This is a genomic window from Sanguibacter suaedae (assembly GCF_016342785.1).
GTDB lineage: Bacteria > Actinomycetota > Actinomycetes > Actinomycetales > Cellulomonadaceae > Sanguibacter > Sanguibacter suaedae.
In genome coordinates, this window is record NZ_JAEINH010000003.1 from 157942 (window position 1) to 214494 (window position 56553).

At 72.2% G+C, this 56553-nt stretch carries 44 protein-coding genes; 18 read left to right on the forward strand and 26 right to left on the reverse strand.

Annotation, left to right across the window (positions count from 1 at the left end):
- Positions 1–86 precede the first annotated feature (86 nt).
- Positions 87–1316, reverse strand: a complete 1230-nt coding sequence (locus JAV76_RS04830) for a sugar ABC transporter substrate-binding protein (RefSeq protein WP_198732896.1) — start codon at positions 1314–1316, stop codon at positions 87–89.
- Positions 1317–1638: 322 nt separating this feature from the next.
- Here JAV76_RS04830 and JAV76_RS04835 point away from each other — a divergent pair, with 322 nt between their 5' ends.
- Entirely contained in the window at positions 1639–2709 is a 1071-nt protein-coding gene (locus JAV76_RS04835; RefSeq protein ID WP_307843994.1) for a LacI family DNA-binding transcriptional regulator, read from the forward strand.
- A 35-nt stretch (positions 2710–2744) separates the two neighbouring features.
- Positions 2745–4535, forward strand: coding sequence for a glycoside hydrolase family 13 protein (locus JAV76_RS04840; protein ID WP_198732897.1), 1791 nt, complete (start codon positions 2745–2747; stop codon positions 4533–4535).
- 45 nt (positions 4536–4580) lie between these two features.
- On the opposite strand, the gene JAV76_RS04845 is transcribed toward JAV76_RS04840, so the two are convergent.
- The 3 genes from JAV76_RS04845 to JAV76_RS04855 all read right to left on the reverse strand — a co-directional run bounded on the left by JAV76_RS04845 (position 4581) and on the right by JAV76_RS04855 (position 9936).
- Complete coding sequence (locus JAV76_RS04845; RefSeq protein WP_198732898.1) at positions 4581–6449, reverse strand: glycoside hydrolase family 2 protein; 1869 nt, start codon at positions 6447–6449, stop codon at positions 4581–4583.
- Positions 6450–6543: 94 nt separating this feature from the next.
- Complete coding sequence (locus JAV76_RS04850) at positions 6544–7563, reverse strand: LacI family DNA-binding transcriptional regulator (RefSeq protein ID WP_198732899.1); 1020 nt, start codon at positions 7561–7563, stop codon at positions 6544–6546.
- A 90-nt stretch (positions 7564–7653) separates the two neighbouring features.
- The gene (locus JAV76_RS04855; RefSeq protein WP_198732900.1) at positions 7654–9936 is read right to left on the reverse strand and encodes a family 43 glycosylhydrolase; all 2283 of its coding nucleotides are present in this window, start codon (positions 9934–9936) and stop codon (positions 7654–7656) included.
- 250 nt (positions 9937–10186) lie between these two features.
- Between JAV76_RS04855 and JAV76_RS04860 the strand changes: the two genes are divergently transcribed.
- From JAV76_RS04860 to JAV76_RS04880, 5 genes are all read left to right on the forward strand, one after another.
- The gene (locus JAV76_RS04860; RefSeq protein WP_198732901.1) at positions 10187–11491 is read left to right on the forward strand and encodes an ABC transporter substrate-binding protein; all 1305 of its coding nucleotides are present in this window, start codon (positions 10187–10189) and stop codon (positions 11489–11491) included.
- A gap of 4 nt (positions 11492–11495) precedes the next feature.
- Positions 11496–12458 carry a carbohydrate ABC transporter permease gene (locus tag JAV76_RS04865; protein ID WP_198732902.1) on the forward strand — a complete coding sequence of 321 codons (963 nt, stop codon included), beginning with the start codon at positions 11496–11498 and terminating at the stop codon, positions 12456–12458.
- Positions 12455–13357, forward strand: coding sequence for a carbohydrate ABC transporter permease (locus tag JAV76_RS04870; protein ID WP_198732903.1), 903 nt, complete (start codon positions 12455–12457; stop codon positions 13355–13357). The genes JAV76_RS04865 and JAV76_RS04870 overlap by 4 nt, the downstream gene beginning before the upstream one ends.
- Entirely contained in the window at positions 13354–14421 is a 1068-nt protein-coding gene (locus tag JAV76_RS04875; RefSeq protein ID WP_198732904.1) for a glycoside hydrolase family 43 protein, read from the forward strand. The genes JAV76_RS04870 and JAV76_RS04875 overlap by 4 nt, the downstream gene beginning before the upstream one ends.
- A gap of 129 nt (positions 14422–14550) precedes the next feature.
- Positions 14551–16188: a methyl-accepting chemotaxis protein gene (locus JAV76_RS04880; RefSeq protein ID WP_230401855.1), complete on the forward strand. Its 1638-nt coding sequence runs from the start codon at positions 14551–14553 to the stop codon at positions 16186–16188.
- A 36-nt stretch (positions 16189–16224) separates the two neighbouring features.
- On the opposite strand, the gene dusB is transcribed toward JAV76_RS04880, so the two are convergent.
- Both dusB and JAV76_RS04890 read right to left on the reverse strand, forming a co-directional pair.
- Positions 16225–17406 (reverse strand): tRNA dihydrouridine synthase DusB, encoded by a 1182-nt coding sequence (dusB, locus tag JAV76_RS04885; protein ID WP_198732905.1) that lies wholly within the window; start codon positions 17404–17406, stop codon positions 16225–16227.
- 5 nt (positions 17407–17411) lie between these two features.
- Positions 17412–18800: a glycine--tRNA ligase gene (locus tag JAV76_RS04890; RefSeq protein ID WP_198732906.1), complete on the reverse strand. Its 1389-nt coding sequence runs from the start codon at positions 18798–18800 to the stop codon at positions 17412–17414.
- 191 nt (positions 18801–18991) lie between these two features.
- Between JAV76_RS04890 and JAV76_RS04895 the strand changes: the two genes are divergently transcribed.
- The 5 genes from JAV76_RS04895 to JAV76_RS04915 are packed head-to-tail and all read left to right on the forward strand — an operon-like array spanning position 18992 to position 22615.
- Positions 18992–19966 carry a metal ABC transporter substrate-binding protein gene (locus tag JAV76_RS04895; protein ID WP_198732907.1) on the forward strand — a complete coding sequence of 325 codons (975 nt, stop codon included), beginning with the start codon at positions 18992–18994 and terminating at the stop codon, positions 19964–19966.
- Positions 19963–20760: a metal ABC transporter ATP-binding protein gene (locus JAV76_RS04900; protein ID WP_198732908.1), complete on the forward strand. Its 798-nt coding sequence runs from the start codon at positions 19963–19965 to the stop codon at positions 20758–20760. The genes JAV76_RS04895 and JAV76_RS04900 overlap by 4 nt, the downstream gene beginning before the upstream one ends.
- The gene (locus JAV76_RS04905; RefSeq protein ID WP_198732909.1) at positions 20757–21689 is read left to right on the forward strand and encodes a metal ABC transporter permease; all 933 of its coding nucleotides are present in this window, start codon (positions 20757–20759) and stop codon (positions 21687–21689) included. Before JAV76_RS04900 ends, JAV76_RS04905 begins: the two co-directional genes overlap by 4 nt.
- Positions 21677–22063 (forward strand): Fur family transcriptional regulator, encoded by a 387-nt coding sequence (locus tag JAV76_RS04910; protein WP_198732910.1) that lies wholly within the window; start codon positions 21677–21679, stop codon positions 22061–22063. Before JAV76_RS04905 ends, JAV76_RS04910 begins: the two co-directional genes overlap by 13 nt.
- Positions 22064–22069: 6 nt before the next feature.
- Positions 22070–22615: a DedA family protein gene (locus tag JAV76_RS04915; protein ID WP_198732911.1), complete on the forward strand. Its 546-nt coding sequence runs from the start codon at positions 22070–22072 to the stop codon at positions 22613–22615.
- Here the strand turns inward: JAV76_RS04915 and JAV76_RS04920 are convergent.
- The 7 genes from JAV76_RS04920 to JAV76_RS04950 all read right to left on the reverse strand — a co-directional run bounded on the left by JAV76_RS04920 (position 22575) and on the right by JAV76_RS04950 (position 31044).
- Entirely contained in the window at positions 22575–23420 is an 846-nt protein-coding gene (locus tag JAV76_RS04920; RefSeq protein ID WP_198732912.1) for an isoprenyl transferase, read from the reverse strand. The genes JAV76_RS04915 and JAV76_RS04920 overlap by 41 nt on opposite strands.
- A gap of 3 nt (positions 23421–23423) precedes the next feature.
- Positions 23424–24233, reverse strand: a complete 810-nt coding sequence (gene recO, locus JAV76_RS04925; protein WP_198732913.1) for a DNA repair protein RecO — start codon at positions 24231–24233, stop codon at positions 23424–23426.
- An 83-nt stretch (positions 24234–24316) separates the two neighbouring features.
- Entirely contained in the window at positions 24317–26068 is a 1752-nt protein-coding gene (leuA, locus tag JAV76_RS04930; protein ID WP_198732914.1) for a 2-isopropylmalate synthase, read from the reverse strand.
- A gap of 301 nt (positions 26069–26369) precedes the next feature.
- Positions 26370–28148 (reverse strand): variant leucine-rich repeat-containing protein, encoded by a 1779-nt coding sequence (locus JAV76_RS04935; RefSeq protein ID WP_198732915.1) that lies wholly within the window; start codon positions 28146–28148, stop codon positions 26370–26372.
- Positions 28149–28333: 185 nt separating this feature from the next.
- Positions 28334–30265, reverse strand: a complete 1932-nt coding sequence (locus tag JAV76_RS04940) for a proline-rich domain-containing protein (RefSeq protein WP_198732916.1) — start codon at positions 30263–30265, stop codon at positions 28334–28336.
- A 148-nt stretch (positions 30266–30413) separates the two neighbouring features.
- The gene (locus JAV76_RS04945; RefSeq protein ID WP_198732917.1) at positions 30414–30698 is read right to left on the reverse strand and encodes a WXG100 family type VII secretion target; all 285 of its coding nucleotides are present in this window, start codon (positions 30696–30698) and stop codon (positions 30414–30416) included.
- Between the two features lie 34 nt (positions 30699–30732).
- Positions 30733–31044: a WXG100 family type VII secretion target gene (locus JAV76_RS04950; protein WP_198732918.1), complete on the reverse strand. Its 312-nt coding sequence runs from the start codon at positions 31042–31044 to the stop codon at positions 30733–30735.
- A gap of 284 nt (positions 31045–31328) precedes the next feature.
- Here JAV76_RS04950 and eccD point away from each other — a divergent pair, with 284 nt between their 5' ends.
- Genes eccD through JAV76_RS04965 form a run of 3 tightly spaced genes read left to right on the forward strand, consistent with a single transcriptional unit; the run spans position 31329 to position 35325 of the window.
- Positions 31329–32684, forward strand: coding sequence for a type VII secretion integral membrane protein EccD (eccD, locus tag JAV76_RS04955; RefSeq protein WP_198732919.1), 1356 nt, complete (start codon positions 31329–31331; stop codon positions 32682–32684).
- An 8-nt stretch (positions 32685–32692) separates the two neighbouring features.
- Entirely contained in the window at positions 32693–34054 is a 1362-nt protein-coding gene (gene eccB, locus JAV76_RS04960; RefSeq protein WP_198732920.1) for a type VII secretion protein EccB, read from the forward strand.
- Positions 34051–35325, forward strand: a complete 1275-nt coding sequence (locus JAV76_RS04965) for a S8 family serine peptidase (protein ID WP_198732921.1) — start codon at positions 34051–34053, stop codon at positions 35323–35325. The genes eccB and JAV76_RS04965 overlap by 4 nt, the downstream gene beginning before the upstream one ends.
- A gap of 51 nt (positions 35326–35376) precedes the next feature.
- Here the strand turns inward: JAV76_RS04965 and eccCa are convergent, their stop codons facing one another.
- The gene (eccCa, locus tag JAV76_RS04970) at positions 35377–39345 is read right to left on the reverse strand and encodes a type VII secretion protein EccCa (RefSeq protein WP_198732922.1); all 3969 of its coding nucleotides are present in this window, start codon (positions 39343–39345) and stop codon (positions 35377–35379) included.
- Between the two features lie 155 nt (positions 39346–39500).
- On the opposite strand from eccCa, the gene JAV76_RS04975 reads away from it, so the two are divergent.
- A complete protein-coding gene (locus tag JAV76_RS04975) occupies positions 39501–40904 on the forward strand; it encodes a hypothetical protein (protein ID WP_198732923.1) in 1404 nt (467 codons plus the stop codon).
- A 50-nt stretch (positions 40905–40954) separates the two neighbouring features.
- A complete protein-coding gene (locus JAV76_RS04980; protein WP_198732924.1) occupies positions 40955–41899 on the forward strand; it encodes an RDD family protein in 945 nt (314 codons plus the stop codon).
- 26 nt (positions 41900–41925) lie between these two features.
- Here the strand turns inward: JAV76_RS04980 and era are convergent, their stop codons facing one another.
- The 8 genes from era to hrcA all read right to left on the reverse strand — a co-directional run bounded on the left by era (position 41926) and on the right by hrcA (position 49217).
- The gene (gene era, locus JAV76_RS04985; protein ID WP_198732925.1) at positions 41926–42873 is read right to left on the reverse strand and encodes a GTPase Era; all 948 of its coding nucleotides are present in this window, start codon (positions 42871–42873) and stop codon (positions 41926–41928) included.
- Complete coding sequence (locus JAV76_RS04990; RefSeq protein ID WP_307843995.1) at positions 42870–44216, reverse strand: hemolysin family protein; 1347 nt, start codon at positions 44214–44216, stop codon at positions 42870–42872. The genes era and JAV76_RS04990 overlap by 4 nt, the downstream gene beginning before the upstream one ends.
- A 1-nt stretch (position 44217) precedes the next feature.
- Entirely contained in the window at positions 44218–44670 is a 453-nt protein-coding gene (gene ybeY / locus JAV76_RS04995) for an rRNA maturation RNase YbeY (protein WP_198732926.1), read from the reverse strand.
- Positions 44667–45728 carry a PhoH family protein gene (locus tag JAV76_RS05000; protein ID WP_198732927.1) on the reverse strand — a complete coding sequence of 354 codons (1062 nt, stop codon included), beginning with the start codon at positions 45726–45728 and terminating at the stop codon, positions 44667–44669. Before JAV76_RS05000 ends, ybeY begins: the two co-directional genes overlap by 4 nt.
- A gap of 71 nt (positions 45729–45799) precedes the next feature.
- Entirely contained in the window at positions 45800–46177 is a 378-nt protein-coding gene (locus JAV76_RS05005; RefSeq protein WP_198732928.1) for a histidine triad nucleotide-binding protein, read from the reverse strand.
- A gap of 67 nt (positions 46178–46244) precedes the next feature.
- Positions 46245–47018 (reverse strand): 16S rRNA (uracil(1498)-N(3))-methyltransferase, encoded by a 774-nt coding sequence (locus JAV76_RS05010; protein WP_198732929.1) that lies wholly within the window; start codon positions 47016–47018, stop codon positions 46245–46247.
- Positions 47018–48130, reverse strand: coding sequence for a molecular chaperone DnaJ (gene dnaJ / locus JAV76_RS05015; RefSeq protein WP_198732930.1), 1113 nt, complete (start codon positions 48128–48130; stop codon positions 47018–47020). Before dnaJ ends, JAV76_RS05010 begins: the two co-directional genes overlap by 1 nt.
- 61 nt (positions 48131–48191) lie before the next feature.
- The gene (gene hrcA, locus JAV76_RS05020; RefSeq protein WP_198732931.1) at positions 48192–49217 is read right to left on the reverse strand and encodes a heat-inducible transcriptional repressor HrcA; all 1026 of its coding nucleotides are present in this window, start codon (positions 49215–49217) and stop codon (positions 48192–48194) included.
- A 121-nt stretch (positions 49218–49338) separates the two neighbouring features.
- On the opposite strand from hrcA, the gene JAV76_RS05025 reads away from it, so the two are divergent.
- Positions 49339–50202 carry a DUF3097 domain-containing protein gene (locus JAV76_RS05025; RefSeq protein WP_198732932.1) on the forward strand — a complete coding sequence of 288 codons (864 nt, stop codon included), beginning with the start codon at positions 49339–49341 and terminating at the stop codon, positions 50200–50202.
- A 70-nt stretch (positions 50203–50272) separates the two neighbouring features.
- Here the strand turns inward: JAV76_RS05025 and JAV76_RS05030 are convergent, their stop codons facing one another.
- From JAV76_RS05030 to lepA, 4 genes are all read right to left on the reverse strand, one after another.
- The gene (locus tag JAV76_RS05030) at positions 50273–51220 is read right to left on the reverse strand and encodes a DUF2189 domain-containing protein (RefSeq protein WP_198732933.1); all 948 of its coding nucleotides are present in this window, start codon (positions 51218–51220) and stop codon (positions 50273–50275) included.
- An 86-nt stretch (positions 51221–51306) separates the two neighbouring features.
- The gene (locus JAV76_RS05035) at positions 51307–53334 is read right to left on the reverse strand and encodes an acyltransferase family protein (protein WP_198732934.1); all 2028 of its coding nucleotides are present in this window, start codon (positions 53332–53334) and stop codon (positions 51307–51309) included.
- A 1-nt stretch (position 53335) separates the two neighbouring features.
- Positions 53336–54592 carry a radical SAM family heme chaperone HemW gene (gene hemW, locus JAV76_RS05040; RefSeq protein ID WP_198732935.1) on the reverse strand — a complete coding sequence of 419 codons (1257 nt, stop codon included), beginning with the start codon at positions 54590–54592 and terminating at the stop codon, positions 53336–53338.
- Positions 54589–56466 (reverse strand): translation elongation factor 4, encoded by a 1878-nt coding sequence (gene lepA / locus JAV76_RS05045; RefSeq protein ID WP_198732936.1) that lies wholly within the window; start codon positions 56464–56466, stop codon positions 54589–54591. The genes hemW and lepA overlap by 4 nt, the downstream gene beginning before the upstream one ends.
- Positions 56467–56553 lie beyond the last annotated feature (87 nt).

The following is a 56553-nucleotide window of genomic DNA, read 5'->3' on the forward strand; positions in this document are numbered from 1 at the left end:
TGGGTGGCTGGGGGTTTGGTGGGCGCGCTGCGCGGGGCGGGGGGCCCCCCGCCCCCCCCCCCCCACGTCGGCAGCGCGCGAGCGGATCAGGAGCCGTCGATCGCACCCTGGATGTCACTGACCATCTTGTCCCAGGCCTCGGCCGGGTCGGACTTGCCCGAGACGATCGCTGCCTCGGTGTTGCCCCAGTAGGTCCACACGGACGCCATCTCGGGGATCGAGGGGGCGGGCACCGCGTCGGCGGCCGCGTCGCGGAAGCCGGCGACGATCGGGTCGGTCGCGGCGACCTGTTCCGCAGCCGCGGTCACGGCGGGCAGCCGGTCACCGACCTCGTAGAGGGCGACCTGCGCCTCGACCGTCGACATGTAGTCGACGAGGAACTCGTTCGCGAGGAGCTGGTTGTCGCTCTGGGCGTTCACGTAGAAGCCGGGAGCCCCCATGAACGGCTGCGACGGGAGGCCGCCCGCGGAGGGGACCGGGTCGATCGCCAGGTCGAGACCCTCGAACGACGCGACCATCCAGGGACCGCCGATGATGAAGGGGGAGTTCCCGTTCTTGAACTCCTCCACGACGATGTCATAGGTGGTGTCGATGTCGAGGACGCCGGCCGCCCCCTGGGCCGCGAGCCAGGCGGCGTACGCCTTGCCCTCCTCGCCGCCGAGCGTGAGCTCGTTGGTGTAGCGGCCTTCCGCGTCCTGCGCGAAGACCGTGGAGCCGAACGACGTCTGCATCGGGTAGTGGGTGTACGGGTCGCCCGACTCGCCGTTGCTCTGCACGAGGACCGGGAAGGGCGTGCCGGCCGCCTGGCCCGCGGCGACCATGTCGTCCCAGGTCGCGGGGGCCTCGGGCGCGAGCGCCGTGTTGCGGATGAGCGCGACGTTCTCGACCCCGTAGGGGAGGCCGTAGAGCTGACCGTCGTAGGTGTAGACCTGGAGTGCGACCTCGTCGAACTCCGCGGCCTTGTCTCCGATCTCCAGGGGTGCGACGACACCGTTGTTGACGAACTCCCCGAGCCAGTCGTGCGCACCGACGGTGATGTCGGGCCCCTCGCCGGTGGGGACCTGCGCGAGGAAGTCGGGTCGCACGTCCTCGAAGTTCTTCTGCACGAGCTCGACCTCCACACCCGTCTCCTCGGTGAAGGCCTCCGCCGCGGCGGCGACCGGCGCCTCCCGGGTGTCGTCGACCCAGATGGTCAGCCCTCCCGAGGCGCCTGCTGCCCCGTCGGTGGTCGACTCCGTGCTGTCGTCGCTCGAGCCGCATGCCGCGAGCGTGAGGCTGGTCGTCAGCACGCCGGCAAGAAGGATGCTCCGTCGCATCGTTGTACTCCCATGGATCAGTGGATGTGACCGGCCTCGGTCGGCGTGATCCACCGTCCTCGGCCTCGATGCCCCAGACGCTAACCCCCGCCCACGAGCATCTGCAAGCCGTTGCAGTAACTTTCAGGCAACGATCCGCAACTCGACCGAAAAGTCCTGTAAACGCTCCCGGCATCGTCGGAAGGCTGCCGTTCTGGGGTAGCATGGCACGCTGTTCGTCCCTGAAACTCGCTGCAAGACCGTGCTGTCGGTCCCCTCACGAGCACGTATCGTCGCACCGTGCGGGCCGGTCCGAGCCCCACGCAGGACAAGGAGGTCTGGTGTGCCACTGAACCCGCCCGAGGCACCGGGACCCAAGACCCGGCTCACCGATCTCGCCAAGCAGGCCGGGGTGAGCACGGCCACTGTCTCGCGCGTCCTCAACGGCAAGGTCGGCGTGGCATCCGAGACCCGCCAGGCGGTCCTCGCCGCGCTGGACGTCCTCGGGTACGAGCGTCCCGAGAAGCTCCGCAACCGGTCCGCAGGGCTCGTCGGGCTCATCGTCCCCGAGCTCACCAACCCCGTCTTCCCGGCCTTCGCCCAGACCATCGAGAGCATGCTCTCCCAGCGCGGGTACACGCCGCTGCTGTGCACCCAGTCCCCCGGCGGCACCACGGAGGACGAGTACATCGAGATGCTCCTCGACCACTCGATCGACGGCATCATCTTCGTCTCCGGCCTCCACGCGGACACGCAGGCCAGCCGCACCCGGTACGAGCAGCTGCGCAGCCGCGGTGTCCCCCTCGTCTTCATCAACGGCTACGCCGAGGACATCGACGCCCCCTTCGTGTCGGCCGACGAGGTCGCCGCGATGGAGCTCGCCGTCCGCCACCTCGTGTCCCTGGGGCACCAGCGCATCGGGCTCGCCACCGGGCCGGACCGCTTCATCACCGCGCGCCGCAAGCTCGACGGTTTCGCCGACGCCCTCCACCGCCACCTCAGGGTCGACGACGTCGCACCGCACGTGGCCACCTCGCTGTTCACGGTCGAGGGCGGTCAGGCCGCCGGCGGCGACCTCATCGACTCCGGGCACACCGCCATCGTGTGCGGCTCCGACCTCATGGCACTCGGCGTCGTCCGCGCCGCCCACCAACGCCGCCTCGCCGTCCCCCACGACCTCTCCGTCATCGGGTACGACGACTCGCCGCTCATCGCGTTCACCGACCCCCCGCTCACGACCGTCCGGCAGCCCGTCTCCGCCATGGCGGACGCCGCCATCAGTGCGCTCCTCACCATGATCGGGGGCGGCGCCGCACCCCGCTCGGAGCTCGTCTTCCACCCCGAGCTCATCGTCCGCAACTCCACCGGCGCGTCCCCGGACATGCGCCTCCACGCAGCCCAACGCTCCAGCTGACCATCCGCACCCGAGCTGAGAAGGACCTCGACCCCGTGACTCGTATCGATTCGACATCGACCGCCGGAGCCCCCCTGGCGCTCACCACCACCGCCCCGGGGGTGACCCTCGTCCACCCCGCCAACGACTCGGCGCGCGAGTGGTGGCGCAGCGCCGTCATCTACCAGGTCTACCCGCGCTCCTTCGCGGACGGCGACGGCGACGGCATCGGCGACCTGCCCGGCATCACCTCGCGGCTCGAGCACCTCGCGGCGCTCGGGGTCGACGCCCTGTGGCTCTCCCCGTTCTACCGCTCCCCGCAGGCCGACGCCGGCTACGACGTCGCCGACTACCGCGACGTCGACCCCCTCTTCGGCACCCTCGAGGACTTCGACCGCCTCCGCGACCGTGCTACCGAGCTCGGCCTGCGCGTCATCGTCGACCTCGTCCCCAACCACACGTCCGACGACCACGAGTGGTTCAAGGCCGCCCTCGCGGCCGGCCCGGGCAGCCCCGAGCGCGCCCGCTACCTCTTCCGCGAGGGACAGGGCGAGCACGGGGAGCTCCCCCCGAACAACTGGAAGTCCATCTTCGGCGGCCCCGCCTGGACCCGCGTGAGCGAGCGCGCCGCCGCGGCCGAGGACGGCATCACCGACGGCCAGTGGTACCTGCACATGTTCGACACCCGCCAGCCCGACCTCGACTGGGAGCACCCCGAGGTGCGGTCCGAGTTCGAGGACGTGCTGCGCTTCTGGCTCGACCGCGGCGTCGACGGCTTCCGCATCGACGTGGCGCACGGCATGGTCAAGGCTCCCGGCCTGCCCGACTGGGACGGTGAGGTGTCCATGGTCGAGGGGACCACGGAGGACGCCCACGAGGACGGATCGACCGGTGCGGGCAACAGCGGCCCGATGTTCGACCAGGAGGGTGTCCACGAGATCTACCGCGCGTGGCACAAGGTCCTTGCCGCCTACGACGGTGACCGCGCGCTCGTCGCCGAGGCGTGGGTGGAGCCCCTGAGCCGGCTCGCGCGGTACGTGCGCAGCGACGAGATGCACCAGGCGTTCAACTTCTCCTACCTGACGACGGCGTGGGACGCGGCCGCGCTCCGCGGAGTGGTCACGGCGTCGCTCAAGGCGTCCGACGAGGTGGAGGCACCGACGACGTGGGTGCTGTCCAACCACGACGTCGTCCGGCACGCGTCGCGCATGGGCCTCGCGGGGGCCGGCGTGCGACCCAACGGCATCGGGAAGAACGACCCCCAGCCCGACCCGGAGCTCGGCCTGCGCCGTGCCCGTGCCGCGACCCTGCAGATGCTCGGTCTCCCCGGGTCCGCCTACGTCTACCAGGGCGAGGAGCTCGGACTGCCCGAGCACACCGACCTCGACGACGACCTCCGCCAGGACCCGGCGTGGTGGCGCAACGGATACACCGAGGCCGGTCGCGACGGGTGCCGCGTCCCGCTGCCCTGGGAGGCCGACGCCCCCGGGTACGGGTTCGGGCCGAGCGGCGAGACGTGGCTCCCCCAGCCCGCGTCGTACAAGGAGTGCGCCGCGGACGTGCAGCGCGCCACCGAGGGCTCGACGTTCTCGATGTACCGCGACGCGCTCGCCCTGCGCAAGGAGCACGACCTCGGTCTCGGGTCGCTGGCCTGGGTCGACGAGCTCGCCACCTCGCCGGCCGCGCTCGCGTTCGTCAACAACGACGTCCTCGTCCTGACGAACTTCGGCGCGGAGCCGGTCGCGCTCCCCACCGATGCCCGGGTGCTCATCACGAGCGGTCCCCTCGGCGAGGGCGACGCCGGCTCGACCGTGCCGCAGGACACCACGGTCTGGCTCCAGCGCTGAGCGCGTGACGACCTCCGGGCCCGACGACCGGGCCCGGTGGGCGGGTCAGCCGTCCTCGCGGGACGGCTGACCCGACATGATGGCGCGTAGCTCCTCGGCGGGCACCTTGGGCCGACGGTCCGCGGTCACGAGCCCGTTGGCCTCCTGGAGGGTGTCGGCCAGCTGCGTGTAGCAGAACCCGGCGAGAGCGGCACCGTGCACGGCGGTCATGAGCGCACGCAGCCGCTGGGCGAGATCCTCGGACGACCCCGCGCGGGAGTAGCCCCACGTCTCGGACTCCTCCCCGGGGGCGAACGTGATACCCCCGAACTCGGTGAGCATCACGGGCTGCCCCCTGTCCGGCTCGTCGGTCAGGCGCATGGTCCGCCCGGCCGGCCCCCTCCCGGCGAGCAGCCCGGCCAGGGCGCCCTTGTCGGCGTAGCGGGCGGCGAGCCGCTCGGGCGACGCGTCGTAGTCGTGCACGGACCAGACGTCGGAGTCGGTGAGCTCCCACCCGTCGTTGGACACGACGGGGCGGCTGGGGTCGAGGGACTTCGTCAGGTGCCACAGGGACTGGACGTAGTGGCGCATCGCCGGGTCGTGGGCGACGTGCTGCACGCCCCAGCTCTCGTTGAAGGGCACCCAGGTGACGATGCACGGGTGCGAGACGTCGCGCTCGATGACCTCGGTCCACTCCCGGACCATGCGGTGGACCGCGGTGCTCGAGAACTGGTACGCGCTCGGGGCCTCGGCCCACACCAGGAGGCCGAGCCTGTCGGCCCAGTAGAGGAACCGCGGGTCCTCGATCTTCTGGTGGACGCGGGTGGCGTTGAAGCCGAGGTCCTTGATGAGCCGGACCTCGTCGCGCAGCGCGTCGGCGCTCGGTGCGGCGAGGTGCGTCTCGGGCCAGAAACCCTGGTTGAGGACCGAGCGGACGTAGTACGGCCGGTCGTTGAGGAGGAAGTGCCCGCCCCCGACCGCGGCAGACCGCAGCCCGAGGTAGGAGACGACGACGTCGCGGGGCGTCCCTGCTGACGCCTCCGCGCCCGTTGCCGGGGCGTCGAGCAGCTCGATGCGGGCGTCGACGAGGGTCGGGCGCTCCGGGCTCCAGAGCAGGGACTCGTAGTGCTGGCCGTTGCGCTGCCCGTCCAACGTGATCCGGGTCGCGGCCCGGGGTCCGTCGACGACCACCGTCTGGTCGGCGAGGACGGTGCCCTCGTGGTCGAGGACGACGCGCAGCCGGACCGGTGAGGACGGGCGGCGGCTGAGCTCGACGGCCACCGCGACGGTCGACGTCACGAGGTCGGGTGTCCACGAGATCCGCGCGACGGCGAGCTCCGGGACGGCCTCGAGCCACACCGGCTGCCAGATCCCCGACGTGCGGTGGTACCAGATGGAGTGCGGCTCGAGGAACCAGTCCTGCTTCCCGCGGTGCTGCTCGACGTCGAGCGGGTCGTCCTGTGCGCGGACCACGAGCGACTGGGTGGACCGGGTGCGGTCGACCGCGGCGGTCGCGTCGACGATGAAGGGCGTGCTCCCGCCGACGTGCGACCCGAGGTGGACGCCGTTGAGCCACACGTCGGCGGCGTGGTCCACAGCACCGAGGTGCACGAGGAGGACCGGGCGCCCGGTGCCCAGCCCTGCCGTGAGCAGCTCCTCCTCGGTGATCTCACGTCGGTACCACAGGACCGGGTGGAAGCCGGTGTCACCGACCCCTGAGGCGGGCGACTCGGGAGGGAACGGGACGGTGATCGTCCCGTCGAGGCCGTCGCGGGCCTGCCACCCCTCGGTGCGCCCGCGGTCCGCGTCGTCGGCCTGGAACTCCCACGGACCGCTCAGGTCCGTCCAGTGCGCGCGGACCATCTGGGGACGGGGGTACGACCCGTCCTGCGTGCTCGCGCGGAGAGGTGTCGATGTCCCGGTGCTCTGAGTCATCACACCAGTATGCGTGCGATTTACAGCGCTGTAAACCCTCGGCGGAGACCCCTTCCCCTCTCCCCGGCAGAGGCGGCGGAGCACGGTCCGGCGGTCAGCGAGGACGGGAGGCCGGAGCGCTCTCCCTGACCACCAGCGAGTGCTCGACGATGAGATGCCGGCCCGGTCCGGACTCCCCCGCGATCCGCTCCTCGAGGAGGTCGAGCGCGATCTGCGCGAGGCGCTCCGTGTTCGGGCGCACGGACGTCAGCGTCGGCTGGACGAACGGCGCCCACGCGACGTCGTCCCAGCCGACGACCGCCACGTCGTCGGGCACCGCGACACCGCGCACCCGGAGCGCACGCAACGTGCCCAGCGCCGAGAGGTCGTCACGGCAGAAGAACCCGTCCACCTCGATCCCGGCGTCCAGCGCGGCGCCCACCGCCTCCTCCGCCTGCGCGGCACCGATCGCCGACGTCGCGATCTCCAGCTCGGGGAGAACCGGCACACCCGCGTCTCGCAGAGCTGCGTGCAGCCCCTCGAGACGCTGCCGGGACGTCTCCGAGATCCCGCCCGCCTCGTGACCCACGAAGCCGATCCGCCGGCACCCCAGCCCCACGAGGTGGTCGGTCACCCGCCGCGCCGCCCGCACGTTGTCGATCATCACGTTGTCGACCGAGTCGGGAGCGGCGTTCTCCCCGATGAGCACCATCGGCGCGTGGAGCGTGTACCGCGCGAGCTCGGCCGTCTCGAGCCGCGAGGGCTGGAAGATCAGGCCGTCGACCAACCCGCTCTCGCGGCCCAGGAGCATCGAGCGCTCGGCCTCGATGCTGTCACCCGTCTGCTCGAGCAGCAGACGGTACCCGCGGGCCGCGGCCTGGCGCGCGACCGTCCGGGCGAGCTCCGCGAAGTACGGGATGCTCACGTCCGACACCGCGAGCGCCAGCGTGCCCGTCCGTCCGGTGGCAAGACGCCGTGCCGTGGCGTTGGGCCGGTAGCCGAGCTCGGCGATCGAGGCGAGGACGCGCGCGCGCATCTCCGGGGTGACGTGCGGGTAGTCGTTGACGACGTTCGACACGGTCTTCGTCGAGACGCCCGCGTGCTCGGCGACGTCCTGCAGCCGCACTCTCGGCATGGCGCTCCTCGGTCGGTGATCGTCGAATCGTATCCAAGGACCGTGGACCTCCCGGGACCCGCGACGCACCCGCAGGCTGGTCGTACGTCGTCATGGACGGCTCCTCACCCTGCGCAGCACCACGAGGCCCAGCCCGAGCGACGTGAGGGCGGCCGCCCAGAGGAGCAGGTCGAGGTGCGCCCCTCCGGTCACCGCGAGGGCCCCACCGTCCGGGCTGCCCGCTCGCGACTCCCCGGGCAGGATGCCTCCGACGGCGGGGCCGCTCGGCGCTGCCCCCACGTCGGGACCGGAGCCGGCGACCGGCTCGCCCGTCACGGGCGGCACCGGGCGGTCGGTCGTGGGAGGCGTGGGGGCGGGGGGCGAGGGCACCGAGGGGTCGGTGGGCGCAGTGGGTTCTGTGGGCGCCGGGTCCGATGCGAGGGTCCGCACGGTGACTGCGTGGAAGGTCGCCTCGAAGCCTGCGCCGCCCATCGACACGAGGCCGATGCTGGGTGAGCCACCGAGCGGGAGGGCCCAGGTCCCGGCCTCGTCCCACCGGTCGCCGTCGATGCTCGTGAAGGCCGTGAACAGGGCCTCGGTGTCGGAGTGCGTCCGCACGAGGCGCAGGTGGGTCCGCTCGCCGACAGGTCCGCCGACGGTGTTGCCGTACACCGGGGCGTCGGGCGCGAGATCGGTGGTGCGACGGGCGAACTCCGTCTGCCGGGTCTCCCAGATGGACGCGGTCACGAGCTTGACGAACGAGCCGTCGCCCGTCGTCACCACGAGGCCGGCCTGGACGTAGTTCTGGCAACAGCCCTCCGCGGGGAGGGTCGTGCTGAGCTCGACGTCGACGAGGAAGTCGCCGTCGGGTGCCGGCTGGGTGAGCACGGCCGTCGGGTCGTCGGGGTCGCCGGTGAGGTCGCTCGGCTGCGTGGCCCACGTCAGGCCGTCGTCGACACGGACGCTCCCCTCGAGCGGCGGGCGGGACCACGTCCACCGGGACGCGAGGGTCGTTCCCGCGAAGTCGTCGGAGAGGTCCTCCATGACGGGCCCGGGGATCAAGGGCTGCACCGGGTCCACGGCGTAGGCGGTGGTCTGACCGGGCTGCGCCGCCGGGCCCGGGACGGGCTCGTCGGACGGGCCGCGCCCACCGCGGACGACGGGCCAGCCGTCCACCCAGTCGAGCGGGTCCATGAGCGCGGGGCGGCGCGTGTACGCGGAGGCCCCCTCCATGTAGGGCTGGTCGCGGTCCACGGCGTGGTAGACGATCCACTGCTGACCGTCGAAGTCGTCGACGACGGTGTGGTGCCCGGTCCCGATCCACCGGTTGCCGTTCTGGTGCAGGACGGGCGTCCCGCCGACGCGCCCGGCGAGCAGCGACGCCCCGGTGCGGTCGACGAAGGGCCCGAAGGGGCTCCGGGACCGCCCGGCGAGCACGGCGTAGCCGGTCGACGGCCCGGCGCAGCAGTTCGTCGCGGAACCGAGCAGGTAGAACCATCCGTCGCGCTCGACGATGTGCGTGCCCTCGTACCTGTTCGGGATCACCACCTGGACCTGGCTCGCGGGGTCCGAGCGGAGGCCGTCGGGGCTGAGGCTCCGGACGGAGACGCCGCCATGGTAGCTGCCGAAGTAGACGTAGGAGGAGTCGCCCACCGTGAGGACCTCGGGATCGAAGATCCAGCGCCGGTCGTCGGGCGAGCCGCCGGCCGGTGCCATGGGCTCGACGACGGGGCCTCCCGAGTCCACCCACGGACCGGCGAGGCTGTCGCTCGTCGCGGCGCCGATCGCCGAGCCCCCGCCGGCCTGTGCCGTCGCCGTCGCGGTGAAGTAGAGCACGTACCGACCGTCGACGAACGCGACGTCGGGCGCCCACATGTCACCGTCACCGACCCACTCGGGCGTGGTGGGCAACGCCTCGGACAGGAACGTCCAGGTGACGAGGTCTGTCGACCTGTAGGTGGGGATGTTCGAGAAGGTGAGCGACCCGTCGGGTTCCGTGAGCTCGGGCGAGAGGGCGTCGCGCGTGCAGAAGAGGTACCAGGCAGGGTCCGCGGGGTCCTGCGAACGGACGATGTCCGGGTCGGCGCACTGCTCGGCGAGGAGGCCGTCACCGAGCTCCAGCCGGAGCGGGTTGGTGTAGCTGGGCGCGTCGGTGGGCGACGGGGGTGGCGCGACCGCGAGGGCCGTCGCCCCTTCTCCTCCGGTGCCGTCCGGGCCGGAGACGCTCGGCGTCCCCGCCTGGGCTGCCGCAGCAGCGGGGGCGGCAGCGAGGAGCAGCGTGGCGAGCGCGGCGGCGAGCCCGCGGGACCGCCGCACCTCCTGCTGGACGCGAGGCCCGGTGCGCACGAGCCTCCTGGTGCGCAGGGCCGGTCGGGGTGGCGCGGGCAGTCGCATGAGTCCTCCTCGTCGAGAAATCTTGGTCGAACCCTACAGCGCTGTAAAGATGAATGGGAGCCCCACGGGCACCTGTTTGTCTCACTCGGCACTCCCGCACACCGCCCCCTCGCTGAATCACAGCCTCATCGCCCCTTCTCTTGACACTCAAATTTACAGCGCTGTAACGTGATGATCGACATCGAGGTCACGGTGACGGCGTCACCTCGTCCGGTCACGAGCCTGCTCACTCAAAGGAGAGTCACCAGCCATGCACGTCAGACTTCGACGAATCGCCGCATCAGTCTCCGTCCTCACCCTCGCCACGGCGCTCGCCGCGTGCGGAGGGGCCGACGACACGATCGACGGCACCGCGATCAGCGGGAGCTCCTACGACGGGCCCGCGGTCGAGCTCTCGTTCTGGAACGGCTTCACCGGCGCCGACGGCGCGTACTTCGACTCCATGGTCGAGGACTTCAACGCCGACAACCCGAACATCACCGTGAAGACGACGACGATGGAGTGGGCCGACTTCTACACGAAGCTCCCCATCGCCGTGCGCTCCGGCAACGGGCCGGACGTCGCGGTCATGCACATGGACCAGGTCTCGACACAGGCCGCTCAGGGCGCCCTCACGCCGCTCGACGGCGTGGCCACCGAGCTCGGGCTCCAGGAGTCCGACTTCGCGGAAGCAGTCTGGGCGGGCGGTCTCTACCAGGACGCCCGCTACGGGATCCCGCTCGACGTCCACATGCACGCGCTGTACTACAACAAGGGCGTCCTCGAGGCCGCCGGCATCGACCCCGACGCCCCGCCGACCACAGGCGCCGAGCTCGAGGCCAACCTCGAGACGCTCAAGGAGCAGGGTGTCCAGGGCATGTGGATCGACTCCTCGGGATGGATGCGCACCTGGTTCGTCGCCCTCGACGCGCAGTTCGGGGGGCAGCTCTACAGCGACGACGGCGCGACCGTCACATGGAACGACGAGGCGGGCGTCCAGGCGCTCACCTGGATGTCGGACCTCGTCACCAAGGGTTACAGCCCGGCGAACGTCGGTCAGGACGGGTACTGGAAGGCCTTCACCACCGACCAGAACGCCTACGTCATCGGCGGGATCTGGGAGCAGAGCAACCCGACCTTCGACGCGATCGAGTGGGGCGTCGCCCCCCTCCCGGCGATCGGGGACGACGACGTCACCTGGGGCAGCTCGCACCAGTTCACCGCCACCACGCAGGTCGAGGACGACCCGGACAAGCTCGCCGCCGCCGCCTACTTCATCAACTCGATGAGCTCGGACTCCATCGAGTGGGCGAAGGCCAACCAGGTGCCCGCCCGGGCGAGCGTCCGCGACAGCGCGGAGTTCCAGGCCCTTCCCGGCATGGACGTCTTCGGGCCGCTCATCGACAAGACCGTCCTGCCGCAGAACTTCCCGGGCCTCCCGGAGTCGCAGGGCGAGCTGGAGGACGCCATCAACGCGGTGCTGCTCGGCGAGGCCACCCCCCAGGACGCCCTCGACGAGGCGGCCACGGCAGCCCAGCTCATCGTCACCGAGAACAAGAGCAAGTTCGGCTACTGATCCCATGGCAACCAGTGCTCCGAGCCGCAGGGCTGCCGCCCGGGTGGTGACGGCCCCGGTCGGGCAGCCGTCGGGGAACCGCCCCGGCAGGCGATCGACCCCCTGGCTCTTCCTCGCCCCCTACCTGTGCTTCTTCGGGCTGTTCGTGCTCGGCCCGGCGCTCTTCGGGCTGTACGTCTCGCTCTTCGACTGGCACTTCACCTTCCCGAACCGACCCTTCGTCGGGCTCGACAACTACGTGAAGCTCTTCACCCCGGGCACCCGGGACTTCGAGCCCTTCTGGCGCAGCATGGGGGCGACCGGGACGTTCACCCTGCTCAGCGTGCCGCTGCTGGTCACGCTCCCGCTCGGGGTCGCGCTCCTCGTCAACCGGCCGTTCCGCGGGCGGACGGCGTTCCGGGCGATCTTCTTCGCCCCCTACGTCCTGGGCGTGGCCGTCGTCGGAGTCCTGTGGCGCTTCATGCTCGACACCCAGCACGGCATCGTCAACAAGCTCCTCGGGATGGTCGGCCTCCCCGACACCACGCCCTGGCTCCAGCAGCTTCCCTGGGCGTGGGTGTCGCTCGTCGGTGCCACGCTCTGGTGGACGCTCGGGTTCAACGCGATCATCTACCTCGCCGGTCTGCAGGCCATCCCCCGTGACCAGTACGAGGCGGCCGAGCTCGACGGCGCCGGCCGGTGGGCTCAGCTGCGTCACGTGACGCTCCCGGGCCTGCGGCCCGTCATCGTCTTCATCGTGATGATCACGGTGCTCGCCTCCGCGAACCTGTTCGGCCAGTCGTACATCATGACCGCCGGCGACCCGAACGGGGCCACCCGCTCGGCGATCATGTACATGTCCGAGACCGGCCTCGGTCAGTTCCGCATGGGTGCGGCGTCCGCGATGAGCTATGTTCTCGCGGTGGTCCTCATGGTCGTCAGCCTCCTCAACTTCCGATTCCTCGCGGCCCGACGGGACGACTCATGACGACACCGACCATCGACCGCCCGGGCTCGACAGCCGAGGAGCGTACCCGCGCGGCGCGACCGGGGGCCGCCCGACGCGGCGGCGGCTCACGCGTCGTGCTCTACGTCGTTCTGTGCGGGCTCGCCCTGCTCTTCGTCGCGCCGATCGTCTGGATGATCTCGACCTCGCTCAAGACCCAGGTCGACGCCACCGTGAGCACGTCGCTCATCCCCTCGCCCGTGACGACCGGGTCCTTCGAGCCGCTGCTGTCCTGGGACTCGAAGGACCCCGTGCTCCGCTGGTTCGTCAACAGCGTGGTCGTCGCGACCGTGACGACCGCCCTCGTGGTCACCACCGCGGCCCTCGCCGGCTACGCGCTCGCGAGGTTCCGCTTCCGCGGGCGCGGGCTCGTCTTCTCGATGGTCGTCGGAACCCTCTTCCTCCCCGGCTTCATCTTCCTCATCCCGAACTACATCATCGTGAGCAACCTCGGGCTGCTCGACACCCTGACGGCACTCGTCCTCCCGCCCGTCGGTGGTGCCTTCGGGGTGTTCTTCCTGCGGCAGTTCTTCCTCAGCCTGCCCGACGAGCTCGACGAGGCCGCCCGGCTGGACGGCGCCAGCGACTACCAGGTGTTCCGCTCGGTCATGCTCCCGCTCGCCCAGGCACCGCTGTCGACGATCGCGGTCATCACGTTCCTCGCGAGCTGGAACGACTTCCTCTGGCCGGTCTACGTGCTGTACACGAAGACGACGCTCACCCTGCCCGCCGGGCTGCCCCTGCTCCAGGGCGCCCACCACGAGGACCAGCCGCTCATCATGGCGGGTGCCGTCATCGCGAGCGTCCCCGCGCTCGTCGTCTTCGTGCTCGCCCAGCGCAAGATCATCGAGAGCGTCGCGACGACGGGCCTCAAGGGATGAGGCCCCTCGCGCGGAGGGCCGCCGTACCTCTGGCCATCACGGCGCTGGCGCTCGTGGCGTGCGGGAGCACGGACGGCGTGTCGGCTCCCGCTGCGGAGACCTCGGCCGCCACGTTCGCCAACCCCGTCGCCGACGTCGGGAACGACCCGTACGTCATCGAGCACGACGGGGCCTACTACCTCGTCGAGAGCCGGAGCGGAGGGTCCCTCTGGGTCACCCGCTCGTCACCCGCGAACCTCACGGACGTCTACTGGTCGGGGACCAGCGTCAAGATCTGGGAGCCGCCCCTCGACGGCCCCGCCTGCCGCGACGTCTGGGCCCCCGAGCTCCACCCGGTCGACGACCGGTGGTTCGTCTACTTCGCGGCGACGACCTGCGACGGTGACAACGCGAACCACCGGATGTTCGCGCTCGAGAGCGAGGGCACCGACCCGCAGGGAACCTACGTCGACCGCGGCCAGGTGACCGACGACACCGATCGCTGGGCGATCGACGGCACGACCTTCGTCGACGACGGGCAGCGGTACTTCGTCTGGTCCGGGTGGGAGGGCGACACCGACGGACAGCAGAACCTCTACGTGGCACCCATGAGCGACCCCGTGACGATCTCCGGGCCACGCGTCCTGCTGTCCGAGCCGACGCTGCCGTGGGAGACGCGGGCGATGCCGATCCAGGAGGGCCCGCAGGTCCTGCTCAACGAGGGCCGGACGTTCATCGTGTACTCCGCGAGCGGCAGCTGGACCGACGACTACGCCTACGGTCTGCTCTCGCTCGGTGACGGCCCCGTCCTCGACCCGTCGTCGTGGACGCGGTCCCCGGACCCCGTGTTCGCGAAGACCGACGACGTCTTCGGCCCCGGGCACGGCTCCTTCGTCCGATCACCGGACGGCACGGAGAGCTGGATGGTCTACCACGCGGCACGGTCCTCGGGATCCGGGTGGGACCGTGTGGTCCACGCGCAACCGTTCACGTGGCGTGCCGACGGGACGCCCGACCTGGGCACCCCTGTGGCAGCGGGGATCGAGATCCCGGTCCCCTCCGGTCAGCTGCCGGCCGACGCGTGAGCCCCGGGCGCGGAGCTCGTACCGCCCCCGGCCGATGGTGAGCAGGCCCACCCGGCCCCGCCCCTCATGACGTGCGGCACCCGCCCGATGGGAGCGGTGGACCCCTGCCGCACCACCCGAGGACACCTCATGCTCTCCCGATTCATCCGCCTGTCCATCGGGCGTCGCCTCGCCGTCGCCTTCGGAACACTGTGCGTCCTCCTCGGAGTGGTCGCCGGTGCGGGCCTCGTGGGCGACGCCCGGTCGAGCGCCGCGCGGGTCGAGACCGCGGAGCTCAGCGAGCTGCGCGACCTGGTCGCCGAGCTCAAGTACCTCGACGCCGACGTGAGCGGATGGCAGGGCTACATCTTCACCGAGGCCGTCGTCGACGGGTCCGACGCCGCGACGGCGGACGACAGCTCGAACCTCGCCGGGCTCGACGAGTCACGCCAGGAGGCGTACCGCGTGCTCGAGGCCCTCGAGGCGTCCGACCTGGCCCCTGCCGAGTCGACCGTCGTGGCGGGCCTCCGCCCCGCGTGGGACTCGTACTTCGAGATCACCGACCGCATGATCGGCCTCATCGCCGAGGGCGACGACGCGTCGATGGCGGAGGCCTACGACCTCCTCAACGAGGACCTCGACACGGCATGGAGCGAGCTGCTCGACGACACGGACGAGCTCCGCGCCCTCGTCGACTCCCGCGTCGAGGACCTGACTGCGTCGAGCAGCCGTGCGGCGACCGTCTCACGCACGACGATCCTCGCCGTCGCGGTCGCCGCGATCCTCCTCGCCGTCGGCCTCGGGCTCGTCACCACGCGCTCCGTCGTGCGGCCGCTGCGACGTGCGGTGACCGCGCTCGACGCCATGGCCGCCGGGGACCTCACCGTCTCCGCAGCACGCCCCGGTGGGGCCCCCACGGGGACCACCCGCGACGAGGTCTCCCTCATGGCCCACGCGCTCGAGACGGCCCAGGCCGCCCTGCGTGCGGCGTTCGCCCAGGTCTCGACATCGGCTGCCGCGGTGGGCGCCGCCGCGTCGACCCTGACCTCCTCGGGGGCCGAGGTCGCGCGCGCCACCGACGACGCGAGCTCGCAGGCCGGTGTGGTCGCGACGGCCGCCGAGCAGGTGAGCCGCAACGTCGCGACGGTCGCTGCGGGCGCGGAGCAGATGGGCGCGTCCATCCGTGAGATCGCCCAGAGCGCCAACGACGCGGCGGGGGCGTCGACGAGGGCGGTCGCGCAGGCGCAGAGCACGTCGCGGACGGTCACCGAGCTCGGTGACAGCGCGCGAGAGATCGGCGGGGTGCTCCGTGCCATCACGTCCATCGCCGAGCAGACCAACCTCCTGGCCCTCAACGCGACCATCGAGGCCGCCCGCGCAGGCGAGGCCGGCAAGGGATTCGCCGTGGTCGCCTCCGAGGTCAAGGACCTCGCCCAGGAGTCGGCACGCGCCGCGGAGGACATCACGCGCCGCATCACCCGCAACCAGGAGCAGACGGAGCAGGCCGTGGCGGCGATCGCCGAGATCACGGAGACCGTGGCCCGCATCAACGACTACCAGCTGACCATCGCCTCGGCCGTCGAGGAGCAGACGGCGACGACGACCGAGATGTCACGCTCGGTCGCGGAGGCGGCGACGGGGTCTGGCGAGATCGCCGCGACCATCGGCGGAGTCGCGAGAGCAGCAGCCTCCTCGGCGGACACCGTCGGGACGATGGGGGTGTCCGTCGACGGGGTCGACCGCCTGTCGGCGGACCTCCGCGCCACCGTGGACCGCTTCACCTACTGACCTGGTCTTGCGCCGACCTGGTTCTCCGGGTGGGCGTCAGCCCCCGGAGACGCTGAGCTCGGCCTCGAGGAGCTTGGCCCGGTGCTCGTCGCTCAGCTCTCGGGAGTCGAGCCAGCCGTACGGGACGTGGGGCTGCTTGGGCGATCCCTGGCGGCCCCGCTGCCCCTCCGCGTCCTTCCCCGGGTAGGGCTGGTCGAGGTCGAGCGCGTCGAGGCGTTCGCGGAGCTCGGCGAGGGAGGACACGAGGGCGAGGCCGCGGCGCGCGTCGCCACCCACGGCGTACCCCTTGAGGTACCAGGCCATGTGCTTGCGCAGGTCCCGGGTGCCCTTCCCCTCGTCCTCGAAGAACTCGACCATGAGCTCGCCGTGCCGGTAGATCGTCTCGGCGACGTATCCCAGCCCCGGACGCACCCGCTCGTCCGAGCCAGCGAAGGCCGCCATGAGGTCGGCGAAGAGCCAGGGCCGACCCTGGCACCCTCGGCCGACGACGACGCCGTCGCACCCCGTCTGCCGCACCATCTCGAGGGCGTCCTCGGCGGACCAGATGTCACCGTTGCCGAGCACCGGGATGCTCGTCACGGTCTCCTTGAGGAGGCGGATGGCCGACCAGTCGGCCGTGCCGGAGTAGTAGTCGGCAGCGGTCCGTGCGTGCAGCGCGACCGCAGCCACGCCGGCCTGCTCCGCGACGAGCCCTGCCTCGAGGTACGTGAGGTGGTCGTCGTCGATGCCCTTGCGCATCTTCACGGTGACCGGGACGTCGTACCTGGCGGCTGCCTCGACCGCGGCGTCGACGATCCGCGTGAACAGCTCCCGCTTCCACGGGAGGACGGCGCCGCCACCCTTCTTCGTCACCTTGGGCACGGGGCACCCGAAGTTGAGGTCGACGTGGTCGGCCCGCCCCTCCCCCGCGATGATCCGCACCGCGGCGGCCACCGTGGCCGGGTCCACCCCGTACACCTGGGCGGACCGCGGTGACTCGCCGTCCTCGAACGTCACGATGCGCAACGCCTCGACGTTGCGCTCGACGATCGCCCGCGAGGTGACCATCTCGGCGACGTAGAGCCCGCCAGGGCCGTGCTCGCGGCACAGCTTCCGGAAGGCCGTGTTGGTCACCCCCGCCATGGGGGCGAGGACGACCGGCGACGGGATGGTGTGCTGCCCGATGCGGAGCGGGGGGAGGATCCCCCCGCTCCGGGCGGGTGCGGTGCTCGTGGTCACGCGGGTCAGGCTCCGACGAGGCGGGCAGCGAGGTAGGAGGTGACCTGGTCGAGGGCGACACGCTCCTGCGTCATGTCGTCGCGGTGACGGATGGTCACGGCCTGGTCCTCGAGCGTGTCGAAGTCCACGGTGATGCAGAACGGCGTCCCGATCTCGTCCTGGCGACGGTACCGACGGCCGATGGCCCCCGCGTCGTCGAACTCGACGTTCCACGTCCGGCGGAGCTCGGCCGCGAGGTCGCGCGCCTTGGGCGAGAGGCTCTCGTTGCGGCTGAGCGGCAGGACGGCCGCCTTGACGGGCGCGAGACGCGGGTCGAGCTTGAGGACGGTGCGCACGTCGACCCCACCCTTGGCGTTGGGCGCCTCGTCCTCGGCGTACGCCTCGACGAGGAACGCCATGAGGGAGCGGGTGAGGCCGGCGGCGGGCTCGATGACGTACGGCACCCAGCGCTCGTTCTTGCCCTGGTCGAAGTAGCTGAGGTCCTTGCCGGAGTGCTCCGCGTGCGTCTTGAGGTCGAAGTCGGTGCGGTTGGCGATGCCCTCGAGCTCGCCCCACTCGCTGCCGGTGAACCCGAAGCGGTACTCGATGTCGACGGTGCGCGTCGAGTAGTGGGAGAGCTTCTCGGCCGGGTGCTCGTAGTGGCGCAGGTTCTCCGGGGAGATTCCCAGGTCCGTGTACCAGGCCGTGCGGGTGTCGATCCAGTACTGGTGCCACTCGGCGTCCGTGCCGGGCTCGACGAAGAACTCCATCTCCATCTGTTCGAACTCCCGGGTGCGGAAGATGAAGTTGCCCGGGGTGATCTCGTTGCGGAACGACTTTCCGATCTGGCCGATGCCGAAGGGCGGCTTGCGTCGGCTCGCGCCGAGCACGTTGGCGAAGTTCACGAAGATGCCCTGCGCGGTCTCGGGGCGCAGGTAGTGCAGGCCGGACTCGTCCTCGACGGGGCCCAGGTGCGTCTTGAGCATCATGTTGAAGTCGCGCGGCTCGGTCCACTGGCCGCGGGTACCGCAGTTGGCGCAGGCGATGTCGGCGAGGCCGTTCTCGGGGGCACGGCCCTTCTTCTCCTCGAACTCCTCGAGCATCTGGTCCTCGCGGAAGCGCTTGTGGCAGGAGAGGCACTCGGTGAGCGGGTCGGTGAACACCCCGACGTGGCCGGAGGCGACCCACACCTGGCGGGGCAGGATCACGGCGGAGTCGAGGCCGACGACGTCGTCTCGACTCTGCACCATCGTGCGCCACCACTGGCGCTTGATGTTCTCCTTGAGCTCGACGCCCAGGGGCCCGTAGTCCCACGCCGAGCGCGACCCGCCGTAGATCTCGCCGGACTGGAAGACGAAGCCGCGGCGCTTCGCGAGGGAGACGACGGAATCGAGGCGGGACGGCGTTGAGGCCACAGGTATCACTCCAGTGCGTGGTCGGCGCCCTCGCGTGGCTCGCGGGGCGGACGGCAGGGACGGTGCGGGACCGACCGTCGGTCGGGACGCGCGCGGCCGCGCACCGGTGTCCGTGCCAACCTCCAAGGGTACAAGAACAGGGCGCCCGGGCGTTTTGACTTCCCGGCACCCGATAACTGAGAATGATGTTCATGTTCGCAGCCTCGTCAGCCCACCGCCCCTCGCGCGCGCGCCGTGCGGCCCTCGTCACGACGGCGAGCGCGGTGCTCGCCCTCGCCGTCGGCGGGTGCGCGACCGAGCCGGACGACGGTCGCGTGCAAGTGCTCGCCTCCTTCTACCCGCTCCAGTACGTCACGGAGCAGGTGGGGGGTGACCTCGTCACGGTCGAGTCGCTCACGCCCCCCGGCGCGGAGCCCCACGACCTCGAGCTCTCCCCGGCTCACGCGCGCAAGGTCGCGGACGCGGACCTCGTCGTCTACCTCTCCGACTTCCAGCCGGCCGTCGACGAGGCGGTCGCGGCACAGGCGCCAGAGCACGTGGTGGACGCCGCGGACGCCGCAGCGCTCGAGGACGGGCGTGAGGAAGGGCACGAGGGCGAGACGGCGGAGGAGCACGCCGAGCACGCCGACGAGGACGAGCACGACCACGGGTCGCTCGACCCGCACTTCTGGCTCGACCCGACGCGGCTCGCGGCGGTGAGCGAGGACGTCGTCGCCGAGCTCTCGGCCGTGGACCCGGCCAACGCCGACGCCTACGCCGCCCGGGGCGCCGAGCTCGTCGCGGGCCTGACCGACCTCGACGCGGAGTACTCGTCGGCCCTCCAGCAGTGTGAGGGCTCGGTCCTCGTCACCTCGCACGAGGCGTTCGGGTACCTCGCGGAGCGCTACGGCCTCGAGCAGGTGGGCATCTCGGGCATCGACCCCGAGGCCGACCCCTCCCCCGCGCGCTTGCGCGAGGTCTCCGACGTCGTGCGGGAGAACGACGTCAGCACCATCTACTTCGAGACGCTCGCGAGCAGCAAGGTCACCGACACCCTCGCGTCGGACCTCGGGGTGGGCACGGCCGTCCTCGACCCGCTCGAGGGCCTCACGGACCCGGAGAGCGACTACCGTTCAGTCATGCTCTCGAACCTCGAGTCCCTGCGTACCGGCCTCGGGTGCGCATGACGACGGACACGACGCGCACCGCTGTCCCCGCGGTCGAGGCCCGCGGGCTCCACGTGAGGATCGGGGCGAGCCACATCCTGCGCGGCATCGACCTCACCGTCGACGACGGTGAGGTCGTCGCGCTCCTCGGGGCCAACGGGTCGGGGAAGTCGACCCTCGTCCGGTCCCTCGTGGGGATCCTCCCTGCGTCGCAGGGGACCGTCTCCCTCTTCGGCGCCTCCCTGGGCCGCCAGGTCCCCTGGTCCCGCATCGGGTACGTGCCCCAGCGCGTGAGCGCCGGCACCGGTGTCCCCTCGACGGCGGCCGAGGTCGTCGCCTCGGGCCTCCTCCACGGTCGCCGGCTCCGGCTCCCGCGCGACGCGCGCGAGCGCACCCTCGCCGCCCTCGAGCAGGTGGGGCTCGCCGACCGGGCCCAGCACGGCGTGAGCGAGCTCTCCGGAGGCCAGCAGCAGCGGGTCCTCATCGCCCGCGCCCTCGTCCGCGAGCCGGACCTCCTCGTCCTCGACGAACCCGTCGCCGGCGTCGACCACCCGAGCCAGACGGCCTTCGCCGAGACCCTCGCCGGACTCGTGCGACAGGGCACCACCCTCCTGGTCGTGCTCCACGAGCTCGGGTCCCTCGCTCCCCTCGTGACGCGCTCCGTCGTGCTGCGGCACGGCCGCAAGGTGCACGACGGGCCCGCCCCCCTGCCCACCGCCGAGCACGCCGGCGACAGCCACGTGCACGTGCACCCGCACGAGGGCGACGACGAACCCACGGTCTCCCTCATCCAGGACGGGGGCTTCGGCTCATGACGACGTTCCTCTCCGAGCTCGGCGGCATGCTCTCCACGCCGCTCATGCAGCGATCCCTGATCGCCGCGGTCATCGTGGGCCTCGCGGCACCCGTCATGGGGACGTACCTCGTCCAGCGGCGGCTCTCGCTGCTGGGCGACGGGATCGGGCACGTCGCCCTCACGGGCGTGGCCCTCGGGTGGCTCGTCGGTTCAGCGATGGGTCTCGTCGACTCAGAGGTCCTCGCGGTGCCCGGCGCCGTCGTGGCCGCCGTCATCGGGGCCGTCGCCATCGAGATGGTCCGCGAGCGCGGCCGGACGAGCGGCGACGTCGCGCTGGCACTGCTGTTCTACGGCGGGATCGCCGGCGGCGTGCTGCTCATCGGCATCGCCGGCGGGACGAACGCGAACCTCATGGCGTACCTCTTCGGGTCCATCTCGACCGTCACGACCTCGGACCTGTACCTCACCGTCGGACTGGGGGTGGTCATCCTCGGTGTCGGGCTCGGCCTGCGGTCCGCCCTGTTCGCCGTCTCGCACGACGAGGAGTTCGCCCGCGCGTCGGGCCTCCCGGTGCGTGCGCTCAACGTCGCGGTCGCCGTGGTGGCCGCGCTCACCGTGACGGTGTCCATGCGCGTCGTGGGGCTTCTCCTCGTCAGCGCCCTGATGATCGTCCCGGTAGCCGTCGCGCAGCTCGTCACGACGTCGTTCCGCAGGACCATGGGCCTCGCGATGACCATCGGGCTCACGGTTTGCGTCACGGGTCTGTCCATCACGTACTGGCAGGCGCAGTCGCCGGGGGCCACGATCGTGGTGCTCGCCGTCGGTCTCTACGTGGCGGTCGCCCTGCTCCGTCCTCTCGTCCGACCGCAGCGGGCCACGGCCGATCCGCACCCGGATATGATGGACGACGTCTCGATCACCGAAGGAGCCGACAGATGCAGCGAATGACGCGGCAGCGCGCCGCCATCGCCGATCTCCTCGACTCCGTCGACGACTTCCGCAGCGCCCAGCAGCTCCACGAGCTCCTCCGGTCGAGCGGGGACTCCACAGGGCTCGCGACCGTGTACCGGACGCTGCAGAGCCTGGCCGACGGCGGCGAGGTCGACGTCCTGCGCACCGGCGATGGCGAGAACCTCTACCGACGGTGCGTGCGCAGCGAGCACCACCACCACCTGGTGTGCCGGTCCTGCGGTGCGACCGTGGAGATCGACGGCCCCACCGTCGAGACGTGGGCCGGTCAGGTCGGGGCCCAGCACGGGTTCTCCGACATCGAGCACACCATCGAGCTGTTCGGCACCTGCGCCGAGTGCGCACGACGCTGAGGACTCGTGCCCGACGCCCTGGGCGATGCGCCGCTCGGCATCCTCTTCGCGTTCTTCTTCGCGGTCGTCTTCTCCCGGACCCAGGCCACGTACTGGATCGCACGGCTGGTCGCGCGCCAGGCCCTGACGCGGGTGTCGCCTGACGCGGCGTCGCCCCCCGCGGCGCGACGCGATCGATGGGCTGCGCGCGCTCGCCGATGGATGTCGGGCGACACCGCGGACCGGGGGGTGCGCATCCTCACCCGGTGGGGCATCCTCGCGGTCCCGCTGAGCTTCTTCACCGTCGGTCTCAAGACGGTCGTCAACGGGGCCGCGGGTCTCACGCAGATGCCGTTCCGGCACTACCTCCCGGCGATGCTCCTGGGCTGCGTGGCCCACGCGACCATCTACGCGACGGTCGGGTGGGCCGCCTGGCAGGCGGCCCTGGCGACCGCTGCCGGATCGGCGCCCGCGGCGGTCGGGCTCGCGCTCGCCGCGCTGGCCACCCTGGCCGTCGTCCTGCGGCGGACCGTCACCCGTCGTCGCGTGGCTCGTCCTCCCGGGGTGCGCTGATGGCGTCGACCGCTCCCCCGTAGCGCCGGTCCCGGCTCGCGTACTCCTCGACCGCGCGCCACAGGCTCCGTCGGTCCACGTCCGGCCATGGTTCGGGGAGGAAGACGAGCTCGGCGTACGCGGACTGCCACAACATGAAGTTCGACGTGCGCTGCTCCCCGGAGGACCTCAGGAAGAGGTCGACGTCGGGCAGGCCGGGCTCGTCGAGGAACCGAGCGACGGTCTTCTCCGTGACCTTCTCCGGGTCGAGGCGGCCTGCGGCGACCTCGCGCGCGATCGCCTTGGCGGCGTCGGCGATCTCGGCGCGTCCCCCGTAGTTCACGCACATGGTCAGGGTGCACGTGTCGTTCCCCGCGGTGAGCGCCTCCGCGTCCTCCAGCTCCTTGATGACCGAGCGCCACAGGCGCGGCCGGCGGCCCGCCCACCGCACACGGACGCCCCACTCGTTCATGACGTCACGTCGCCTGCGCAGCACGTCCCGGTTGAACCCCATGAGGAACCGCACCTCGTCCGGGGACCGCTTCCAGTTCTCGGTGGAGAACGCGTACGCCGAGACGTGCTTCACGCCCACCTCGATCGCGCCCGCCACCACGTCGAGGAGCGCGGCCTCCCCCGCCTCGTGCCCCGCCGTCCGCGGCAGGCCGCGGGAGTTCGCCCAGCGGCCGTTGCCGTCCATGACGACGGCCACGTGCTGCGGCACGAACTCCGCGGGGATCGCCGGGGCGACCGCTCCCGACGGGTGCGGTGGGGGCGGCACGGGCGTCCTGGCTCCCGTGGCTGCTGGCTGCCGACGTCCTCGGACCATGCGTCACTCTCCCTGTGGGTGGGTCGTGCCGCCCGTGGGCGACGGGTGGGCGTCGTCGCCCCGGACGAGGACCGGGACGCGCGGCGCCCGGTCGACCATGCGCATCGAGCGCAGCGTCCGTTCGAGGTGGTACTGGCTGTAGGCCGCGACGAGCCCGGTGGCCTCCCGGCGGCTGCGCTCGCCGGAGGCGTCGGCGACCGACCAGTCGCCGCTGAGCAGCGCCGCGAGGAGCTCGAAGGTCTCGGGGGCCGGTGCGGTGGAGCCGGGCTGACGGCACCGAGCGCACACGGCGCCGCCCTGGGACACCGAGAACGCCCGGTGCGGCCCGGGTTCGCCGCACCGGGCGCACTCGGTGAACGTCGGCGCCCACCCGGCGACGGCCAGCGCACGCAGCAGGTAGGAGTCGAGGATCAGGCCGGGGTCGTGGGCCCCGTCGGCCATGGCGCGCAGCGCCCCGGCGAGCAGCCAGAACTGCTGGACGCTGGGTTCGCGCTCCGCCTCGACGAGGCGGTCGGCGATCTCGAGCATGACCGTCCCCGCGGTGTACATGCCGTAGTCGGCGCAGATGGCCCGCGCGTAGGGTCCGAGGGTCTCGACCTGGGTCACGACGTCGAGGCTGCGCCCGACGTGGAGCTGGACGTCGACGAACATGAAGGGCTCGAGCCGCGCACCGAAGCGGGACGACGTGCGCCGGACACCTTTGCCGACGGCCCGCACCTTGCCGTGCTCACGGGTGAGGAAGGTGATGATCCGGTCGGCCTCGCCCAGCTTCTGGGTGCGGAGCACGAGTGCTTCGTCTCGGTAGAGGACCACCGCACCATTGTCCGCCATCCGTCGGGTGCACCGTACCGTCGGTCCCCGCCCCTGCGGGGCGAGCACCGACGGTACGGACCACGTCAGGCGGTGAGGCGGCCCTCACGGTTGACCGCGGAGATGATCGCCTTGAGGGACGCCGTCGTGATGGACGGGTCGATGCCGACCCCCCAGAGCACCTCGTCACCGACGGCGCACTCCACGTACGCGGCGGCGGTCGCGTCGCCACCCTCGGAGAGGGCGTGCTCCGCGTAGTCGAGGACGCGCACGTCGACCCCCACGCCGGCCAGCGCGTCGACGAAGGCCGCGATCGGGCCGTTGCCGGACCCCTCGAGCGTCACCGGTGCACCGTCGTCGACGAGGTCGACGGACAGCGTGTCGGGCCCGTCCTGGGAGCTCGACGCGCGGGTGCCGTGCAGCGCGAACCGGCCCCAGGGCTCGAGGCGCCCGTCGGAGGCAGCCGGGAGGTACTCGTCGGCGAAGATCTGCCAGATGTCCTCACCGGTGACCTCGCGCCCGTCGGCGTCGGTGACACCCTGGACCACCCGGGAGAACTCGATCTGCAGGCGTCGCGGCAGGTCCAGGTGACGCTCTGTCTTGAGCAGGTAGGAGATCCCGCCCTTCCCGGACTGGGAGTTCACGCGGATGACGGCCTCGTAGCTGCGGCCCACGTCCTTGGGGTCGATGGGCAGGTACGGCACGCCCCACACGAGGTCGTCGACGGTGCAGCCTGCCGCCTCGGCGCGTGCGTGCATCGCGTCGAGGCCCTTCTTGATGGCGTCCTGGTGGGACCCGGAGAACGCCGTGAAGACGAGGTCACCGGCGTACGGGTGCCGCTCGTGGACGGCCAGCTGGTTGCAGTGCTCAACGGTCCGTCGGACGTGGTCGATGTCCGAGAAGTCGACCTGGGGGTCGATGCCCTGGCTGAAGAGGTTCATGCCGAGAGTGACGAGGTCGACGTTGCCCGTGCGCTCGCCGTTCCCGAAGAGGCAGCCCTCGATGCGGTCGGCGCCCGCCTGGTAGCCGAGCTCGGCGGCTGCCACCGCGGTCCCGCGGTCGTTGTGCGGGTGGAGCGACAGGATGACGTTCTCGCGGTGCGCGAGGTTGCGGCTCATCCACTCGATCGAGTCCGCGTAGACGTTCGGCGTGGCCATCTCGACGGTGGCGGGCAGGTTGATGATGACCTTACGGTCGGGGGTGGGCTCGAAGACCTCGATGACCTCGTTGCAGATGCGCGCCGCGAACTCGAGCTCGGTGCCGGTGTACGACTCGGGCGAGTACTCGTAGTACACGGTGGTCTCGGGGATCGTCTCCTCGAACTTGCGGCACAGCTTGGCGCCCTCGAGGGCGATGTCGACGATCCCGTCCTCGTCGGTGCGGAACACGACCTCGCGCTGCAGCACGGACGTGGAGTTGTACAGGTGGACGATCGCCTGCTTGGCGCCACGGATGGACTCGTAGGTCCGTGCGATGAGGTGCTCCCGGGCCTGGGTGAGCACCTGGATGACGACGTCGTCGGGGATTCTGCCCTCCTCGACGAGCATCCGGACGAAGTCGAAGTCGGTCTGGGAGGCCGAGGGGAACCCGACCTCGATCTCCTTGTAGCCCATCGCCACGAGCAGCTCGAACATGCGGAGCTTGCGCTCCGCGTTCATCGGCTCGATCAGAGCCTGGTTCCCGTCGCGGAGGTCGACCGCGCACCAGCGGGGCGCGGTGGTGATGACGCGGTCCGGCCAGGTGCGGTCCGGCAGGTCCACCCGGATCTGATCCCCGTAGGGCTGGTACTTGCCGACCGGCATCGCGGAGGGCTTCTGGGCTGCGTTCCGTGCGTTCATGAGGGTCCCCGTGCTTCTTCGTTCAGTGGCGGTTGTGGTCGACCGGCACACCAACCACCGCGGCGAGGGACCGGCCTACGAGGCCTCGCCGCGGCACAGAAGGAGGAGTCGGACCTGCTCGACGTCTGGCACCCGACCACTGTACCCCTGGGTTCTCGCGAGCGACCCGGGTGCCCGCGTGTCGGCGCCCTTTGGTCGGTCCGACCCGCGGGGCCGCGAACTCCCGGGGATGCACGAAGGTCCGCCCCCGACCCTCGGACGGGTCAGCAGGACGGACCTTCGTGCATCCACCTCCGACGGACTACATGTAGTCGGCGAGGATCCCGAGGTTGTCCATCCACCACTGCTCGTCGAGGAGCTTGCCCTCCTCGTACAGCCGCAGCACGTTCGCACCGAGGAGCCCGGTGGAGTCCCCCGCCGTGCCGACGCCGCTGATGTACCAGGCACCGTCCTCCTCGACGGCGATGAGCGCGAGGTCACCCACCCCGAGCTCCTCCAGGGCAGGGATCTCGTCGATGCAGCCTTCGACGACCTCACCGTCCATGTCGCCGGAGAAGCACTCGGAGCTCAGCTCGACGCGTCCGGACACACCCTCGATGTCGCCCTCGAGGACCATGGAGTCGAGGGTCAGCCAGGCGATCCCGTCCTCCTCGGAGCGGACGGAGAAGCTCGCCGACAGGTCGAGGTCCTCCATGGCCGCCTGCATCTCGGCCATGTCCGCAGACTCGAGGGCCGGGTTGCTGTACAGAGTGACGAGGCGTCGGTCCGCCAGTGGGAACGCCTTGATGTACTCGTCGATCTCCCCGGTCTGGAGGTAGTCCTTCATCCCGAGGACGAACCCCTCGGCAGCGGCCTCGGGCGAGTCGAACGCGCCCGCGAGGTCGTCGGACGGCATCGTCCCGCGCTCACCGCCCTCGGCGACGAGCGCGTACTCCATCAGCGTGGCGTAGGGGCTGACGTACCAGTCGCCGTCCTCCTCGACAGCCATGAGGAACGGGAGGATCGGGTCGTCCGACGGCGCGTCGATCCCGTAGTCGTCGAGGTCGAGGGCGCTCGAGAGGTCGGCGGGCTCGAGGACCAGGTCGTCGGCCGTGACCGTCACGGGGAACGTCTCCTCGACGCCGGCGAGCATCTCCTCACGGATCTCGGCCTCGGACGGCACGGGCGTCCCGGCAAGATCGAAGAGCTCCCAGAGAGGGCTCTCCTCGGCCTTGGCGAGGGACTCGACGGTGGCGTCGGCGAGCAGGTCCGCGTCGGCGTCGATCTCGAGCGAGCCGTCGACGACCGAGACCTTGGCCAGCCCGTCCTCGATCTCCTCCACCTCGAGCTCGAGGCCGGTGAGCTCGAGCTCGAAGGCGTCGAGGTACGACTCGAAGGTCTCCTTGCCCTCGACGTCGACACCCTGGTCGGCCATGTGGCGCGCGAAGAGGTCGAAGCCCGTCTGCATCTGGCCGATCTCGCTCGGGGACGTCACCCCGTAGACCGCGACGAGGTCCTTCTCCGCCACACCCTCGACGAGCTGCGTCACGGCCGCCTCGGGGCTCTCCGCCCCGCCGGTCTTGGAGAACCAGAGGGCGTTCGCCGCGAACGCCCCGCCTCCGACGAGCACGACGCCCGCAGCCCCCAGCCCGATCCACAGCTTCTTCCGGGACCGCTTCTCCTGAGGCGCCCATGACGGGACAGCGCCCGAGTGGCCCTGCGTGCCGTAGGCGGGCTGCTGCGAGCCGTAGGGGGTCTGGGACCCGTAGGCCGGCTGCGCACCGTAGCCCGAGGTGGGCGGAGTCGTGCCGTACCCGGCGCCCACGGCGCCGTACCCCTGGGCTCCCGCTGCGGGGTCCCCCTGGGTCGGTGCGGCAGGCATCGATCCGTGGGGTGGTCCGGCCTGCCCTCGCGCCGCGAGCGCGCGGCCGACCTCGGCGTCACCGAACGACCCCAACCACTGCAGCAGCTCCGGGTACGCGGCCGGGTTGGACGCCACCGCGGCGCGCAGGTCGGGGCGGTGGGTCGCGATGTCGGCGAGCTGCGGGGGCGGCGTCGATGGGTCGGCGGCCTGGGCAGCCGTGTACTCGTTCGGGTTCATGTCCTACCTCGTCGATGGGTTGTCTCCGCAGAGACTACGTCCAGTGGTCATCGGCTCCCATGGGGACATCTCTCCAGGTCTGCGCGGGGTGAATCTCGACACGTCCGAGGTGTCGGCGAGTCTCGCGGAGACGCACGAGGGCCCCGGTGCACGGGTGTGCACCGGGGCCCTCCGGGTCGAGCGGGTCAGCCCTTGCGCTTACGCAGGGCCGCGTCGACGTCGGGGTCGCCGAGCTGGGCGAGCCAGTCCACGAGAGCCGGGTACGTCGTCGGGTTCCCGGCGACCTGCGCCCGGAGCTCCGGCGCGTGCTGGACGATGTCCGCCAGCACGGCGGGCGGCGTCGCGGGGTCGGCGGCCTGGGCCGCGGTGTACCCGTGCGACGGAGCGCCGTCGGTGGTCGGCGCAGCGGGAGCCTGCGGTGCAGGAGCGCTGGGCGGGGGTGCCTGCTGGGTCTGCCACGCACCCGTCGTCGGGGCCTGCTGCTGGTAGGGCTGCTGAGGTGCTTGCTGGTAGCCGGGCGCCTGCGCCTGAGGTGCGGTCCACTGGTACGCGGAATCGTTCACCGTGCGCGGTGCGGGGCGGTTCGCTGCGAAGTACTCACGGACGGCCTTGGGCCCGGTGAGTGCGATCGCGATCATCGCGGGCAGACCGAACGCCAGGAGCAGGTGCCCTACCGTCACGAACTTCATGTCTCTGTACTGCTCGGTAGGCGCGACGATGAGGATGACGAGCCCCAGGACGAAGGTGCCCCCGGCGACCGCGAGGGCGGGGATCCGCCCACCGGCCGTGTTCTTCGTGAGCTCCATCCGTGCGTAGACGGCACCGGCCGCGATGATCAGCCCGAGGATGATCGTCGTGACGATCGCGCCGGTCGGCTTGTCGCCGCCGTAGAGCCCGTTCTCCTCGAGGAACATCCACAGGACTGCGCCCACGACTGCGGAACCGGCGACGACCAGGAGGTACTCGAGGGCGTGGATCGCAGTCCCGAACCAGATCTGCTCCCGCGGCTCTCGGGACAGCGCCCGGACCGTCGCAGGAGCAGCCGCGGCAGCCGCGGCAGCCGGCACGAAGATCGCACCGAGACCCGTCATGAGCGACAACGGATAGACGAAGGCCCCGGCGACCTGGTGCATCGACTGGACCTTGACGAGGGACGCGTCGTCGCCAGCGCCGAACACGAACGCGCACACGAGGACGGTCCCGAGCCCGATGAGGGTCAGCCGCCACGACGACGACCGCTGGACGACGGTGCCGAAGATCGCCCAGAGGCTGAATGCGACGGTGAGGAGCCACGCGACGATCGGGCCGACGACGTAGAGGAAGCCGATGTCGGCGTAGTCACCGGCATCGATGAGGAACAGGACGAGGGAGACGACGGAGGTGAGCGCGATGAACGCCCCGATCCCGGCCGTGATCCGCCACCACAGGACGCTCACCGCTCGATCCTGGTCCTCGGGTCCCATCTCGCACTGACGTGGCTGCGCCGCGAGCACCGCGCCCGCGAGGCCGAGGGCGAACGTCGTCCCGACGCCCTGCACGTCGTCGTTCGTCAGGGCGTCGAGCACCACGTACACGAGGAGCACGACCACGTAGGGGGCGTTGGCGAGGAGACGCACGAGGCGCGTCGTGTGCACCGTCCAGCTCGGTGGGAACACGTTCGCCCGGGCGAGGTACGGGAGCGCCAGTGAGACGATGGACACGACCGCCGCGAGGATCACCACGTAGTGGAAGCGGTCGCTCACCCCCTCGTAGCCGGTGCCGATCGTGACCGGCAGCGCCAACGACACGAGGAGCAGGAGGGCAGCGACCCCGTCCCGGACGAAGTCCGCCGCAGGAATCCCGGCGAACGGGTTGGGGCGGGGCGCGGCAGGCTGCTGCGCCCCGGGCTGACCAGGCGCGGCGTACTGTCCGGGCTGGGGCGCGTACCCCCCGGGGGCGCCGTAGTGACCCTGCTGCGGTGAGTGCTGCCCGGGCTGCGGTGCGTACTGACCCGGCTGGGGCGCCTGCGCCGCCGGCCCACCGTGGGCAGGCGGGTAGGAGGCGGGCTGCGCCCCCGAGGTCGGCGCGCCGTGGGGCGGGTACCCGCCCTCGTGCGGCGCCTGGCCTTCGTTGCTCATCGTGTTCCCTTCGTCCGTGGTCGTCCGTGCTCTCGTCCGCGCCGTCCCCTGCCGCGCTCGTGCACCGTGACGGCCCCAACCTACCGAAAGTCGCACCGGGACGGCGGCGCGCGGAGACCGCGGACCGCGCTCGGCACGACCGAGGCTGCTACCAGCGCTGCGCGTTCGACCGCTCTGCCGACTGGTAGTCCTCGTTGCTCGACCTAACGGCACGCCCGACGTCCTCGAGCAGAGCCTTCATGTCGGTGATTGCTGTCGTCCACTGCGTCTTCGCCGTGGTGTACGCCGACGACGCCTCACCGTCCCAGTTCGCCCGCAGCGGCTGGAGAGCCGAGTCCATGTCGTCGAGGATGCGCTGAAGCGTGCCGGCGCTTCCCTGGATGTCCGCCGCAGCGTTGCTGAGGGCACCGAAGTTGACCTTGAGATCGCTCATGTTGGTGTGTCCTTCCTGATCCGTGGAGAGGTGTTCAGCCGAGGCGGGATGCGAGGTTGCGCATGGCGACGGACTGCGAGTCGTCGGTGCTGTCGTACGTCGTCGACGACGACTCGAGGTTGCGCTCGAAGTCGTCCAGCGCAGAGACCATCTTCCTGGCGTCCTCGCGCCAACGGGTCATGAGCTGCTGGAACGCCACTGCGCCCTGCCCCGACCACGCCTGTCCGATGACGGACAGCTTTCCCTCGAGCGCACCCAGCTCCTTCTCCAGGTCCCCCCGGGACCGGACGACGGCCTGCGCACCCTGCTTCAGCGCGCCTTCGACTGCGGTGACTTCACCTGCCACGACGAACTCCCTTCACAGGCCCCCTGGGGCCAGGTCAACACACCGGCCGGTCGGCGGGTGCCGCACCAGGACGGACCCCGGTGACTCCTCGGACAGTAGGGCGTCGAGCACGCGCAGCGCACCCCGCTGCCGTGGGTAGAGGTCCCCATGAGCGGCACGGATCGGCGCTCCTCGGGGATCCTGCACGATGGGGACCTCTCCCCCGCGTGAGCGTCGAGGGTCCACCGACGCGGGGTCACTATGCTTGGCGGGTCCCCCTCGCACGAACCCACCCGAGGACCACCATGGTCGAGGCTCCGTCCGCTCCCACCGCCCTGGGCACCCTTGTGCGGATCTCCGTCGTCGCCGGAGACCGCCGCCTCGACGTGGGGGCTCCCGGGAGCATCCCCCTCGCCGAGCTCGTCCCGGGGCTCGCCCGCAGCCTTCGCCTCCTCGACCCGTCGACCGTGTACGGCGGGTACAGGCTGCTCCGCGCCGACGGCCAGGAGCTCGACACATCGGTCTCGCTCATCGCTCAGGGCATCACCGACGGCGAGGTCCTCACGCTCGAGGCCGGCGCGACGACGACCGACCACCGCGTCTACGACGACGTCGTCGAGGCCGTCGCCGACGCGGTCGAGAGGGACTCGGCGCCCTGGACGCCCCAGGACTCCGCCAGGACGGCCGTCGGTGCGGCTGTCGCGTTCCTCCTCTCGGGCGCGGTGCTGATCCTCGGGTCCTCGGACGGTTCGTCACTGCCACCTGTCGTCGCTCTCGTCGCCGGGGCGCTCGTCGTCGCCGCAGCCGCGGTCGTCGGCCGCCGCGAGCAGTACCTCCTCGGCGCCCAGGCGCTCGTCCTGTGCGCCGCCGCGTTCTGGGCCGTGGGCGGTCTCCTCCTCCCCACGCCCGGGCCGGCGGGCATCTGGGGCTGGCCCGCTGCAGCAGCAGGAGCCGGAGCGCTCGCGGCCGGTCTCGTCGCCGCCGGGGTGCTCCCCGCGCGGAGGGAGGTGGCGGTCGTCCCGGTCACGGCCGGCGCGGTGCTCGGTCTCGCCGGCGTCGTCGTCGCCACCGGGGACGCGCCCGCCGGGCACGTGCTCGCACTGACGGTCGCGCTGGCCGTGACAGCGAGCAACGGCATCCCGTGGCTCGCCCTGGCCTCCACACCGGTCCGCGTCGTCTCGCCGCAGTCCGACGCCGAGATCGGCGAGACGCCACCGCCCGTCTCCGCGGAGTCGGTCCAGCGCGCCTACGACCGCGGCCGTAGGGTCCAGCTCGCCCTCCGGTCGGCGGTGGGGCTCGTCACGCTGATCGTCACGCCGACGGTCGTCGGCCTCGGCGCGGTCGGGACCGTCCTCATGGTCCTGTGCTTCACGGGGATGCTCCTCAGCGTCCGGCAGACCTACTCACGCACCGACGTCGGCATCGCCATGACGACCGGCGTCGTCGGCATCACGCTGGCCACCCTCGCGGCGGCGCTCCTGCACCCGTCCTGGCACGGGACGCTGCTCGTGTCGGTGTCCGTCGTGGCGGCCGTCGTCGTCGGCGCGTGCCTCGTCGCCCCCCGACCTCGTGCCGCGTTCGGTCGTGTCGCCGACTCCGTGGAGCTCGTGAGCCTCGCCCTCCTCCTGCCGCTCGGCGTCACCGCCGCCGGCCTCCTCTAGGTGCAGCGATGGCATCGAAGAAGGAGCTCGTCGAGGCACAGTCGTTCAGTCGCCGCCGCCTCCTCACGGCGTTCGTCAGCGGGACGCCCGGCGGGCGGGAGCTCGAACCCACCAAACCCATGCGCGCGGTGGTCACCGGCGCCGGCCTCTCCGTCCTGCTCGTCCTCGGGAGCATCGGGTACGGCCTCCTCAAGCCTGGCCTCCCCGACGGCTGGGACGACTCCTCGCTCGTCGTCACCGAGGGGAGCGGGACTCGGTTCGTCGCGTTGAAGGGCACCCTGTACCCCGTCCTCAACACCACGAGCGCCCGGCTCCTCGTCCCCGCAGACGCCTTCCAGGTCGTCCAGGTGTCCGCGGACAAGATCTCCGAGGTGCCCAGGGGCCGACAGGTGGGCATCCCCGGGGCACCCGACGAGCTCCCCTCCCCGGCGAACCTCGTCGGGGAGGGATGGGTGACGTGCGCCGGCGACGGCGGCGGAACCAGGACGACCATCGGGCCCACCGCCTCCGGCGCATCGGCGTCCTCGGCGCACGCGGTCGTCACCGTCGACGACGCCGTCTACGTCGTGGCCGGGCGCACCCGTCACCTCGTCCCCGACGACCGCACGGCGGTCCTGCGCGCCCTGGCCCTCGAGACCGTTCCCGCACGCCCCGTCACCGGGCTCTGGCTCAACACCGTCCCGCCCGGCGACCCGCTCGTCCCGCTCGCCGTGGCCGGCGCGGGTGCGCCTGCGGGTCTCCCGTCGGTGCCCGACGCCGTGGTCGGCTCCGTCCTCGAGGTCACCGGGACCGGCGACGCCCCGCGGCGGTACGTCGTGACCCTCGAGGGTCGCCTCGCGCCCCTGACCGAGGTCGCCTACCAGCTGTACCAGCTGGGCAGCGGAGCCACCCTGGGACCACCGCTCACCGTCACGGCCGCCGACATTCGAGACCTGGAGACCGACAGCACGGCCCTCGCCCCCACGTCGTGGCCCACGGCCCTCGCTCCGTCCCTCGGCACGGACGCACCGCTGTGCCTGGTTCTCGACGCGGCCGACGGCGCCGCACAGCCCACCGCTCACCTCGCCTCCGCCCCGGACGACCTCGCCCCGACGACCGACCGTCCCGAGGTCGTGGTCGCCGCAGGGCGGGGCGCCCTGGTGCGTGCGACCGGCGACAGCGTGCCCGATCGCGGCCCCGTCCAGCTCGTCGACCAGACAGGGACCGTCTTCGCGGTCCCGGACGCCTCCGACGAGGTCCTCGCGCAGCTCGGGTTCACCGCCGCGGACGTCACCCCGGTCCCGCAGTCGTGGCTCGCGCTCCTGCCCTCGGGTCCCGAGCTCACGACCGAGGCCGCCAGCGCGAGCACCCAGACCGTCGAGCAGCCGTGAACCGCGCCCGGACGCTCGCCGTCGTCGTCCCTCTGGCCGCAGCGCTCCCCCTCGGCCACGGCGCACCGCCCCACCCGACCCCACCCCGCCTCGTCGCTCACTCGGTCGCGACGCTCCCGCTGCCCGTCGCGCAGTGCACGCCCGACGTCCCCGCGTACACGACCGACGTCCCCGTCGCCCTCGAGGTCCTCAACGCCGAGCTCGCCTGGCGGACCGCAACGGGTGCCGGTGTGACGGTCGCCGTCGTGGACTCAGGTGTCGCGGCCGGCAACGCGCACCTCAAGGACGCCGTCACGGGCGGCATCTCCTTCGTGGACCTCCCCGGCGTCGACCCCTCCGCGCTGACCGACGTCGCCGCGCACGGCACCGCGGTCGCGGGGCAGATCGCGGCGCGCCCGGTGGACGGCTCCGGGGTGGTGGGACTCGCCCCCGACAGCACGATCCTCCCCGTCCGCGTCTACGTCTCCACCGACGAGCAGGTCGTGGACGCCGGCAACGGTCCCCGCGACGACCGCATCGCCGCCGGGATCCGCGCCGCGGCCGACGCCGGTGCGCAGGTCGTCAACGTCTCCATGAGCACCACCGTCGACGACCCTGGGCTCCGGGAGGCCGTCGCGAGCGCGACGAGCCGGGGGACGCTGGTCGTCGCGAGCGCCGGCAACCGGAACACGACCCAGGACACCGACGACTCCCCACGGTATCCGGCCGCATACCCGGAGGTGCTGTCCGTGACGTCCGTGGACGCCGACGGCCTGCCCACGGCGGACGCCATCCACGGGCAGCACGTGGACATCGCGGCGCCCGGGACGGACGTCCTGACCACCTTCCTCGCCGCGGGCGACTGTGTCATGGCGTCGGGAGTGCCGTCGACCAGCTATGCGACGGCGTACGTGAGCGCCGCAGCGGCCCTCGTCGCCCAGGCCCACCCCGACGAGAGCCCTGCGCAGTGGGAGCACCGGCTCCTCGCGACCGCCGGGCGCAGCACGCTCGACGCGCGGGACGACCTCGTCGGGTGGGGTGTCGTGCGGCCGACCGAGGCGCTCGCGTTCGTCGACGACGGGACCGCGCCGGGTCCTGTGAGCCCCGTGCACGGGCAGGATCCACGTCCCGCGCCCAGCGCGTCCCCGTTGGACCTCACCCAGGTGGAGGACCCGCTGGACGCCACCCGTCGCACCGCCCTGTGGTGGGCGCTCGGCGGCGCCGGTGTCACCGTCGCCGCGCTCCTGGTGGGTCGGCTCGCGCGCAGGCCGCACAGCACCACCCGACGCTGAGCGCACCGGCTCGCGACGCACCGACCGGGGAGCATCCCCGTCGGTGCGCGCTCAGTGCACGGGCCGGGTGGAGCCGAGCTGGACGACCTCGCGGCCGCGCTCCCTCGTGATGAGCTGGGCGCGCCCGGGGACCGACGGCACGGGACGTGCCGACCCGACGAGCGGTCCTTCCTCCGGGCTCCCGGAGAGCAGCAGGCCTGGGGCCGCGGTGTCGCGAAGGGCCTGGAGGAGCGGTTCGTAGAGTGCCCGGGCTGCACCGCCCGAGCGGCGCGCCACGACGAGGTGCAGGCCGACGTCGCTCGCCTGGGCGACGAGGGTCGCGAGGGGCGCCATCGGGTTGCCCATCGACGTCGCCACGAGGTCGTAGTCGTCGACGAGGACGAAGACCTCTGCGCCCGTCCACCACGAGCGGGCCCTGAGCTGTTCGGCGGTGACGTCGGGCCCCGGGAGCCGCCCACGCAGGTAGGTGGCGAGGTCGGCGAGCTGCTCCGTCGCCGACTCGTGGGTCGTCAGGTACCCGGCGAGGTACTCCTCGGGAACCTCCCCCAGAAGGGAGCGCCGGTAGTCGACCGCGAAGATCTGCGCCTCGCGCGGACCGTACTGCCGCATCACCTCACGGGCGTACCCTCGAAGGAGCCCGGACTTCCCGGACCCGCCGTCGCCGAACGCGTAGAGGTGCGGCTCGGTCGTCGGGTCGAGGCCGACCGGGGCGAGGTCCGCCTCGTCGATCCCCAGCCAGATGCAGCGGCCCCGGTCCGGGGCCTGCGCCCGTACGGCGTCGAGCGGGACGTCGTCCGGGAGGAGCCGGAGCTTCGGTCCTGCGGGTCCCGTCCAGGCCGTGTTGACGGTCTGCACCAGGTGCTCGACGCCCGCCCCGAGCGTCGTGGCGTCCGGGTCCGTGTCGATGCGTGGCAGCGCAGTGAGGACGTGGTGCTTGGTCGTGGCGAGACCACGACCCGGGCGGTCCTTGGGGACGTTGACCGCGACCCTCCGGTCGACGTCGGAATCCATGGGATCCCCGAGGCGGAGCTCCACCTTGGACCCGAAGACGTCCTTGACCTGGCTGCGGAAGTCCATCCACCGGGTCGCCGTGGCCAGGAGGTGCAGCCCGAAGGTCAGCCCACGGCCCGCGAGCGCCTGGATCTGGGCCTCGAGCTCGTCGAACTCCGCTCGGATGGTGCTCCACCCGTCGATCACGAGGAACACGTCGCCGTACCCGTCGTCGGCGCGCCCCTCGCGGCGTCGCTGACGGTACGTCTCGATGGAGTCGATGCCGTGCGTGCGGAAGTACGTCTCACGCCGGTCGACGATGCCACGCAGCTCGGCGACGACGCGGCGCACGACGTCGGGCTCGGCGCGGCTGGCGACCCCGGCGACGTGGGCGAGTCCCGCGAGAGGGCTGAAGGTCCCTCCCCCGAAGTCGAGGACGTAGAACTGGACCTCCAGGGGTGTCCGGGTCAGCGCGAGGGCCGTCACGACGGACCTGGCGACGGTGCTCTTGCCCGTCCGTGGTCCTCCGACGACGGCCATGTGGCCGGCGGCTCCGCCGAGCGCGACGACGAGGTCCTCGCGGCGCTGCTCGAGCGGGCGGTCCACGATGCCGAGGGGCACGACGAGGTCCCCGGCGTCGCGCCAGCGCCTGGAGACGAGCCCGAGGGTGGGGTCGACGGCGAGGTCGGGCATGAGCTCGTCGAACGTCTGAGGGACGACGAGGGGCGGGAGCCACACCTGGTGGGCGGCGGGGCCGCGTCCGGCCATCGCGCGGACGGCGATGTCGAAGGTGGCGCGTTCCTCGGCGGCCTCCACCGCGGTGGGGATGGCCTCGGCCTCGACGGAGCGTCGGGCGACGGGTGCGGCGGTGAAGGGTTCGAGCCCGACGCCGCCGGTGCGCTCGGGAGAGCGCCTCGAGCCCGAGCGTGCCTTGGGCGGGCCGGACACGTACGACGCCCGGAACTGGATCATGGTCGTCGTGTCCGGCTTGAGGTACCCGATGCCGGGGACGGGTGGCAGCGTGTAGGCGTCGGGCACGCCGAGCACGGTCCGGGACTCCGCGGCGGAGAAGGTCCGCAAACCGATGCGGTAGGACAGGTGCGACTCGAGGCCGCGCAGGCGCCCTTCCTCGAGACGTTGGGACGACAGGAGCAGGTGCATCTGCAGGGAACGGCCCAGCCTGCCGATGGCGACGAAGAGGTCGACGAAGTCGGGGCGCGCGGCGAGCAGCTCGGAGAACTCGTCGGCGACGATGAGGAGCGCCGGCAGCGGCGCGAGGTCGCTCCTGCCCGATCTGCGGGCCTTCTCGTAGTCGGTGACGTTGGCGAAGTTGCCGGCTGCTCGCAGGAGCTCCTGGCGTCGGGTCATCTCCCCCTGGAGGGCGTCCTGCATGCGGTCGACGAGGGTGAGCTCCTCCCCCAGGTTGGTGATGATCGCGGAGACGTGCGGCATGTCGGCCATGCCGGCGAACGTGGCACCGCCCTTGAAGTCGACGAGGACGAAGTTGAGGTCCTCGGGCGAGTGGGTGAGCGCCAGGGCGAGGACGAGGGTGCGGAGCACCTCGGACTTGCCGGACCCGGTCGCGCCGATGACGAGCCCGTGCGGCCCCATGCCCTGCTGCGCGGACTCCTTGATGTCGAGGGCGATGGGCTGACCCTGGTCGGTGAGGCCGATGGGCACCCTGAAGCGGTCCCGCTGGGGCCGCGGTCGCCACGTGACGTCGAGGTCGAGGTCACGGACGTCACCGATGCCGAGGAGGTCGACGAGCTCGGCGGACACGGCGGCCGTCTCCGTGGGGGTCTCGCCCGACCCGACGACCAGCGGCGTGAGCCGACGGGCGAGCGCCTCGGCGTCGGGGACCGACGCCCGGTCAGCCGTCCCGGTGACGGGCTCCTCCCGCAGACTGACGACCTGCAGCGCACCGGGGGTGTTCGGTGCGGCCCCCGTGGGGGCCGAGACCGCCAGGCGCAACCGGGACGGGTCGGCGAGCTCGTCCCAGTGCTCCGGCAGCTCGAGCACCGTCACCCCGAGGACGCCGTCGGGCGTCACGACGGTGCTGCCCGGGTCGATGCGCCCGCCGTCGACGACGAGGAGGACGTGCGGGCCGTCGGCGCGTCCGCCGGGCGTGAAACGGGGCCGGTCGCCGAGACCGGCGGGGAGCATGTCCTCGAGGGCGTCGAGGGACGCGGCGATCATGCGCGCAGGCCCGACGCCGTCCTTCTGCCGGGTGCTGTGGGTGTGCGGCAGCCACTTGGCCCACTCCCACGCAGGGAGGGTCCGCTCGGACGCGACGACCGCCACCTGGATGTGCTCGGGCGAGTGGAACGTCGCGAGCTGGGCGACGACGGAGCGGGCCAGGGCCCGCGCCTGGTCCTCGGGCCCGGTGACCTCGATGCGGGCGTACCCGGCGACGTCGACGTCGACGGGGATGTCGGGCTGCTGCTCGTGCGTCACGAGGAAACGGTGCGCGGCGGACGCCGCGACGGGGTCGAGCCGGGCGAGGGGCGGGAGCTCGGGCGGCTCGAGCGTGAGGGCGAGCGGCTGCGTCGCGAGACCCACCCTCGCCCTGAGGAAGTCGGGTTGTCCGGGGGTCCGCTCCCAGACGCGCTGCCCCTCCTCCGCGACGGCGGCGAGCGCCCGGGGGTCCGGGTTCGTCCACAGGGCGTGCCTGCGCTGCTGGCCGGCGGCCTGGCGGACGGTCCGGCGCAGGTCGGCCAGGTACGCGAGGTACTCGCGTCGGCTCCCGAGGACCGCCGCCTGGTGCTGGGACCGCTGGCGCCACCCGTTGACGAGCACGAACCCGAGCGAGGCGACGAGGAACATCCCCCCGGCGATCATCCCGCGCGGTCCGGGGCTCGCCATGGCGACGAAGACGATGGACCCGACGCTCCCCAGCATCGGGACGAACGACGCCACGAGGCCGCTCACGCCGTCGGAGGGGACGAGCTCCGGCGGTGCCTGCAGCACGACGCGCCCGGAGGGGAGCGTGGGGGCGGGCAGGCGCGACTCGCGGTACAGGGGGGTGGTCATCGCGCCCTCTCCAAGCTCGTGGCGACCGGCGTCGCCGGAGGAGAGGCACGGCCGGGCGCGGGTCAGGCACACCATAATATGGTCCCGGCACGGTACGGTGACAGCCGCACCGGACCGGCAGCGGGCAGCGGCCCACAGGGACAGCGGAGGTCGTGGTGACGGATACGCTCGCGACGTCGAGGCGTGTCGTCCTGCAGTTCTCCTCCCACCACGTGGACGTCCTCGTACCGGACGCCGCCCGGGTGTCCGACGCCCTGCGGTCCGTCGGCGTGGACCCCTCCGACCCCGACGTCCTCGTCGTGGCCTCGGACGGTGCACCGATCGACACCGCGAGTCTCGCCGGCGACGTGCTGGGCGACGGGTCCGTCGTCCATGTCACGAGGGTGGGCACCCCGTCGGACGGACGTCGGCCCCCGGAGGGGTGGGCCGAGCCGGACCGACCGTCACCTCGTCCCCAGGCGCTCGCGCTCGTCCTCGCCGCGACGTGCGCCGTCCTCGTCCTGTGCGCTGCGGTCCTCCCTGCCGGGGGCGAGTGGCCGGCGCCCGCCCTCGCCGGGCTCGCAGCCGCAGAGAGGGGGATCCTCTCCGCGGCCCTCGTCCTCGCGTCCGTCGGGCTGGCCCTGCGCCCCGTCGAGACCTCGCGTGGCCGGTACGGCCTCTCCGTCCTCGCCTCGGCCCTGCTCGCCTGCGCCGGTGCCGCCTGCGCGGTGGACGTCGCTCTCCCCCGGAGCCATCATCTCGCTCTCGTCGCGGGTCTCCTCGGCGCAGGTGCGGTGAGCTCGACGGCGACCGTCGCGGCGCGGCTCGCCCGCCGGGAGTCCCAGCAGACGGCCACCGTCGTCGCCGTCGCGTCCACCGTGTCCGGGGCTGTGGGTCTCCTCACGCTCTTCGCCGGTCTGCCTCTGTGGACCGTCGCCGCGCTCCTCCTCGGGGTCGTGCCCGCCCTCCACCGGACGCTGCCGGGCCTCGCCCTGCGGGTCCCGGAGGAGCTCCTCGTCGATGCCGCCCACGTGGCCCGCACAGCCCTCTCCGTCCGTGGCCCACTGCCCCGTCCTTCGCCCCCGCTGCGCCCGCGGACGGTCTCCGTGGCGGTCAGGCGCGGTGAACGGCTCGTCTCGGCCGGCACCCTGGTGCTCTCCGCCGTGTCGGCACTCGGCGCGCCCGTGGTCCTCGTGCACGCCGGCCCCGGGCACCTCGAGCGGACCGCCGGAACCGTCCTCGTCGTGCTCGTGACGGTCTCGCTGCTCGCCGTGCCCCGCATCGCCCGTCCCGGGGTCCCCAGGACGGCCCCGCGGGTCGCGGCGGCCGTCCTGGCCATGGCGCTCGCGGTGCGCTCGGCATTCATCTCCCCGGAGCACGCGCTCGTGGCTGCCGCAGTCCTCGTGGCCCTCGGCCTGACGGTGGCGATCGCGGCCGTCCTCGTCGACCGCGGACGCCGCTCCGTCGGGCTCTCGCGCGCGGCCGACGCGTTCGAGGCGCTCGCGGTCGCGCTCGCCCTGCCTGCGGCGCTCGTCGCGGTCGGCACCGTCGAGCAGGTGCGGAGCGCGTTCTCCGGATGACCACGACCACACGCCCAGGACCCGACCGCGCCCACCTCCGAGGACTTCCGATGACAGCTGTACCGACCGGCGCGCACGTCTCCCCGATCGCCCGTCGCGTCGTGGCCTTCGCGATCGACCTCGTCGTCTGTCTCGGCCTGGCGGGCACTGTCCTCGCCCTCACCGACGAACCCTGGTACGCCGCCCTGACGCTCCTCGAGACCGTGGTCGCGATCTGCGTCTGGGAGGCGCGGACCGGGCGCACCGTCGGCAACAGCGTCCTCGGGCTCCGCACGGTCCGCGTCGACGGGTTGCTCGCCCCGGGCATCGGTCGGGTCGCCCGACGTGCCCTCGTCGTGGGGGCCGGGTTCCTGGTCGCGGCCGTCGGCCAGTGGGCCGTGGTGGCCTCCGGAGCGTGGGACCGCAGCCCGCGCCGGCAGGGGTGGCACGACGCGTTCGCGGGCACGCTCGTGGTCGACGTGTCACGGCGGTCGGCCGCCACCGCGGGTCGTGGCACCCCCGCGCCCCGAGCCGACCCCTGGGGCCCGATGCCCGTCGCCGGCCCCGCGACCTTCCCGCAGGTCCAGGACGTCGCGCCGCGTCCCGGGCCCGCCCGGCCCGTACCTGCCGCGCCGGCACCGGTGGCCGCCCGCCCACCCGAGGACGCTGCCTCGAGGCCGCGTCGTTACGTCCTCGCCTTCGACAACGGTCAGACGTTCACCGTCAGCGGGACGGGCCTCGTGGGTCGACGCCCGGAGTCGGCCGCCGGTGAGCACCACGACGCACACCTCGCGATCGACGACGCCGCACGGTCCGTGTCCAAGACGCACCTCGAGTTCGGCGTCGACGGCACCGGGTTCTGGGTGAGCGACCGCGGATCGACGAACGGCACGACCGTCCTCACGTCGTCGGGCGACCCGCTCGACGTCCTCGTCGGGATGCGCGTCCACGTCCCCGCGGACGGCAGCGTCCGCGTCGGGGAACGTCAGTTCACCGCACGGCCCGCTGCCGGCTGACCGGCGCGCGCCCGCTCCCCCCGGGGTCAGAACCCGAGGCGGCGCAGCTGCTTGGGGTCGCGCTGCCAGTCCTTCGCGACCTTGACGTGCAGGTCGAGGTACACCCGGTTCCCGAGGAGCGCCTCGATGCCCTTGCGCGCCTCCGTCCCCACGTGCCGGAGCCGCGAGCCACCGCGGCCGATGACGATGGCCTTCTGGCTGTCGCGCTCCACGAAGAGGTGCACGCGCACGTCGAGCAGAGGGTTGGGCCCGGACCCGCCCTCGCGCACCGAGATCTCGTCGACGACCACCGCGAGGGAGTGCGGCAGCTCGTCTCGGACACCCTCGAGGGCGGCCTCCCGGACGAGCTCGGCCACCATGACGGCCTCCGGCTCGTCCGTGAGCTCGCCGCCGGGGTAGAGGTCCACGCCCTCCGGGAGGTGACCGACGAGGACGTCGCTCAGGGCGTCCACCTGGTACCCGTCCTTGGCTGACACCGGGACGATGTCGTCCCACTCCCCCAGCCCGTCGACGGCGAGCAGGTGCACCGCGAGCTCCTCGCGCGTCACGAGGTCCGCCTTGGTCACCACCGCCACCACCGGCGTGCGGCGACGACCCCGCGCGAGCTCCGACAGCTGGTTGGCGATGTACCGGTCGCCCGGCCCCACCTTCTGGTCGGCGGGCAGGCAGAAAGCGATGACGTCGACCTCGGTGAGCGTCTCGCGGACGAGGTCGTTGAGCCGCTCGCCGAGGAGGGTGCGCGGCCGGTGGAGCCCTGGGGTGTCGACGAGGATCAGCTGCGCGTCGGGGCGGTGCACGATGCCCCGGATCGTGTGGCGGGTCGTCTGGGGGCGGCCCGACGTGATGGCGACCTTCTGGCCGACGAGGGCGTTCGTCAGCGTCGACTTGCCCGCGTTGGGGCGGCCCACGAGGCACGCGAAGCCGGAACGGTGCGGGCCCGCGCCCTGGGGGCGCTCGTGGTCGGTCGTGGTCATGTGCGGCTCTCCTGCGGTTCAGTGGTCACACGGCGGTCGTCGCTCGCGTGGTCGTCGTCGAGCGCTCTGCGCTCCTGGGACGTGGGCTGCTCGCCCGGCTCGCTGCGCGAGACGAGGATCGTGGAGAGCTGCTTGCGCCGCCCCTCCACACGTTCGGCGACGAGGTGCAGACCATACATGTCGGCCGTCGCCCCCGGGAGCGGGACCTTGCCGAGCGCCTTGGCGAGCAGGCCGCCCGCCGTGTCCACGTCGTCGTCGTCGACCGCGAGGTCGAAGAGGTCCCCCAGCTCGTCGACGGGGAGCCGGGCCGGGACGCGGTGGACGCCGTCACCGACCTCCTCGGGCTCCGGCGCCGCGGCGTCGTGCTCGTCGGTGAGCTCGCCCACGATCTCCTCGAGGGCGTCCTCGATGGTCACGAGGCCCGCGATCCCGCCGTACTCGTCGACGACCACCGCGATGTGCGACGACGTCTGCTGCATCTCGCGCAGCAGGTCGTCGACCGGCTTCGACTCCGGGACGAACGTCGCCGGACGCATGACCTCGCCGACGCTCCGGGACTCACCGTCCTGCGAGTGGTCGAGCACCCGGACGACGTCCTTGAAGTACACGATGCCCAGCAGCTCGTCGACGGAGTCACCGACGACGGGGACCCTCGAGTACCCCGAGCGCAGGAAGAGCGCGAGCGCCTTCGTCAGCGGCGTCGCCGCGGCGCAGCTCACCATGTCGGTCCGCGGCACCATGACCTCGCGCGTCAGGGTGCTCCCCAGCTCGAACACGGACCGGAGCATCGTCCGCTCGTCGTCCTCGATGACGTCCGACTCGTTCACACGGTCGACCATGTCCCGCAGCTCGTGCTCGTCGGACGCGCCGAGCGCAGACCGTGCGGGGACCGACCGTCCGGCGAGAGGGCCAGCGACCCTCAGCACGACGACGAGGAGCGCCCCGAGCGCCACCAGCGTCTGCGCGGGCCTGCGCCGTCCGATGCTGCGGGGGCTGATCCGGACGAGCACGAGCGCGACCCCCGCGCTCACGAGGACCGCCACGAGGAGGACCGCCCACCAGGCCTCCACGAGGGACGCGACGACGATCGTGATGCAGGCCGTCGCGAGCATCTCGGCGAAGACCCGCACGAAGGCCGCCGACGCGGCCGTGGTCGCCGGGTCGGCGACGAGCCCCCGGACCCGGGACTCGACGTCCGGCTTGTTGTCGAGGATCTCGGTCACCGCGCTGCGCGTGACGCGGAGCACGGCGACCTCCGCGGCGCTGAGGACCGCGGCGAGCACGGTCGCGACCACGGCGACCACGAGGAGGAGCCCCAGCGGGGCGTCGCTCAGGGTGTCCACCTCAGCGCCCCGCGAGGAACGTCAGGAGCAGCTTGCGCTGCAGGGCGAACATCTCCTTCTCCTCCTCGGGCTCGGCATGGTCGTAGCCGAGCAGGTGCAGGATCCCGTGGGTCGTGAGGAGCAGCATCTCCTCCACAGTCGAGTGCCCGGCCGCTGCGGCCTGCGCTGCCGCCACCTCCGGGCAGACGACCACGTCACCGAGGAGGCCGGCGGGGGTCACGTCGCCCTCCCGACCCGGCCGCAGCTCGTCCATGGGGAACGACAGCACGTCGGTGGGGCCGGGCTCGTCCATCCATTGCACGTGCAGGTCCGTCATGACGTCCGTGCCGACGAACAGCACGGACAGCTCGGTGAGCGGGTGTACGTGCATCTCGTCGAGCACGAAGCGTCCCAGCTCCGCGAACTCGATCTCGTCCACGTCGTACCCGGACTCGTTGTTGACCTCGATGCTCACCGACGGTGGCCCTTCTCGTGCTGGCGGTCACGGGAGCCACGGTGACCCCCGTCGGGCGAGGACGTCTGCACGTCCCACCGGGAGTAGGCGTCGATGATCTCGCTCACGAGCCGGTGCCGGACCACGTCGGAGGACGAGAGCCTGCAGAACTCCACGTCGTCCACCCCGGTGAGGATGTCCTCGATGACCCGGAGGCCGGACTGGGTGCCCCCGGGGAGGTCGACCTGGGTGATGTCGCCGGTGATGACCATCGTGGACCCGAAGCCCAGACGGGTGAGGAACATCTTCATCTGCTCCGTCGAGGTGTTCTGCGCCTCGTCGAGGATGATGAACGCGTCGTTGAGCGTGCGTCCCCTCATGTAGGCGAGCGGGGCGACCTCGATGGTCCCCGCCTCGAGGAGCTTCGGGACGGTCGCGGGGTCGATCATGTCGTGGAGCGCGTCGTACAGCGGCCGCAGGTACGGGTCGATCTTCTCCGACAACGACCCCGGCAGGTAGCCGAGCCGCTCCCCGGCCTCGACGGCCGGGCGCGTGAGGACGATCCGGCTGACCTGCCTCGCCTGGAGCGCCTGGACGGCCTTGGCCATCGCCAGGTACGTCTTGCCCGTGCCCGCAGGACCGATCCCGAACGTCACCGTGCTCGCGTCGATCGCGTCGACGTACCGCTTCTGCCCGACGGTCTTGGGCCGGATGGTCCGACCGCGGCTCGAGAGGATGTCCATGGCGAACACCTCCGACGGCCGCGTCGACGCGGCGGTCGCCGTGGCGAGCATCTCGATGGACCGTGTCACGACGTCGGCGGTCAGGGTGGCCCCCGCCGCGACCACGTCGATGAGCTCCGCCACGAGCCGTGCGGCGACCGAGACGTCGGCCTCGGGTCCCCGCAGCACGATCTCCTCGTCGCGCACCCGCACGTCGACGGTCTCGAAGCCGTTCTCGACCGCGCGCAGGACGGAGTCGACAGGGCCGAGGAGGGCGGAGATGCTCACCCCCGGGGGCACCACGACGTGCTGCTCGACGTCCCCCGCGGGGACGTCGCCGTTCTCTTGAGATGCCATGTGTGGCTGTGCCCGCTCCTCGACGACTGGTGTCGGCCCAGTCTAGCGAGCACCGGGCCGACCGGCCGACGTCAGGCGGGCGTCCACCCGAGCTGCTTCCCACCGATGACGTGCCCGTGGACGTGGAAGACGCTCTGGCCGGCGTGCGGCCCGGAGTTGAAGACCAGGCGGAACTGCCCGTCGGCCTGCTCGCCGGCGACCCGGTCCGCGAGGGCCACGACCGCACCGAGCAGCTCGGGGTCGGCGGCCGCGAGCTGGGCGATGTCGCCGTGGTGGTCGCGCGGCACGACGAGGACGTGCATCGGCGCCTGGGGCGCGATGTCGCGGAAGGCCACCGCACGCTCGTCCGTCGCGACGATCTCCGCGGGCACCTCGCCGGCGACGATCTTGCAGAAGAGGCAGTCGGAGGGCACGGGGGCGGGCTCCGCGGTCACGTCGTCATGAGTCATCCTCCGAGGCTAGCCGGAAGCGACGCCCGCGACAGCCCGGGCGGGCGGCGCAGCGCCTGCTCCCGGCTCAGCCCCAGCGGCCGAGCCGCTCCGAGAGGGACGCGACCGCGACGGGCCCCGCCGTGGACGTGCGCAGCACGTGCGGCCCGAGGCGGGCGAGCACCGCTCCGGCCTCGGTGAGCGCCTCGACCTCGCGGTCGCTGATCCCGCCCTCCGGCCCGACGACCACGAGGACGCTGCGCGGCACGTCACCGGCGGGCGGGGGTACCGGCACGGCGGCCAGCGGCACCGCCGCGTCCTCGTGCAGGACGACGGCCGACCCACCGGCGTCGAGGACCGCCCGGACCGTCGCGACGAGGGCCCGGCCGTCGACCGGACGACGGACCTCCGGGAGGGTCGCACGCCGCGCCTGCTTCGTCGCGGCGCGCACGGTCGCCACCCAGCGGGCGAGTGACTTCTCGGCCCGGTCGCCACGCCACACGACGACCGACCGCTCCGCCTGCCAGGGCACGACGGCGTCGACCCCGAGCTCGGTGGCCGCCTCGATCGCCAGCTCGTCGCGGTCCCCCTTGGCGAGCGCCTGGACGAGGACGACCTCGACCGAGTCGGTCTCCTCCACGACGACCTCCTGGACGCCGAGCGTCACCCGGGGACCGTCGACGTCCTCGACGACGCACCGCGCGCGCACGCCCGCCCCGTCGACCACGTCGACGCGCTCACCGGTCCGGCGGCGCTGCACCACGCCCGCGTGCCGACCCTCAGGTCCCTCGAGGACGTAGCGGTCCCCCGGCCCCAGCCGCGACAGCTCACCGACCTCGGCGAGGAAGACGGGAGCGCTCATCAGCGCCCGGCGAGCTTGTCGCGCAGCCGGCTGAAGACGCCGCCGTGCGCCGAGGAGACGTGCCCCTCGGGGCGCTCCTCGCCGCGCAGCACCGACAGCTGCCGCAGCAGGTCGGCCTGCTCGTCGTCGAGGCTCGTGGGGATCTGGACCTCGACGTGGACGTTGAGGTCCCCGCGACCGGACGCCTGGAGGTGACCGATCCCGAGCCCCTTGAGGGTGAGGACCTGACCGGGCTGCGTCCCGGGGCGCAGGTCGAGGCTCTCGACGCCGTCGAGCGTCTCCAGCTCGAGGACGGTGCCGAGCGCGGCGGCGGTCATCGGGATCTCGAGCGTGCAGTGCAGGTCGTCTCCACGGCGCAGGAACTTCTCGTGCTTGCGCTCGCGGATCTCGAAGTAGAGGTCGCCCGCCGGTCCGCCGGCGGGTCCCACCTCGCCCTGGGACGTGAGGCGGATGCGCGTCCCGGTCTCGACGCCCGCAGGCACCTCGACGGCGACGCTGCGACGGCTGCGGACACGTCCCTCGCCCGCGCACTCGGCGCACGGCTCGGGGATCGTCGTCCCGAAGCCCTGGCACGCGGCGCACGGCGCGGTGGTCATCACCTGGCCGAGGAAGGACCGTGCCACGCGCTGCACGGTCCCCCGACCGCCGCACACGTCGCAGGTCCGCGGGGACGTCCCCGGACGGCAGCAGGACCCCGAGCACGTGCCGCACACGACCGCGGTGTCCACCTGGATCTCCCGGCGCACCCCGAAGGCGGCCTCGGAGAGGTCGATGTCGAGGCGCACGAGCGCGTCCTGGCCGCGTCGCGACCGCGGGATCGGTCCGCGCTGCGCCTGACCGCCCCCGAAGAAGGTCTCGAAGATGTCCTGGAAACCGAATCCGCCGCCCGCGCCACCGCCGGGCGCCGACGGGTCGTGGCCCATGTCGTACGACTGCCGCTTCTCCGGGTTGGACAGCACCTCGTAGGCGCGCGAGACGTCCTTGAAACGGTCCTCCGCGTCGGGGCCGGCGACGTCCGGGTGCAGCTCGCGGGCGAGCTTGCGGTACGCCTTCTTGATCTGGTCCTGGCTCGCGTCCTTGGCCACGCCAAGGACGTCGTAGTAGTCGCTCACTGGGTGCTCTCTGCCGATCCTGGTCCGGGGATGTGGTGGGAGGTCGTGGGTGGGCTCGAGGTCACGTGCCGAGGATCCTCGAGAGGTATCTCGCGACGGCACGGACCGCCGCGATGGTTCCGGGGTAGTCCATCCGGGTGGGGCCGATGGACCCGATGGTCGCGACCGAGTCCCCCTGGGACCCGTAGCCCGTGGTGACGACGGAGGTCTCGAACAGCCCGGCGAGCTGTGTCTCGTGACCGATGCGGACGTTGACCCCCGCCGAGTCCTCGGCCATCTCCGTGAGGAGGTTGAGGAGCACGACCTGCTCCTCGAGGGCCTCGAGGACGGGACGCAGCGCGTGCTCGAACCGCATCCCCGCCTGCGCGAGGTTCGCGGTGCCGGTGAGGACGATGCGCTCCTCGCTCTCCTGCTCGAGCGTCTCGACGATGACCTCGCCGACCCGTCGGACGAGCTCGCGCTCCGACGGGTGGTAGGTCGCGGCGAGGTCGTCGAGCGCCGAGGAGAGCTCGTGGAGACGCCGGCCGGCCGCAGCGGCGTTCAGCCGCGTGCGGAGCCCGACGAGCAGCACCTCGTCGGGGGCGGTGGCGAGCTCGAGGGTGCGCTGCTCGACGCGGCCGGTGTCGGTGATGATGACGACGAGGAGCCGCCGGTCACCGAGGGTGACGAGCTCGAGGTGCCGCATCCCCGAACGCCGCAGGGACGGGTACTGGACGACGGCCACCTGGCCGGTGAGCTGGGCGAGGAGCCGCCCCGCCCGGGTCACGACGTCGTCGAGGTCGACCGCCCCGCCGAGGAACGCCTCGATGGCGGTCTTCTCCGCCGAGGACAGCGCCTTGACGGTCGCCAGCTGGTCGACGAACAGGCGGTACCCCTTGTCCGTGGGGACGCGCCCCGCGGACGTGTGGGGCTGGGCGATGAACCCGTCCTCCTCGAGGACCGCCATGTCGTTGCGGATGGTCGCCGGGGACACCCCGAGACCGTGACGCTCCGCGAGGAGCCGGGAGCCCACGGGCTCCCTCGTGCGGACGTAGTCCTCGACGATCGCCCGGAGCACGTCGAGCCTGCGCTCGTCACCCGCCGCCATACCGACACCCTCCGTCCTCGTAGCACTCACAGACTGCGAGTGCTAATTCTACGCCGATGATCCTCGTCGGCTCCTCGTGTCGTCGAGTGCGGTGCACCACTGCCCCTCTACCCTTCTCCGGGTGAGCTACGAGAGATACTCCTCCGACGTCCTGGCCTCCGGCTCCCCCGCGGCGCACCGGCGCCCCACGTCCCGCCCGGTCCCCGCGGAGCGCGGCCTGGTGGTCGAGGAGGTGACGACGGGCTGGGTGGGCGCCGTGGTGCGCACCGAGAAATCGGGCGGCATGCACGTCGTCGTCCTCGAGGACCGCGCCGGGCGCACCCGGACCTTCCCGCTCGGTCCGGGCTTCTGGGTGGACGGCGCTCCCGTGGAGCTCCTCGCCCCCGCCGCGCCGGCGGGTCCCGTGGCGCCGGGACGCACCGCCTCCGGGTCGAGGGCCGTCGCCGGTGCCCGTGCCCGCGTGGCCCGCGGCAGCCGCATCTGGGTCGAGGGCCGCCACGACGCCGAGCTCGTCGAGAAGGTGTGGGGCGACGACCTGCGCGTCGAGGGCGTGGTAGTCGAGCCGCTCGACGGGATCGACAACCTCGCCGAGGCTCTCCACGAGTTCGGGCCGGCCGCGGGCCGACGGGTGGGCGTGCTCGTCGACCACCTGGTGCCCGGGAGCAAGGAGCAGCGGATCACCGACGACGTGCTGCGGCAGTTCCCCGGCGGGCACGTGCTCGTCCTCGGCCACCCGTACGTCGACGTGTGGCAGGCCGTGCGGCCCGCCCGGGTCGGCCTCGACGCGTGGCCGACGATCGAACGGGGCACGGAGTGGAAGCACGGCATCCTCCACCGTCTCGGGTGGCCGGCCGAGGACCAGGCGGACGTCGCACGGGGATGGAAGCGCATCCTGGGCACCGTCCGCAGCTACGCGGACCTCGAGCCGTCGCTGCTCGGTCGGGTGGAGGAGCTCATCGACTTCGTCACCGCGCCCGCTGACTGACGGCGGACGGACCGGCGGTCGTCCTGGGGCTCCTCGGCGGACCCCCAGGACGACCGGACCCGGGAGTCCGTCAGGCCGGCTGCTCGCCGACGAGACGGCGGTACACGTACGCCGTCGCGATCATCGAGACGGGCACGGTGATGATGAGACCGAGGCCGAGGGGGATCGCGCCGACGAAGTTGGCGACCATGGTGAGGACGAGCAGGAGTACGCACGTCCCGGCGTTGCGCATGACCAGCGAGAAGCTCGCCTTGAAGGCGTCGACGACGCCGAGGTTCTTGTCCATGACGAAGTACAGGGCGAACATGCTGAACAGCCCGAAGATGATCGAGCCGACGAACGTGAAGTAGAGGATGGCGGTGCCTGCCGCGATGGCGAGCGCGGTGAGCACCACGTTCCCCAGGTTCGGGAACCGGAAGAAGTCACCTGTCGTCAGCGGGCGACCGCTCGTCACGGCGAGCGATCCGCTGATCATCGCCGCCTGGACCAGGAACGCGAGGGCGGCGACCAGGAGGACGAACACGAAGGTCCCGAAGCCCAGCGCGAGCAGCCCCGCCGTCGGGTCCGCGCTCCCGAGCGCCGACCCGCCCACGAGGATCCCGAAGAAGAGGGCCACGAGGACGACGAAGCCGACGAAGTACGCGACGACCGCCAGCAGGATCGGAGCCAGGTTCTGCGTGAACTTGGCCCAGGCGTAGCTGAACGCGTCCCCCACCTGGACGGGCTGGTCACCGAAGCCGCCCGCCGCCGGGGCGGCGCCGTAGCCCGCACCGTACGCGCCGTAGCCCTGGCCGGGAGCCTGGTACCCGGGCTGGCCGAAGGGCTCGGCCGGCGGAGGGTACGCGCTCGGAGGAGGGGTGGATCCGGTGGGGGCGGAGTACGGCCCGGCCGCGGGCTCGGCCGGCTTGGCGAAGGGGTCGCCCGCACCGTAGGGGTTGGTGCTCTGCGCGTCACCCTGGGACGGGGCCTGGGGCTGCCCGTCCCGCTGGGAGGGGTCGTCGGGGGTGTTGGTGCTCATGGTGCTCCTCGGTGGGTTCGAGCGTGCAGATCGGCGTATTCACGCCGATGATTCCACACGTGACCCGCCGCGGTCAGGGGCGTCTCTCAGGACGAGTGCCCTTCGCGGGCGGCTCGCGCCTGCGCGAGGGCGTCACGAAGCACCGCGGCGTAGATGTCCCGCCCGCCGCCCGCGGGGTGGACCCCGTCCTTGGCCACCCCGTCCGGGTGGGGTGCGATCGCCGCCTGCCAGTCCGCGACGACCACGTCGGGGTGGCGCGCCGCGGCAGCACGGAGCTGGTCGTTCGTCGGCCCGATCCATGGTCGGTCCCCGTGGCCCGTGACGAGGACGACCGTCCTGTCCGGCCCGACCGCCGCCAGCGCCTCCTCGACCACCCGCTCGTCGACGGTGCTGTTCGTGGCCAGCGACAGCACCACGTACGGGCGCAGTGCGTCCACCCCGCCGAGCGCCGCCACGGCCTCGGCGGTGCTGCGCATCTGCCTCGAGACGGCGGCGTCGATGGCGACGCCGGGCAGCGCGGCCTGGACCGCCTCGACGCTCGTGAGCGTCACCGAGTCGCCGATGATCGTCACCTGGTCGCCGGGCGGGGCGGCGAGGACGGGGGGCTCCGAGGGTTCCGTGGGGTCCGCGGGCTCCTCGGCGGGTGCCGGCTCCTCGGGGGCGGTGGGCGCCGTCGTCCCGGGCTCGGGCTCCTCCTGGGTCGGCTGCGACGTCGACGACGGGGACGCGTCGTCCGTTGCCTCGGCCGAGGCGGCCTCCTCCAGGAGCGCCGCACCGCGCTGGATCTCGGCCTCCAGCTCGGACGTCTCGGGAGCCCGCACGACGGCCGCGACGCTCGCGGCCACCAGGGCCACCGCGAGCGCGACCACCGAGACGAGCGCGGCCCGCGCGCCGCGACGGCGGCGGCCGTCGCCCGACCGTGCGAGCCGGAGCAGCGCGGTGGCGCGCGCTGCCACCGCGCGGGCGACGGTGCGGACTCCGCGGTCCAGGACGGGACGTTCGACGAACCGGTACGACGCCCAGGACGCGACCGTCGTGAGGACCAGCACCGTCACTGCGACGGAGGGCGTGAACCCGCGGCCCGCAGACGGGGCGTCGAGGATCTCTGCCACCAGGACGGCCACCGGCCAGTGCCACAGGTAGATGCCGTAGGAGCGCTCACCGATCCACCGCAGGGGGGCCACCTCGAGGCGATGCGCGACGCCCTGCGTGCCGACGATCGCCAGGAGGAGCCCGACGGTGAGCACGGAGGCGAGGAGCAGCCCGCCCTCGTAGGTGGCCCGGTCCTCGACGTGCAGCTCCAGGGCGAGCGCGCCGAGCCCTGCGAGGCTCGCGGTCCCGAGCGCCAGCCGCAGCGCGGTGGCTCGCGTCGGACGCAGCGTCACGAGCGGCTCGGCCGCTCCGGCGTGGCCGCCGGCGCGGGGGGCGAGCCACAGGGCGAGGAACGCCCCGAGCATGAGCCCGAAGAGGTGCGTGTCGGTCCCGTAGTAGGCGCGCGAGGTGTCGGACGTCGGGTCGTGGAGGACCGCCATCCAGACGGCGGACCCTGCCGCGACGACGCCGGTCGTCACGAGGCCCGTCGCGCGGGATCGCCGGACGGCGAGCACCGCGACCACGACGAGGGGCCACACGAGGTAGAACTGCTCCTCGACGGCGAGCGACCAGAGGTTCGCGAAGAGCTGGGGACTGAGGTCGGCGGTGTACGACGCCCCCTGGGCGACGTACACCCAGTTGCTGGAGAACGTCAGGGCGCCGAGCACCTGCGCGCGGATCCCGACGAGGACGTCACCACCGAGGACCCCGGCCACGGACGTGCACGTGACGACCACCACGAGGAGCGCCGGGAGCAGCCGTCGGACGCGTCGCGCCCAGAACGCGGTGAGCGACACGCGCCCGGTCCGCTCCCGCTCGCGGACGAGGAGCGTCGTGATGAGGAAGCCGCTGAGGACGAAGAAGACGTCGACGCCGAGGAAGCCGCCGGGCAGTGCGGTGGGCGCGAGGTGGAACGCCACGACGGCGAGGACCGCGAGCGCCCGCACGGAGTCGAGCCCGTGGATGCGGGCCCGCCCGGCGGCTGCCGGCCTCGGGGGTGGTGTCGTCGGTGCCGTGACCATGTCAGTCCGTGAGGTCGCGCACCACGGAGTCCGCGAGGAGGCGCCCGCGTCGGGTGAGGACGAGCCGGCCGTCGAGGGCGGCGCGTCCGTCGACGAGGCCCTCGGCGACGTGGGTGGCGACGGCCGTGCGCGCACGAGGGGACAGTGCCGAGAGGACGAGGCCCTCGCGGAGCCGGGCACCGAGCATGACGGTCTCGAGCTCGGCGGAGGCGTCGTCGAGGATCTCCCGGCCGGCGGCGGGGCTGAGTCCTTGGGCGAGCCGGGCGGCGTAGCGCGACGGGTGCTTGACGTTCCACCAGCGGACCCCGCGGGCGCCGGGCTCGTCGGAGGCGACGTACGAGTGGGCTCCCGGTCCGACGCCCCACCAGTCGTGGCCGCGCCAGTACGCGAGGTTGTGCCGGCAGGCCGCGGTCCGCCCGTCGCGGGTGCGGGCCCAGTTGGAGACCTCGTACCAGTCGAGGCCGGCGGCGGTGAGGAGGTCGTCGGCGAGCTCGTACTTCTCGGCCTGGTCGTCCTCGTCAGGGAGCGTGACCTGCCCGCGGCGCACCTGGGCGGCCATCTTGGTGCCGGGTTCGACGACGAGCGCGTAGGCGGACACGTGGTCGACGCCCGTGGCGACGGCCGTCTCGACGCTCGTGCGCCAGTCGTCGAGGCTCTCTCCCGGGGTCCCGTAGATGAGGTCGAGCGAGACGTCGAGCCCGGCGTCCTGCGCCCAGCGCACGACGTCGGGGATGCGTCGGGGGTCGTGCGTGCGCTCGAGGGTGGCGAGCACGTGGGGTACCGCGGACTGCATCCCGAAGGACACGCGGGTGAACCCCCCGGCGGCGAGCTCGGCGAGGGAGGCGGGCGTCACGGAGTCCGGGTTGGCCTCCGTGGTGACCTCGGCCCCGTCCTCGAGGCCCCAGGTGTCGCGGACGCCGTCGAGCATGCGCACGAGATCCCGGACGGCCAGGAGCGTGGGGGTGCCGCCCCCGACGAAGACGGTCGACACGGGCCGCGCCGGGATGCCGGCGCGGTCGAGGACGTCCGCCGCGAGGTGGATCTCGGAGAGCGCGGTCACCGCGTAGGCGTGCTGGCTCCCGCCGCCGCCGAGCTCGCTCGCCGTGTAGGTGTTGAAGTCGCAGTACCCGCAGCGCACGGTGCAGAACGGCACGTGGAGGTACACGCCGAAGGACCGGGCTGCGGCGCCGGTCCCTGCCCCGGGCGGCAGGGACCCGTCGTCGGGCGCGTCGATGCCCTCGGGGAGCGCGGGGGTCACTTCTTCTTTTCTCGGGTCTCCGTCTGCTCGGACGTCAGAGCAGCGATGAACGCGTCCTTGGGGACCTCGACCTGACCGATGGTCTTCATGCGCTTCTTGCCCTCCTTCTGCTTCTCCAGGAGCTTGCGCTTGCGGGAGATGTCACCGCCGTAGCACTTGGCGAGGACGTCCTTGCGGATGGCGCGGATGGTCTCGCGCGCGATGACGCGGGCGCCGACCGCCGCCTGGATGGGCACCTCGAACTGCTGGCGCGGGATGAGGCCCTTGAGCTTGCCGGCCATCATCACGCCGTACGCGTAGGCGTTGTCCTTGTGGACGATGGCGCTGAAGGCGTCCACCTGCTCCCCCTGGAGCAGGATGTCGACCTTGACGAGTGCCGCGGCCTGGTCGCCGACCACGTCGTAGTCGAGGGAGGCGTACCCCCGGGTCTTCGACTTCAGCTGGTCGAAGAAGTCGAAGACGATCTCGGCGAGCGGGAGCATGTACCGCATCTCGACGCGGTCCGCCGACAGGTAGTCCATGCCCTGGAGGTCGCCGCGCCGGGTCTGGCAGAGCTCCATGACGGCCCCGATGAACTCCGACGGCGCGAGGATCGTGGCCTTGACCACGGGCTCGCGGACCTCGCCGATCTTCCCGCCGGGGAACTCGGACGGGTTGGTCACCTGGATGACGGTCTTGTCCTCCATCGTCACCTCGTAGATGACGTTGGGTGCCGTCGAGATGAGATCGAGGTCGAACTCGCGCTCGAGGCGCTCGCGGACGATCTCGAGGTGGAGGAGGCCGAGGTACCCGACACGGAACCCGAAGCCGAGAGCCACCGACGTCTCCGGCTCGTAGACGAGCGCGGCGTCGTTGAGCTTGAGGCGGTCGAGGGCGTCACGGAGGACCGGGTAGTCGGACCCGTCGATGGGGTACAGGCCGGAGAAGACCATGGGCTTGGGGTCGCTGTACCCGCCGAGCGCCTCGGCGGCGGGCTTCGCGGAGTTCGTCACCGTGTCGCCGACCTTGGACTGGCGCACGTCCTTCACACCGGTGATGAGGTAGCCGACCTCGCCGACGCCCAGCCCCTTCGTCGGGGACGGCTCGGGCGAGGACACGCCGATCTCGAGGAGGTCGTGCACGGCGCGCGTGGACATCATCGCGATGCGCTCGCGCGGGTTGAGCTGCCCGTCGATGACGCGCACATAGGTGACGACGCCCCGGTAGGTGTCGTAGACGGAGTCGAAGATCATGGCGCGCGCGGGCGCCGTGGGGTCGCCCTGGGGCGCCGGGACGAGCTCGACGATCCGGTCGAGGAGCTCGGTGACACCGACCCCCGTCTTGCCGGACACGCGCAGGACGTCCTCGGGGTCGCCGCCCACGAGGCCGGCGATCTCCTCGGCGTACTTCTCCGGTTGCGCGGCGGGCAGGTCGATCTTGTTGAGCACCGGGATGATCTGGAGCTCGTTCTCCATCGCCAGGTAGAGGTTGGCGAGGGTCTGCGCCTCGATTCCCTGCGCTGCATCGACGAGGAGGACCGCACCCTCGCAGGCCGCGAGCGACCGCGAGACCTCGTACGTGAAGTCGACGTGGCCGGGGGTGTCGATCATGTTCAGCGCGTACGCCGTGTCGTCGACCTCCCACGGCATGCGCACGGCCTGGGACTTGATGGTGATCCCGCGCTCGCGCTCGATGTCCATCCGGTCGAGGTACTGCGCGCGCATGGCGCGGGCCTCGACGACACCGGTGATCTGCAGCATGCGGTCGGCGAGGGTCGACTTGCCGTGGTCGATGTGCGCGATGATGCAGAAGTTCCGCAGCAGCTCCGGTGCAGTGGCCGCGGGCTGGATGCTGGTCAGGTTGGCCGCTGAAGGGATGGGAGTCACGCGTTTCATTCTCCCACGGACGCGGGGGGGGGCCCCCCCCCGGCCCCCCCCCCCCACCCCACACGTGGAAGGAGTGTGCATCAACGGAACCCCCCC

Coding starts and splice junctions, on each gene's coding strand:
- JAV76_RS04830 (WP_198732896.1), bottom strand. CDS start 1,316: ATGCGACGGAGCATCCTTCTTGCCGGCGTGCTGACGACCAGCCTCACG.
- JAV76_RS04845 (WP_198732898.1), bottom strand. CDS start 6,449: ATGACTCAGAGCACCGGGACATCGACACCTCTCCGCGCGAGCACGCAG.
- JAV76_RS04850 (WP_198732899.1), bottom strand. CDS start 7,563: ATGCCGAGAGTGCGGCTGCAGGACGTCGCCGAGCACGCGGGCGTCTCG.
- JAV76_RS04855 (WP_198732900.1), bottom strand. CDS start 9,936: ATGCGACTGCCCGCGCCACCCCGACCGGCCCTGCGCACCAGGAGGCTC.
- JAV76_RS04860 (WP_198732901.1), top strand. CDS start 10,187: ATGCACGTCAGACTTCGACGAATCGCCGCATCAGTCTCCGTCCTCACC.
- JAV76_RS04865 (WP_198732902.1), top strand. CDS start 11,496: ATGGCAACCAGTGCTCCGAGCCGCAGGGCTGCCGCCCGGGTGGTGACG.
- JAV76_RS04870 (WP_198732903.1), top strand. CDS start 12,455: ATGACGACACCGACCATCGACCGCCCGGGCTCGACAGCCGAGGAGCGT.
- JAV76_RS04875 (WP_198732904.1), top strand. CDS start 13,354: ATGAGGCCCCTCGCGCGGAGGGCCGCCGTACCTCTGGCCATCACGGCG.
- JAV76_RS04880 (WP_230401855.1), top strand. CDS start 14,551: ATGCTCTCCCGATTCATCCGCCTGTCCATCGGGCGTCGCCTCGCCGTC.
- JAV76_RS04895 (WP_198732907.1), top strand. CDS start 18,992: ATGTTCGCAGCCTCGTCAGCCCACCGCCCCTCGCGCGCGCGCCGTGCG.
- JAV76_RS04900 (WP_198732908.1), top strand. CDS start 19,963: ATGACGACGGACACGACGCGCACCGCTGTCCCCGCGGTCGAGGCCCGC.
- JAV76_RS04905 (WP_198732909.1), top strand. CDS start 20,757: ATGACGACGTTCCTCTCCGAGCTCGGCGGCATGCTCTCCACGCCGCTC.
- JAV76_RS04910 (WP_198732910.1), top strand. CDS start 21,677: ATGCAGCGAATGACGCGGCAGCGCGCCGCCATCGCCGATCTCCTCGAC.
- JAV76_RS04920 (WP_198732912.1), bottom strand. CDS start 23,420: ATGGTCCGAGGACGTCGGCAGCCAGCAGCCACGGGAGCCAGGACGCCC.
- leuA (WP_198732914.1), bottom strand. CDS start 26,068: ATGAACGCACGGAACGCAGCCCAGAAGCCCTCCGCGATGCCGGTCGGC.
- JAV76_RS04935 (WP_198732915.1), bottom strand. CDS start 28,148: ATGAACCCGAACGAGTACACGGCTGCCCAGGCCGCCGACCCATCGACG.
- JAV76_RS04940 (WP_198732916.1), bottom strand. CDS start 30,265: ATGAGCAACGAAGGCCAGGCGCCGCACGAGGGCGGGTACCCGCCCCAC.
- JAV76_RS04945 (WP_198732917.1), bottom strand. CDS start 30,698: ATGAGCGATCTCAAGGTCAACTTCGGTGCCCTCAGCAACGCTGCGGCG.
- eccD (WP_198732919.1), top strand. CDS start 31,329: ATGGTCGAGGCTCCGTCCGCTCCCACCGCCCTGGGCACCCTTGTGCGG.
- eccB (WP_198732920.1), top strand. CDS start 32,693: ATGGCATCGAAGAAGGAGCTCGTCGAGGCACAGTCGTTCAGTCGCCGC.
- eccCa (WP_198732922.1), bottom strand. CDS start 39,345: ATGACCACCCCCCTGTACCGCGAGTCGCGCCTGCCCGCCCCCACGCTC.
- JAV76_RS04980 (WP_198732924.1), top strand. CDS start 40,955: ATGACAGCTGTACCGACCGGCGCGCACGTCTCCCCGATCGCCCGTCGC.
- era (WP_198732925.1), bottom strand. CDS start 42,873: ATGACCACGACCGACCACGAGCGCCCCCAGGGCGCGGGCCCGCACCGT.
- JAV76_RS05000 (WP_198732927.1), bottom strand. CDS start 45,728: ATGGCATCTCAAGAGAACGGCGACGTCCCCGCGGGGGACGTCGAGCAG.
- JAV76_RS05005 (WP_198732928.1), bottom strand. CDS start 46,177: ATGACTCATGACGACGTGACCGCGGAGCCCGCCCCCGTGCCCTCCGAC.
- JAV76_RS05010 (WP_198732929.1), bottom strand. CDS start 47,018: ATGAGCGCTCCCGTCTTCCTCGCCGAGGTCGGTGAGCTGTCGCGGCTG.
- hrcA (WP_198732931.1), bottom strand. CDS start 49,217: ATGGCGGCGGGTGACGAGCGCAGGCTCGACGTGCTCCGGGCGATCGTC.
- JAV76_RS05030 (WP_198732933.1), bottom strand. CDS start 51,220: ATGAGCACCAACACCCCCGACGACCCCTCCCAGCGGGACGGGCAGCCC.
- JAV76_RS05035 (WP_198732934.1), bottom strand. CDS start 53,334: ATGGTCACGGCACCGACGACACCACCCCCGAGGCCGGCAGCCGCCGGG.
- lepA (WP_198732936.1), bottom strand. CDS start 56,466: ATGAAACGCGTGACTCCCATCCCTTCAGCGGCCAACCTGACCAGCATC.